Annotated in this window: 51 protein-coding genes and 1 riboswitch (2 of these 52 cut by a window edge); of the genes, 19 read left to right on the forward strand and 32 right to left on the reverse strand. The window is 63.9% G+C overall.

The features are described from left to right. The 6 genes from BMX61_RS07405 to BMX61_RS07430 all read right to left on the reverse strand — a co-directional run. Positions 1-2075, reverse strand: partial view of a multidrug efflux RND transporter permease subunit gene (locus tag BMX61_RS07405; protein ID WP_075626016.1) — the 5' portion only. Its footprint begins 1024 nt before the window's first position; 2075 of the gene's 3099 nt are visible here — the first part of the coding sequence; its start codon is at positions 2073-2075; its stop codon lies beyond the left edge, outside the window. After that, the gene (locus BMX61_RS07410; RefSeq protein WP_075626015.1) at positions 2072-3493 is read right to left on the reverse strand and encodes an efflux RND transporter periplasmic adaptor subunit; all 1422 of its coding nucleotides are present in this window, start codon (positions 3491-3493) and stop codon (positions 2072-2074) included. Before BMX61_RS07410 ends, BMX61_RS07405 begins: the two co-directional genes overlap by 4 nt. A gap of 233 nt (positions 3494-3726) precedes the next feature. Further along, positions 3727-4497: an anti-sigma factor family protein gene (locus tag BMX61_RS07415; protein WP_075626014.1), complete on the reverse strand. Its 771-nt coding sequence runs from the start codon at positions 4495-4497 to the stop codon at positions 3727-3729. Further along, positions 4494-5000, reverse strand: a complete 507-nt coding sequence (locus BMX61_RS07420; protein ID WP_075626013.1) for a sigma-70 family RNA polymerase sigma factor — start codon at positions 4998-5000, stop codon at positions 4494-4496. The genes BMX61_RS07415 and BMX61_RS07420 overlap by 4 nt, the downstream gene beginning before the upstream one ends. A 6-nt stretch (positions 5001-5006) precedes the next feature. Then, positions 5007-5399 carry a COG4315 family predicted lipoprotein gene (locus BMX61_RS07425; RefSeq protein ID WP_075626012.1) on the reverse strand — a complete coding sequence of 131 codons (393 nt, stop codon included), beginning with the start codon at positions 5397-5399 and terminating at the stop codon, positions 5007-5009. Between the two features lie 175 nt (positions 5400-5574). Beyond that, positions 5575-6606, reverse strand: a complete 1032-nt coding sequence (locus BMX61_RS07430; RefSeq protein WP_075626066.1) for a LacI family DNA-binding transcriptional regulator — start codon at positions 6604-6606, stop codon at positions 5575-5577. A gap of 285 nt (positions 6607-6891) precedes the next feature. Between BMX61_RS07430 and BMX61_RS07435 the strand changes: the two genes are divergently transcribed. The 9 genes from BMX61_RS07435 (at position 6892) to BMX61_RS07475 (ending at position 16876) form a co-directional block, all read left to right on the forward strand. After that, positions 6892-7914 carry an ABC transporter substrate-binding protein gene (locus BMX61_RS07435; RefSeq protein ID WP_407703754.1) on the forward strand — a complete coding sequence of 341 codons (1023 nt, stop codon included), beginning with the start codon at positions 6892-6894 and terminating at the stop codon, positions 7912-7914. Between the two features lie 73 nt (positions 7915-7987). Next, complete coding sequence (locus BMX61_RS07440) at positions 7988-8809, forward strand: ATP-binding cassette domain-containing protein (protein ID WP_170854911.1); 822 nt, start codon at positions 7988-7990, stop codon at positions 8807-8809. Continuing rightward, complete coding sequence (locus BMX61_RS07445; RefSeq protein ID WP_075626010.1) at positions 8806-10068, forward strand: sugar ABC transporter permease; 1263 nt, start codon at positions 8806-8808, stop codon at positions 10066-10068. Before BMX61_RS07440 ends, BMX61_RS07445 begins: the two co-directional genes overlap by 4 nt. Positions 10069-10150: 82 nt before the next feature. After that, on the forward strand, positions 10151-10879 hold the full coding sequence (locus tag BMX61_RS07450; protein WP_075626009.1) for an SDR family oxidoreductase: 729 nt from the start codon (positions 10151-10153) through the stop codon (positions 10877-10879). 201 nt (positions 10880-11080) lie between these two features. Continuing rightward, the gene (locus BMX61_RS07455; protein WP_075626064.1) at positions 11081-12712 is read left to right on the forward strand and encodes an FGGY-family carbohydrate kinase; all 1632 of its coding nucleotides are present in this window, start codon (positions 11081-11083) and stop codon (positions 12710-12712) included. A 249-nt stretch (positions 12713-12961) separates the two neighbouring features. After that, entirely contained in the window at positions 12962-13963 is a 1002-nt protein-coding gene (locus tag BMX61_RS07460; RefSeq protein ID WP_075626008.1) for a sulfate ABC transporter substrate-binding protein, read from the forward strand. A 184-nt stretch (positions 13964-14147) separates the two neighbouring features. Next, complete coding sequence (cysT, locus tag BMX61_RS07465; protein WP_075626007.1) at positions 14148-14969, forward strand: sulfate ABC transporter permease subunit CysT; 822 nt, start codon at positions 14148-14150, stop codon at positions 14967-14969. 3 nt (positions 14970-14972) lie between these two features. Further along, entirely contained in the window at positions 14973-15857 is an 885-nt protein-coding gene (gene cysW, locus BMX61_RS07470) for a sulfate ABC transporter permease subunit CysW (protein WP_075626006.1), read from the forward strand. Next, positions 15854-16876, forward strand: coding sequence for a sulfate/molybdate ABC transporter ATP-binding protein (locus BMX61_RS07475; protein WP_075626005.1), 1023 nt, complete (start codon positions 15854-15856; stop codon positions 16874-16876). Before cysW ends, BMX61_RS07475 begins: the two co-directional genes overlap by 4 nt. Before the next feature lie 36 nt (positions 16877-16912). On the opposite strand, the gene BMX61_RS07480 is transcribed toward BMX61_RS07475, so the two are convergent. From BMX61_RS07480 to BMX61_RS07490, 3 genes are read right to left on the reverse strand one after another with little or no spacing between them, the layout of a single operon-like run. After that, positions 16913-17977 carry an amino acid ABC transporter permease gene (locus BMX61_RS07480; RefSeq protein ID WP_075626004.1) on the reverse strand — a complete coding sequence of 355 codons (1065 nt, stop codon included), beginning with the start codon at positions 17975-17977 and terminating at the stop codon, positions 16913-16915. Next, on the reverse strand, positions 17974-19173 hold the full coding sequence (locus BMX61_RS07485; RefSeq protein ID WP_083639254.1) for an amino acid ABC transporter permease: 1200 nt from the start codon (positions 19171-19173) through the stop codon (positions 17974-17976). Before BMX61_RS07485 ends, BMX61_RS07480 begins: the two co-directional genes overlap by 4 nt. 8 nt (positions 19174-19181) lie before the next feature. After that, positions 19182-20225: an amino acid ABC transporter substrate-binding protein gene (locus BMX61_RS07490; protein WP_075626002.1), complete on the reverse strand. Its 1044-nt coding sequence runs from the start codon at positions 20223-20225 to the stop codon at positions 19182-19184. Positions 20226-20481: 256 nt separating this feature from the next. Further along, a riboswitch (FMN riboswitch) is annotated at positions 20482-20701 on the forward strand. A 132-nt stretch (positions 20702-20833) separates the two neighbouring features. On the opposite strand from BMX61_RS07490, the gene ribB reads away from it, so the two are divergent. Then, positions 20834-21481, forward strand: a complete 648-nt coding sequence (ribB, locus tag BMX61_RS07495) for a 3,4-dihydroxy-2-butanone-4-phosphate synthase (protein WP_075626001.1) — start codon at positions 20834-20836, stop codon at positions 21479-21481. Between the two features lie 385 nt (positions 21482-21866). On the opposite strand, the gene gnd is transcribed toward ribB, so the two are convergent. From gnd to oiaX, 6 genes are all read right to left on the reverse strand, one after another. Then, the gene (gene gnd / locus BMX61_RS07505) at positions 21867-22862 is read right to left on the reverse strand and encodes a phosphogluconate dehydrogenase (NAD(+)-dependent, decarboxylating) (RefSeq protein WP_075625999.1); all 996 of its coding nucleotides are present in this window, start codon (positions 22860-22862) and stop codon (positions 21867-21869) included. A gap of 99 nt (positions 22863-22961) precedes the next feature. After that, on the reverse strand, positions 22962-24818 hold the full coding sequence (apnL, locus tag BMX61_RS07510; protein ID WP_075625998.1) for a D-apionate lactonase: 1857 nt from the start codon (positions 24816-24818) through the stop codon (positions 22962-22964). Beyond that, complete coding sequence (locus BMX61_RS07515) at positions 24815-25849, reverse strand: Gfo/Idh/MocA family protein (RefSeq protein ID WP_075625997.1); 1035 nt, start codon at positions 25847-25849, stop codon at positions 24815-24817. Before BMX61_RS07515 ends, apnL begins: the two co-directional genes overlap by 4 nt. Positions 25850-25980: 131 nt before the next feature. Further along, positions 25981-26808 carry a phosphogluconate dehydrogenase C-terminal domain-containing protein gene (locus BMX61_RS07520; RefSeq protein WP_075625996.1) on the reverse strand — a complete coding sequence of 276 codons (828 nt, stop codon included), beginning with the start codon at positions 26806-26808 and terminating at the stop codon, positions 25981-25983. A 53-nt stretch (positions 26809-26861) separates the two neighbouring features. Beyond that, entirely contained in the window at positions 26862-28193 is a 1332-nt protein-coding gene (locus tag BMX61_RS07525) for a four-carbon acid sugar kinase family protein (RefSeq protein WP_075625995.1), read from the reverse strand. A gap of 5 nt (positions 28194-28198) precedes the next feature. Continuing rightward, the gene (oiaX, locus tag BMX61_RS07530) at positions 28199-29452 is read right to left on the reverse strand and encodes a 3-oxo-isoapionate-4-phosphate decarboxylase OiaX (protein WP_075625994.1); all 1254 of its coding nucleotides are present in this window, start codon (positions 29450-29452) and stop codon (positions 28199-28201) included. A 168-nt stretch (positions 29453-29620) separates the two neighbouring features. On the opposite strand from oiaX, the gene BMX61_RS07535 reads away from it, so the two are divergent. Together BMX61_RS07535 and BMX61_RS07540 are read left to right on the forward strand one after the other, a co-directional pair. Then, entirely contained in the window at positions 29621-30346 is a 726-nt protein-coding gene (locus tag BMX61_RS07535) for a transcriptional regulator NanR (RefSeq protein WP_083639253.1), read from the forward strand. Positions 30347-30505: 159 nt separating this feature from the next. Beyond that, positions 30506-31828, forward strand: coding sequence for an LLM class flavin-dependent oxidoreductase (locus tag BMX61_RS07540; RefSeq protein WP_075625993.1), 1323 nt, complete (start codon positions 30506-30508; stop codon positions 31826-31828). A 118-nt stretch (positions 31829-31946) separates the two neighbouring features. Here BMX61_RS07540 and BMX61_RS07545 read toward each other — a convergent pair whose 3' ends face one another. Genes BMX61_RS07545 through BMX61_RS07555 form a run of 3 tightly spaced genes read right to left on the reverse strand, consistent with a single transcriptional unit; the run spans position 31947 to position 33345 of the window. Next, positions 31947-32516, reverse strand: a complete 570-nt coding sequence (locus BMX61_RS07545) for a DUF4865 family protein (RefSeq protein ID WP_075625992.1) — start codon at positions 32514-32516, stop codon at positions 31947-31949. Further along, complete coding sequence (locus BMX61_RS07550) at positions 32513-32947, reverse strand: cupin domain-containing protein (protein WP_075625991.1); 435 nt, start codon at positions 32945-32947, stop codon at positions 32513-32515. The genes BMX61_RS07545 and BMX61_RS07550 overlap by 4 nt, the downstream gene beginning before the upstream one ends. Next, positions 32944-33345, reverse strand: a complete 402-nt coding sequence (locus tag BMX61_RS07555) for a tautomerase family protein (RefSeq protein ID WP_075625990.1) — start codon at positions 33343-33345, stop codon at positions 32944-32946. Before BMX61_RS07555 ends, BMX61_RS07550 begins: the two co-directional genes overlap by 4 nt. A 108-nt stretch (positions 33346-33453) precedes the next feature. On the opposite strand from BMX61_RS07555, the gene BMX61_RS07560 reads away from it, so the two are divergent. Together BMX61_RS07560 and arsK are read left to right on the forward strand one after the other, a co-directional pair. Continuing rightward, positions 33454-34335, forward strand: coding sequence for a LysR substrate-binding domain-containing protein (locus tag BMX61_RS07560; protein WP_075625989.1), 882 nt, complete (start codon positions 33454-33456; stop codon positions 34333-34335). Between the two features lie 180 nt (positions 34336-34515). Continuing rightward, on the forward strand, positions 34516-35757 hold the full coding sequence (gene arsK, locus BMX61_RS07565) for an arsenite efflux MFS transporter ArsK (RefSeq protein WP_075625988.1): 1242 nt from the start codon (positions 34516-34518) through the stop codon (positions 35755-35757). 55 nt (positions 35758-35812) lie between these two features. Here arsK and BMX61_RS07570 read toward each other — a convergent pair whose 3' ends face one another. Next, positions 35813-36328, reverse strand: a complete 516-nt coding sequence (locus BMX61_RS07570) for a metallophosphoesterase family protein (RefSeq protein WP_075625987.1) — start codon at positions 36326-36328, stop codon at positions 35813-35815. Positions 36329-36579: 251 nt separating this feature from the next. Further along, a complete protein-coding gene (locus BMX61_RS07575; protein WP_075625986.1) occupies positions 36580-37335 on the reverse strand; it encodes an SDR family oxidoreductase in 756 nt (251 codons plus the stop codon). A 708-nt stretch (positions 37336-38043) separates the two neighbouring features. On the opposite strand from BMX61_RS07575, the gene BMX61_RS07580 reads away from it, so the two are divergent. The 4 genes from BMX61_RS07580 to dhaL all read left to right on the forward strand — a co-directional run bounded on the left by BMX61_RS07580 (position 38044) and on the right by dhaL (position 43422). Then, a complete protein-coding gene (locus tag BMX61_RS07580; RefSeq protein ID WP_075625985.1) occupies positions 38044-38991 on the forward strand; it encodes a substrate-binding domain-containing protein in 948 nt (315 codons plus the stop codon). A 178-nt stretch (positions 38992-39169) separates the two neighbouring features. Beyond that, positions 39170-40669, forward strand: a complete 1500-nt coding sequence (locus tag BMX61_RS07585) for a sugar ABC transporter ATP-binding protein (RefSeq protein WP_075625984.1) — start codon at positions 39170-39172, stop codon at positions 40667-40669. Next, positions 40659-41621, forward strand: coding sequence for an ABC transporter permease (locus BMX61_RS07590; RefSeq protein WP_075625983.1), 963 nt, complete (start codon positions 40659-40661; stop codon positions 41619-41621). Before BMX61_RS07585 ends, BMX61_RS07590 begins: the two co-directional genes overlap by 11 nt. Before the next feature lie 34 nt (positions 41622-41655). Then, positions 41656-43422 carry a dihydroxyacetone kinase subunit DhaL gene (dhaL, locus tag BMX61_RS07595; RefSeq protein WP_075625982.1) on the forward strand — a complete coding sequence of 589 codons (1767 nt, stop codon included), beginning with the start codon at positions 41656-41658 and terminating at the stop codon, positions 43420-43422. Positions 43423-43549: 127 nt separating this feature from the next. Here the strand turns inward: dhaL and BMX61_RS07600 are convergent, their stop codons facing one another. Both BMX61_RS07600 and BMX61_RS07605 read right to left on the reverse strand, forming a co-directional pair. Next, positions 43550-44506, reverse strand: coding sequence for a sugar-binding transcriptional regulator (locus BMX61_RS07600; RefSeq protein WP_075625981.1), 957 nt, complete (start codon positions 44504-44506; stop codon positions 43550-43552). 205 nt (positions 44507-44711) lie between these two features. Beyond that, the gene (locus BMX61_RS07605; protein WP_075625980.1) at positions 44712-45863 is read right to left on the reverse strand and encodes a helix-turn-helix domain-containing protein; all 1152 of its coding nucleotides are present in this window, start codon (positions 45861-45863) and stop codon (positions 44712-44714) included. Between the two features lie 343 nt (positions 45864-46206). Here BMX61_RS07605 and BMX61_RS07610 point away from each other — a divergent pair, with 343 nt between their 5' ends. Next, entirely contained in the window at positions 46207-46806 is a 600-nt protein-coding gene (locus BMX61_RS07610; RefSeq protein WP_075625979.1) for a LysE family translocator, read from the forward strand. 45 nt (positions 46807-46851) lie between these two features. Here the strand turns inward: BMX61_RS07610 and BMX61_RS07615 are convergent, their stop codons facing one another. The 10 genes from BMX61_RS07615 to BMX61_RS07660 all read right to left on the reverse strand — a co-directional run. After that, positions 46852-47607, reverse strand: coding sequence for an SDR family NAD(P)-dependent oxidoreductase (locus BMX61_RS07615; RefSeq protein ID WP_075625978.1), 756 nt, complete (start codon positions 47605-47607; stop codon positions 46852-46854). Positions 47608-47623: 16 nt separating this feature from the next. After that, entirely contained in the window at positions 47624-48391 is a 768-nt protein-coding gene (locus BMX61_RS07620) for an SDR family NAD(P)-dependent oxidoreductase (protein WP_075625977.1), read from the reverse strand. Continuing rightward, complete coding sequence (locus BMX61_RS07625; protein WP_075625976.1) at positions 48388-49896, reverse strand: FGGY-family carbohydrate kinase; 1509 nt, start codon at positions 49894-49896, stop codon at positions 48388-48390. Before BMX61_RS07625 ends, BMX61_RS07620 begins: the two co-directional genes overlap by 4 nt. 189 nt (positions 49897-50085) lie before the next feature. Further along, positions 50086-50421, reverse strand: a complete 336-nt coding sequence (locus tag BMX61_RS07630) for a carboxymuconolactone decarboxylase family protein (RefSeq protein ID WP_075625975.1) — start codon at positions 50419-50421, stop codon at positions 50086-50088. Further along, positions 50418-52046 (reverse strand): acetoin dehydrogenase dihydrolipoyllysine-residue acetyltransferase subunit, encoded by a 1629-nt coding sequence (locus BMX61_RS07635; RefSeq protein WP_092742427.1) that lies wholly within the window; start codon positions 52044-52046, stop codon positions 50418-50420. The genes BMX61_RS07630 and BMX61_RS07635 overlap by 4 nt, the downstream gene beginning before the upstream one ends. Next, complete coding sequence (locus tag BMX61_RS07640) at positions 52043-53017, reverse strand: alpha-ketoacid dehydrogenase subunit beta (RefSeq protein WP_075625974.1); 975 nt, start codon at positions 53015-53017, stop codon at positions 52043-52045. The genes BMX61_RS07635 and BMX61_RS07640 overlap by 4 nt, the downstream gene beginning before the upstream one ends. Next, a complete protein-coding gene (locus BMX61_RS07645; protein WP_075625973.1) occupies positions 53017-54045 on the reverse strand; it encodes a thiamine pyrophosphate-dependent dehydrogenase E1 component subunit alpha in 1029 nt (342 codons plus the stop codon). Before BMX61_RS07645 ends, BMX61_RS07640 begins: the two co-directional genes overlap by 1 nt. Before the next feature lie 33 nt (positions 54046-54078). Next, complete coding sequence (locus BMX61_RS07650) at positions 54079-55071, reverse strand: ABC transporter permease (protein ID WP_075625972.1); 993 nt, start codon at positions 55069-55071, stop codon at positions 54079-54081. Beyond that, on the reverse strand, positions 55068-56576 hold the full coding sequence (locus BMX61_RS07655) for a sugar ABC transporter ATP-binding protein (RefSeq protein WP_075625971.1): 1509 nt from the start codon (positions 56574-56576) through the stop codon (positions 55068-55070). The genes BMX61_RS07650 and BMX61_RS07655 overlap by 4 nt, the downstream gene beginning before the upstream one ends. Positions 56577-56671: 95 nt before the next feature. Further along, a protein-coding gene (locus BMX61_RS07660) for a sugar ABC transporter substrate-binding protein (protein WP_075625970.1) crosses the window boundary here: on the reverse strand, positions 56672-57140 show its final stretch. Its footprint extends 479 nt past the window's final position; only the last 469 of its 948 coding nucleotides appear in the window; its start codon lies off the right edge, out of view; it ends in the stop codon at positions 56672-56674.

A 57140-nucleotide genomic window follows, 5' to 3' on the forward strand; every position in this document is an offset into this window, starting at 1 on the left:
GGACTTTGCTGCAGGCGGCGCGCTAGGCGGTCCGCCCATTCGGCAACCGTGGCCGTGTTCGTGCCCGTCAGCGTATATTGATAGGGCGCGCGGCTTGCCCGCGTGCTGATCGCGATATCGCGCACGCTCTCGAACGTGGCGCTTATGCCGGGCATATCCGCAACGCGCGCGCGCAGGCGATCGATCAGATCGGCAGCGGAGATCTTGCGCTCATCCTGCGGCTTCAGCACGATCGTGTAGCGCGCCGTATTCAGCGTCAGGTTCGTCGCGCTGGTGCCGATCACCGCAACCACGCTTTCAACGGCCGGATCGGCGCGCAGCCGGTCGCCGACCGTCTGCTGCATGGCCTTCATGACGCTAAAGGAGCTGGTAGGCTCCGCTTCGATCACGGCGGTGATGAGGCCGGTATCCTGCACGGGTAGAAAGCCCTTGGGCACGGCGATGTAGAGCGCGATCGTCACGGCGAGGGTCAGGGCCGTAACACCCAGCATCAGCCAGCTTCGCTGCACCGCCCAGACGAGGCTGCGATGATAACCGTCGTTCAGCCATGCCATGAACCGGTCGCTCAGGCCCAGAAGTCCGGTGTTGCGGGTTTTTGGCGCCCGCAGGATGCGCGCGCACATCATCGGCGTCAGCGTCAGCGACACGACCGCCGAGACGACCACGGCAATCGTCAGCGTCAACGCGAATTCGCGGAACATGCGGCCGACAATGCCGGTCATGAACAGGAGCGGAATGAAGACGGCAATCAGCGAGGCGGTGAGCGACAGAATGGTAAAGCCAATTTCGCCGGCGCCTTTCAGGGCTGCCTGCATTGGCGGCTCGCCCTCCTCGATATGGCGGGCGATGTTCTCGATCATCACGATCGCATCGTCGACGACAAATCCGGTGCCGATGGTGAGCGCCATCAGCGAGAGGTTGTCGAGGCTGAAGCGCGCGAACCACATGATCGCGAAGGTGCCGATCAGCGAGAGCGGCAGTGCGACCCCGGCGATGATCGTGGCCGTCAGCGTGCGCAAAAACAGGAAGACGACGAGGATGACGAGCGCGATGGAGATGGCAAGCGTCAGCTGCACATCGTGGATCGAGGCGCGGATCGTCTCCGTTCGGTCGTTGACGATGTCGAGCGTGACACCGGCAGGCAGGGCCGCCTTCAACCGCGGAAGTTGCCGGCGCACATCCTCCACTGTCTGGATGACGTTGGCCCCCGGCTGGCGCATGATGTCGACGATAACGGCGGGATGTCCCTGGTACCAGGCGCCCAACCGGCTGTTTTCCAGACCTTCGACCACCTCGGCCACATCCGTCAGCCGCACGGGCGCGCCGTTGCGATAGGCGACGATCGTCTGGCGGTAGATGTCGGGATCCTGGATCTGGTCATTGGCCGACAGGGTGAAGGACTGCGTCGTGCCATCCACCGCGCCCTTGGCACCCGAGACATTGGCATTGGCGACCGCCGTGCGCAGATCGTCCAGCGACAGGCCATAGGCGGCAAGGCGGGCGAGGTCTGCCTGGATGCGAACCGCCGGGCGCACACCGCCCTGAATGCGCACGTCTCCGACCCCCGAGACCTCGCTCAGGCGCTGCGACATGATCGTATCGGTAAAGTCGCTCAAATCCCGGATGGAGTAGGTCTGCGAATGCAGCGCAAGGGTGACGATCGGCGTATCCGCCGGATTGACCTTTGCGTAGGTCGGCGGATAGGGCAGCGTCCTCGGCAGGCTGCCGGACGCGGCATTGATCGCCGATTGCACATCTTGGGCGGCGCCGTCGATGTTGCGATCCAGCTTGAACTGCAGCGTAATCTGGCTGATGCCGAAGGCGCTGGAGGAGGTCATGGCCGCGATGGCAGGAATCTGCCCGAGCGGCCGTTCGAGTGGCGCGGTGACCAAAGCGGCCATCGTATCCGGATCGGCGCCCGGCAATTGCGTGGTGATGCGGATCGTCGGAAAATCGACCTGCGGCAGCGGCGCGACCGGCAAAGCGAGGAAGCACAGGATGCCGGCCAGGAGCGTGGCGATCGCAAGCAGCGACGTCGCCACCGGCCGGGCGATGAAGGGCGCAGAGAGGCTCATTTCGCGCTGTCACGTGCTGGCGCGGCCTCTGGATTTGCTGGAGTAGCTCCGGCATTCGAGGCGGCGGGCGCCGTCCTATCGGCAGGCGTTCCGGCATGGTGTTTCCCGTGGCCTGGAATTGAACCCTCGCCTTGCGCCGGCCCACCGTCGGAGGGCGAAGCCGCGCCCGATGCGCTGTCGTGATTGCCGCTCTTGCCGCCGCCCTTGCGGCGTCTGCCGTGGGCCTCATCGGTCAGCGGCACAGCCATTTTCGCGGGATCGGCCTCCTCCGGTGTGGCGACACGCACCTCCGCGCCTTCCTGCAGCCTTGCAAATCCCGTCGTGACGACTTCATCCCCTTGCGTCAGACCGGTTTTGACGACTGCAATGCGGTCATCCTGCATCGTCACATCGACGGGCGCGACGGTGACGGTCTTGTCGTTGCGAACGACATAGCAATAGGTGCCGCCTGGGCCGCGCTGGATGGCGGCGGAGGGAACGGTCAACACATCCTTCATCGTTTCGATGAGCAAGCGCGCATTGACGAAGGCTCCCGGCCAGAGCGCCAGCGCCTCGTTGGCGAATTCCGCCTTCAGCCTGACGGTGCCGGTCGCAGCATCCACCTGGTTGTCGATCACCGTCAGCTTGCCGCTGGCCAGGACCCGTCCACCATCATCGGCAAACACATCGACGGCGAGCGGTCCGCGCCCATTGGCCGCGTTGACGTGTGCAAGCTCCTGCTGCGGGACGGAAAAGATCACCGTGATCGGCTGGATCTGCGCGAGCGTGACAATGCCGTTCGTATCGCCGCTGGAGACGATATTGCCGACATCGACATTACGGATACCGGTGCGGCCATCGATCGGCGCGCGGATGGTCGTGTAATCCAGCTGCGCCTGCGCCGCCTCGATCGCAGCCTGATCCGCCTGAACCTGCGCCTTGTTCTGGGCGACAAGCGCATGCTGATTGTCAAGCTGCTGCTGGCTCGCCACGGCATTGCCGGCCAGCCGCTGCAAGCGCGCATCCTCAAGGACTGCATTTTCGAGAAGCGCGTCGTCCTGCGCCTTCTTGGCGATGGCCTGATCCCGCTGCGCGCGATAGAGCGCATCGTCCAGCCGGGCGATGACCTCGCCCTTTTTGATGTCCTGTCCCTCCTGAAAGCGGATTTCGGTGATGCGACCGCTGACCTGTGCCCGGATCACGACGGCATTGATCGGCCTGACCGTGCCGACGCCTGTCGCGTAGACCGGCACGTCCGCCATCGTGGCCGGCGCGGCGACGACGGGAATGGCACGATCCCGTTTGCTTTGCGGCCCGTCCTGGGCCTTGCCCATCCACGCCAGAGCGAACTTTTGCATCTCCGGCTGCCGGGCCGCATAAGCAAGTGCCGCCATGGTCGCCGCAAGACCAAGCAGGGCAAACTTCGTGCTTCTTTTCATCGATCACCGCGCGTGCCTGACATCCGCCTCCCCGCGCCCGATGAGCGCGTTCGGCCGCGTCAGATAGCGGCGCCACCTGACGAAGAGACGACAAATCAAACACAAGCTAAAAAAAATGCCACTTACAAGACGGTAATGAACGGGGTCATGTGCCGCTCTGGGCAGGCCATCGGATGACGTTTGGTGCCGGCCTCGCCATTGCCGACAATCCGCTTGGCTTTAAGCTGTCCGCCTCAGATCAGCTGCCTGTAAGCCGCCTTGGCAATCGTCTGCAGCCTGGAGAGCGGCAGGTTGCCGACCACGGCACAGCGCACCGTCTCGTCGCCCCAGAACACAGCCTCCAGCTGCTTGACCCGCTGATGCAGGAAAGGACTGTCGGCGTCGGAGGCCGAGGGAGCAACATAAAGGGTCACACGGCGGCCCGCTTCGTCCTCATACATCAGCTGCGCGGCCGCGCCATCGCCGCTCGGCAATAGACGACCGCCGATGAACTGCAGCCCGGAAGCGCTGAGATCGGGCAGATGGAGGGTGCGATCCAGGCGGCGGGACAGCCATTTTTGCAAAACCGGCCCCTGGTCGGCGCCAAGTTCGACCGGCCGCACCATGTCGTCGGCATAAAGGCGATGCGCTTCGACCGCCGTTTCGACCAGACCATTCGCCTGGGCGCCGGGGGATGGCAGCAAAGGGGCGGCTGCCCAGCCGAGGACGATGCCGATTGCCAGCAAGGCTGCCGATGCCGCAAGGCTGCGCCAGCGAAAGCCGCCGGTCCGCGTTGCGGCGGCGATGCGGTGCGGATCCAGTCGCTTCGGCACGTCTTCCTCAGCGATGCGGCCATAAAGCGCCTGCATCATTTCGTTCTGGCGGCGCCAGTCGGCCATGGCCTTTGCGGCATCCGGCGTGGTTTCCAGATAGATTTCCACGGCATGGCGGCGCGCCTCGTCAAGCTCGCCATCGACGAAGGCATGGAGATCATCGGTGGTGATGGGTCTTTCTGCGCCGTTCATTTCACTGCTCTCAGCTTCGGCCCGTCCTCATAGGTGGCTGCCCGTATTGCCGCACGGGCCCGTCCAAGGCGTGACATCAAGGTCCCTAGGGGAATATCGAGAATGCCGGCGGCCTCGGCATAGCTCATCCCTTCCACCGCGACGAGAAGCAACACCTCACGCTGCTCGTCCGGGAGACGATCGATCGCCCGCGCCAGCTCGACAAGAGCAAGTCGTTCGAACGGACTGTCCGGCGCAGCAAGCTCGCCCACAAAATTTTCGATCGGCATCGTCTGCGGCCGGCGCCGCCGCGCCCGCATATCGTTGCGCAGGAGGTTGAGGAGGATGCGAAACAGCCAGGCGCGAAGCGGCCCCTTCGGCGTCCAAAGTCCTTTCTTGCGGATCGCGCGCTCCAGGCAATCCTGAACGAGATCATCCGCCTGATCGCGGTCACGCGTCAGCGCCCGTGCGTAGCGGCGCAAGGCCGGCACGTGTTCGGCGATCTCGTTCAGGAGGTCACCCATGCACCATCAATCCTTCGCGACGTGCCACACGCCGCCAACGCCATCGCCGGTCGTGTCGCCGGGCTTCTTGTCGTTGATCCACAGATAAAGAGGCGAGCCCTCATGCGCCCATTGCTGCTTGCCATCCTTGCGCTTGACGAGGGTAAACTCGCCATCGTCCTTGGCACCTTTGGCCGCAAGAAGCGGTGGCCATTTCTTGGCGCAATCGCCATCGCAGGCCGACGTGCCGCCCGTGTCCTTGTCGAACGTATAAAGCGTCATGCCCTTGGCATCGGTCAAAACCTCTCCCTTGCCGGTGTCACGGGTCTTGATGGCGCCACCGGCCTCGTCTTCGGCATGGGCGGGCGAAAGCGTCGCAGCGGCCATCAGGCCGGCGAGCAGCAGAGAACGTATGAGCATGAAATTTCCTCCAGGCTGTCCAGTTTTCACGAGGTACGCGGACGCCCTGATCGGCGTTCGCTGAGGAGGAGAACACCGCCATGTCGATTTTCATCCCGGACATCGGATGATTTCGCGATTTTTTTTGATCGCCTGATTGTTCGGCGCAAAGACGCGCCGCGGTAGGCGTGGCTCGTCAGGCCTCAGCCATCTCATGCATGTCGATCGGCGGGATCTTGATGATCGGCTCCGGTGCTTCGCCGCTGTCAATAATGGAGAAGACCGCACGCAGCATGGCCGGCACGTCCTGTCGCACCATCTCGATGCCGCCGCCGAGCAGAGTGACGAAGGGATCCCAGTCGAAGCAGCCCATGACGGGCATGTCCTGGCCATAATGGCCGGAGCGCTTGATCCAGTGAACCACCCCTTCCAGCGAGATGGTGGAGTTTACGAACATGCCGCCGGGCATGGCCGAGCCGGAGGCCCAGCGCGCCTCGAGTGCTGCTTCCGCCTTCTCCGGCGCGTAGCCGCAGGGAAGGATGAACGAGGGATCGGGCGAAAGGCCGGCATCCTGATGCGCCGCCTTGAAGCCACGCAGGCGCTCGCCCGTATTGTGGTCGCTCGCCCGCCCGCCCACGAACATCAGCGGGCTCATCTGGCCCAGCCGCTGCTGGCAATTGTCCAGGATGCGGCGGGTCAGGCCATAGGCGCCGGCAAAATTGTCGGAGATGATCGATGGCGCCCGCGAGCCCGGCAGGTCGAGGTTGAGGCTTCTGGCGCCCGCGCTCGTGCAGATATCAGTGATCCGGTCCGGATCGGTAGCGCCGGTGGCGATCAGCCATTCCACCTGGTAGCCGAGCATCTCGCGCGCGGCTTCCACCTCCAGCTCCGGGTCGCGCCGCGTGCAGGTCACGATGGGGAACAGCCCGCGCTCACGCGCCATGGTCTCGAAGGTTTCGACGATGGAGCCGAAATAGCGGTTGTCATATTTCGGCACGATCATACCGACGATGCGCGAGCTCTCGCGGCGCAGCAGGCTGGCCTGCATGTTCACGGCATAGCCCTGCTCTTGCGCAAGCCGGGTCACCTTTTCCGCCAGCTTGGCGCTGATGCGCCGCTTCTTCCACGTTCCGTTCAACACCGAGCTCACCGCGCTGGCCGACGTGCCCGCCAGTTCGGCGAGATCGTAGATGGTCGTCTTCTTGGTCTGGCGGGGCGGAAACTGCACGTCGTTCTCCTGTTCAAGATGTAGCTTGACATCAAATGCGGTGCGTGGCAATCAATGCTCCATCGATTGAGCATCGATGCACAATCGATGATACAGGCTGGCAGTGGAGGGCTGGCCGGGAGCGTCCCTTCAAAACGGCGACAGGCCGACTCGGCGATCCGCATGCTTATCAGCGGTGGGAGCGGGGCGGCGGCGTCCGTCACGCGAAGGGACGAGCGGGAGTGCCCTCGAACGATAACGGGTTGAAATCCCACGGAGGAGACAATGAAGATTAGCACCGTCCTGATGGCGTCCGCCGTCACGCTCTCGGCCGTTTACGGCGCATCCGCAGCCCAGGCCGCCGATACGGTCGCCTTCCTGATGCCGGACCAGGCATCCACGCGCTACGAGCAGCACGATTTTCCCGGCTTCAAGGCCGAGATGGCCAAGCTCTGCGCCGAGTGCACCGTCATCTACCAGAATGCCAATGGCGACGCTTCGTTGCAGCAGCAGCAGTTCAATTCGGTCATGGCCCAAGGCGCCAAGGTCGTCGTAATCGATCCCGTCGATTCCGCTGCAGCCGCTGGCCTGGTCGAGATCGCGCAGTCGCAGGGCGTCAAAGTCGTGGCCTATGACCGGCCGATCCCCAACAAGCCGGCCGACTATTACGTCTCCTTCGACAATGAGAAGATCGGCTACTCGATTGCCAAGTCGCTGGTCGATCATCTCAAGGCCAGTGGCGTCAAGGACGGAGCCGGTGTGCTTCAGATCAACGGCTCGCCGACGGACGCCGCTGCCGGCCTGATCCGGGACGGCATCCATCGCGGCCTGAAAGACTCCGGCTTCAAGACGCTCGCCGAATTCGACACGCCGGAATGGGCACCGCCGAAGGCGCAGGAATGGGCTGCCGGCCAGATCACTCGCTTCGGCGCCGACATCAAAGGCGTGGTGGCTGCCAATGACGGAACGGGCGGCGGCGCCATCGCTGCCTTCAAGGCTGCTGGCGTTAAGCCGGTTCCGCCGGTCACCGGCAATGACGCAACGATCGCCGCTCTGCAGCTGATCATTTCAGGCGACCAGTACAACACCATCTCCAAGCCATCGGAAATCGTCGCTGCCGCCGCCGCCAAGGTCGCCGTCCAGCTTGCCAAGGGCGAAAAGCCGGAAGCGAAGACCACGCTCTACGATACGCCCTCCGAGCTGTTCGTACCGGCGGTCGTCACCGCCGAAAACATCAAGGCCGAAATCTTCGACAAGAAGATCCAAACGGCCGCCGAAGTCTGCACCGGCGAATATGCCGAGGGCTGCAAGAAGCTCGGCATCCAGTAAGCCTGGACAAGCCTGCCCGGCCGCACCGACAGGATCGGCCGGGCCATCCGATCGCCCAGAAAGGCTTCAAGCCATGACCACGACCACAAAGGCCATGCCCGCGAAAGGTGAAACCATTCTGCGGCTCAGCCAGATTTGCAAGAATTTTGGCGCCGTCTCGGCGCTGACCGATATCGACCTCGAGGTGAAGGCCGGAGAAGTCGTCGCGCTGGTGGGAGACAATGGTGCCGGTAAGTCGACGCTGATCAAGGTGCTGGCCGGCGTTCATCAGCCATCTTCCGGCACGATCGACTTCATGGGCCGTCCGGCCTCGCTCGACAGCCCCGGCAAGGCGCTTGAACTGGGTATCGCCACGGTCTTCCAGGATCTGGCGCTCTGCGAAAATCTCGATGTCGTCGCCAATCTTTTCCTCGGCCATGAAATGTCGCCCTGGGCGCTGGATGAGGTTGCGATGGAAGTGCGCGCCTGGACGCTGCTGCGCGAACTCGCCGCGCGCATTCCCTCCGTGCGCCAGCCGATTGCCTCCCTGTCGGGCGGCCAGCGCCAGACCGTGGCCATTGCCCGTTCGCTGCTGCTCGATCCCAAGATCATCATGCTGGACGAGCCGACAGCCGCCCTTGGCGTCGCACAGACCGCCGAGGTGCTCAACCTGATCGAGCGCGTGCGCGACCGCGGCCTCGGCGTCATCATCATCAGCCATAATATGGAGGATGTGCGCGCGGTTGCCGACCGCATCGTCGTCCTGCGGCTTGGCCGCAACAACGGCGTCTTCACGCCTGACGCCTCCAACCAGGAACTCGTGGCCGCCATTACGGGCGCGACGGAAAATTCCGTATCCCGTCGCATGGAGCGCAAATCCGTCCACGCACAGGAACAGACCGGGAGCCTCACATGAGCAAGCCAGCCAACCTCACCCCGGCCCCTGCAGAGGCCCCGCTCGACCGCTCGGACGTGCGCATGCGCCATGATGACAGCATCGGCGCCATGCTGCGCGCCTCGCTGGACAAGGTGCGCTCCGGCGATCTCGGCATGCTGCCCGTCGTTGTCGGCCTCATCGTCATTTCCGTGGTCTTCAGCCTGCTGAACCCGGTGTTCCTGCTGCCGAACAATCTCGTCAACCTGCTCTTCGATTGCGCCACCGTCGGCATCATCTCGCTGGGCATCGTCTGCGTGCTGCTGTTGGGGGAAATCGACCTGTCGGTCGGTTCGATGAGCGGGCTCGCCTCCGCCATGGTCGGCGTGCTCTGGGTCAATCTCGGCTTGGCGCTGCCGCTGGCGATCTTTGCAGGGCTTGCCGCCGGTGCCTGCGTCGGCGCGCTCTACGGCGTTCTTTATAATCGATTGGGCATGCCGAGCTTCGTTGCCACCTTGGCCGGCCTTCTCGCGCTGCTCGGGCTGCAGCTCTATATTCTCGGCCCGACCGGCAGCATCAATCTGCCTTTTGCCTCGGTGCTCGTGCGCTTCGGGCAGATCTATGTAATGCCGGCATGGTTGTCACATCTGCTGGCGCTGGTTCCCGGCGCCGTTATGGTGCTAAGAGGCTTGCGCACTCGGGCTGGCCGCCAAGCCGCTGGGCTTTCCGCACCGCCGCTGAGCGCGCTGATCCTGAAAGCAGGTCTGCTCACCCTCGGTCTGGAATTTGCGGTCTTCTACCTGAACCAGGGTCGCGGCGTGCCGTGGATGTTCGGCCTTCTGATCGCGCTGGTGGTGGTGCTCGATTATGCGCTGACCCGCACGCAATGGGGCCGCTCCATGTTTGCCGTAGGCGGAAACCGCGAAGCCGCGCGCCGCGCCGGCATCAATGTCCGCCGGATCTATATGAGCGCCTTCATGCTGTGCTCGACGCTGGCTGCGCTCGGCGGCATGCTCTCGGCCGCGCGGCTTGCATCCTCCAGCCAGCAGGCCGGCACAGGCGATGTCAACCTCAACGCCATTGCCGCAGCCGTGATCGGCGGCACCAGTCTCTTCGGCGGACGCGGCAGCGCCTATTCGGCCCTGCTCGGCATCATCGTCATCCAGGCGATTTCCAACGGGCTGACGCTGCTCAACCTCAGCTCCTCGCTGCGCTACATGATCACGGGCGCCGTGCTGGCCATCGCCGTCATCGTCGATTCACTTGCCCGCCGCTCCCGCGTCAGCCACGGTCGCGCTTGAGGCAATTGCCCTTTCACACGCAGCGAAGCAGGGCGGAGCGCCCCGCTTCGTCTCGAAGTGAGTTCAATTCAAGGAGAGTTTCATGTCTGAATCGCTGAACGGGAAAGTCGCGGCCATCACTGGCGCCGCCTCGGGCATCGGCCTGGAATGCGCGCGCACGCTGGTTGCCGCCGGCGCAACCGTGGTCCTGATCGACCGTGCGGAAGACCGGCTGAAGACGCTGTGCGCCGAGATCGGCGAGCGGGCCAAGCCGCTGGTGGTCGACCTTTTGAACGGCCCCGAAGTCTCGGCCATGCTGCCGCGCATCCTGGAGATCGCCGGCGGCCTCGACATCTTCCACGCCAATGCCGGCGCCTATATTGGCGGCCCTGTTGCCGAGGGTGACCCCGATGCCTGGGACCGCATGCTGAACCTCAACATCAACGCCGCCTTCCGCAGCGTTCATGCCGTTCTGCCGCATATGATCGCGCAGAAATCCGGCGACATCCTCTTTACCAGCTCGATCGCCGGTGTGGTGCCGGTGATCTGGGAGCCGATCTATACGGCCTCGAAATTCGCTGTTCAGGCCTTCGTCCATTCCACGCGCCGCCAGGTGTCGCAGCATGGCGTGCGTGTCGGCGCGGTCTTGCCCGGCCCTGTTGTTACCGCGCTGCTCGACGATTGGCCGAAGGAGAAGATGGACGAAGCGCTGGCCAATGGCAGCCTGATGCAGCCGAAGGAAGTGGCCGACGCCGTGCTCTTCATGCTGACGCGCCCGCGCAACGTCACGATCCGCGATCTCGTCATCGTGCCGAACAGCGTCGACCTCTAGAGCCCTTGTTTCGCGTCGGATCTTCGGAAAAGCCGGTCGCCGCTTGTCCGGCCGATGCTCCAAGGCGATGCTGGCAGAAGCCCTCTGCGCCCGGCGGGGGGGCCGAGCGTCAACATCATCAGTGGAAGCGGAGTGCGGAGCATAGGCCTGCATCCGCTTTGAATGAAACGCGACCAGACCTTTCTGAAGCGAGACTTGACCATGCCAGACCAGCGCCAGGACACCGCGAACGCCACCTATGTCGTGGGAGTCGATGTGGGAACGGGCAGCGCCCGTGCCGGGCTCTTCGCCCTTGACGGCACCATGCTGGCCACCGCGAAGCGCGATATCACGCTCTACCGCGAAGCCGGAGATATTGCCGAGCAATCCAGCCGCGAAATCTGGGATGCGGTCTGCGCCAGCGTCCGTGAGACGGTGATATCTGCCGGCGTTGATCCTGCCGCCGTGGTCGGCATCGGCTTCGATGCCACCTGCTCTCTAGTGGTCCTCGGCCAAGGCGGTGCCTCCCTGCCGGTCGGCGCCAGCGGGAACGCGGATCGTGACATCATCGTCTGGATGGACCACCGTGCCGTTGAACAGGCCGAGCGGATCAATGCGCTCGGCCATCCGGTGCTTGCCTATGTCGGCGGCAAGATCTCGCCTGAGATGGAAACCCCGAAGCTGCTCTGGCTCAAGGAAAACCGGCCGGACGTATTCAACGCGGCGTGGCAATTCTTCGATCTGGCGGATTTTCTCACCTGGCGCGCGACCGGCGACCTCGCCCGTTCAACCTGCACGGTAACCTGCAAATGGACCTATCTCGCGCATGAGAAGCGCTGGGACGCCGATTATTTCCAAAAGATCGGCCTTGGAGAATTGGCAGAGGAGGGATTTTCGCGTATCGGCCAGACCATTGTCGAGCCGGGCAGTGCGCTTGCCGGTGGGCTCACGGCGGAAGCGGCCGCAGCACTGGGCCTGAAGCCCGGCACGGCCGTTGCCGCCGGCATGATCGACGCGCATGCCGGGGGTATCGGCACGGTCGGCTACGGCGGCAAGCCCGAGGAGAACATGGCCTATGTCTTCGGCACCTCCTCCTGCACCATGTCGTCTACGGCGGAGCCCGTCTTCGTGCCGGGCGTCTGGGGACCTTACTATTCGGCCATGGTTCCGGGCATGTGGTTGAACGAGGGCGGCCAGAGCGCGGCAGGTGCGGCAATCGACCAGCTGATCGCCTTTCACCCTTACGCTTCACGGGCAGCCGAGGCGGCAGCGGCGCAGAATGTGCCGCTGCCCGTCTTCCTCGCGGAACTGGCCGGGGCGAAGCTGGCTTCGCCATCCGAGGCGGTGCGGCTGGTGAAAGGTCTGCATGTCGTGCCGGAATTTCTCGGCAATCGCGCGCCCTTTGCCGACCCTCATGCCCGCGCAATTATCGCCGGGCTCGGCATGGACCGGGACGAGGACAGCCTGGTCGCGCTTTATGTCGCCGGCCTCTATGGCATTGGTTATGGGCTGAAAGAGATTATCGAGGCCCAGGCGCAGTCCGGTGCCGAGATCGCGCGCATCGTCATCAGCGGTGGGGCAGGTCAACATGATGTCGTCCGGCAGTGGCTGGCGGATGCGGCAGGCAAGCCGGTAGTGGCACCCAAGGCGGCCGAACCCGTCCTGCTCGGCGCGGCACTGCTCGGCGCACTGGCGGCCGGCAGCTTTCCCGACGCCCGCGCAGCGATGCACGCACTTTCGGCCGCCGACCGCGTCTATATACCTGCCGGAGGTGCCATCGCCGAGGCCCATGCCGCGCGATATGCGGCATTCCAAAGCTTGCAGGCGGCGGCGCGCGACGTTCGCGGTTGCTGAAGGCACGAAGGCGATGGGCGGAGCACGGCCGCCCGCGCACCTCTCACGTCACAGCGTTCCAAGCGTGCTAACCCAAGTGCAACGACGCTCGTCATTTTTGATCAAATGTCACGTCGGTGCGGATATTCATCTCTAAACGATGCCATCTTCGGAACGATTTTCTCTAAAGGCTTCGATAGAGAAACGTGGTTGCCTGGCCACCATGCGAGCGCTTGTCTAGCTTGGCCCTCTATTTGGCGGAGATTTTTGATGAAACGTCTATTGCTTGTCGGCACGGTTCTGGCCGCGCTGGTGTCGGGCCCTGCCTTGGCGGAAACACCGGGCAAGATCCTGAATGCTTCCTACGATATTTCGCGTGAGCTGTTTGTCGCCGTCAACAAGGCCTTCATCGCCAAGTACAAGGCGGACACCGGCAAGGACTTGCAGATCGACCAGTCGCATGCCGGCTCCTCCAAGCAAGCGCGCTCGATCCTTGAAGGTCTGGAAGCTGATGTCGTCACCTTCAACCAGAGCACGGACATCGATCAGCTGGTGAAGGGCGGCTTCGTTTCAGCCGATTGGCGCAAGAGCTTCGCCAATGACGCCTCGCCCTATTATTCCTTCCCCGCCTTCCTGGTGCGCGCCGGCAATCCCAAGCAGATCAAGAATTGGGACGATCTCGTGCGCGACGATGTCAAGGTGATCTTCCCCAACCCGAAGACCTCGGGTAATGCGCGCTATACCTATCTGGCCGCTTACGCCTTCGCCAAGCAGGCCTATGGCAATGATGAGGCCAAGGCGACCGCCTTCGTCAAGAAGCTGTTCGACAATGTGCCGGTCTTCGACACCGGGGGACGCGCCGCCACAACGACCTTTGCCGAGCGCAATATCGGCGATGTGCTGATCACCTTCGAAGCCGAGACACGCGGCATCGCCAAGGAGCTTGGCTCCGACAAGTTCCAGGTGATCGTTCCGCCCGTTAGCCTCAAGGCCGATTTCCCCGTTGCCGTGGTCGACAAGGTCGTGGATCAGCGCGGCTCGCGCGAGATCGCCAAGGCCTATCTGTCGTTCCTCTACACGGCCGATGGCCAGAAGATCCTTGCCGAAAACGGCAACCGCGTGAATGAGCCGTCCGTGGTCGATGCATTCAAGGATCAGTTTCCGACCACTCAGCTGCTGACGGTCAACGACGTCTTTGGCGGCTGGGACAAGGTGCAGAAGGAACACTTCGCCTCGGGCGGCCTGCTCGACCAGATCTACGGGCAACGCTGATCGCTTGGAAGCCGACCGACGGCATTGACTGACGATCTCGGCACCTGACACACATCCGTCTCGAACCGCTCGCGGCCAAACCTGTTTGGCCGCGATGGTCGTTCTTGCAATCCCCGCCTGGTTTCTGCATGAAGCCGCCACCCGCTGTCGGCAAAGCTTCCTGCTTGTCTGAAAAGGAAATCGCGTGAAGCAACGCGTTCTGCCAGGTCTGTCCCTGTCGCTCGGCGTGACGCTGTTCTACGCAGCTTTGATCATCGCCCTGCCGGTTCTGGCCCTGGTCTTCAAGGCAGCAAGCCTTGGTCCGGCCGCTTACTGGCAGATCGTCACCTCCGAGCGTGCGCTGGCGAGCTATCGTGTCACGGCCCTGTCCGCCCTGGCCGCCACCGTCTTCAACTTCTTCTTCGGCCTTGCGCTTGCCTGGGTGCTGGTGCGCTATCGCTTTCCCGGCCGCCGTCTGCTCGACGCCGTGGTCGATCTGCCGTTCGCCCTGCCAACGGCCGTGGCCGGCATTGCGCTGACGACCCTGTTCGCGCCCGGCGGCTGGTTCGGTCACGTGCTCGATCCCTTGGGCATTCGCGTCGCCTATACCCCGCTCGGCATCATGCTGGCCATGTGCTTCACCAGCCTGCCCTTTATCGTGCGCACGGTGCAGCCGGTGCTGGAGGAGCTTGATCCGGCACTCGAAGAGGCCGGACAGTCGCTCGGAGCGAGCGACCGCGAAATTTTCACCCGTGTCATCCTGCCGCTTCTGGCGCCGTCGATTCTTGCGGGCCTCTCGCTGTCGTTCGCCCGCAGCCTCGGCGAATTCGGGGCGATCATCTTCATCGCCGGCAACCAGCCGATGTCGACCGAGATCACCGCACTGCTCGTCTTCATCCGGCTGGAGGAATATGAATATCAGGCTGCGGCGGCGATTGCGTCGGTGCTGCTCATCACCGCCTTCGTCATGCTGGCCTTGACCAATATCCTGCAGCGACGCGCGCTGCGCTATATGCAGCGAGGCTGACCCATGCCCCATTCCACCCGGCCCGCGCGTGTGGGCGAAGGCACGGGCGTGCGCCGCACCTTGATTGGCTTCGTTCTGGTCATCTCGGCCTTGCTGGTCGTCGCCCCGCTCTGCGTCATCGCGGTCGAAGCCTTTTCCAAGGGCGTCGGCGTTTTCGCCGCCACCATCGCTCATCCCGATACGCGCAGCGCCATCCTCATGACGCTTGCCACGGCGCTGATTGCCGTGCCCGTTAACACCGCCTTCGGCCTTGCGGCCGCCTGGTCGATCACGAAGTTCGACTTTCCCGGCCGCAGCCTTCTTCTGATCCTGATCGAAATTCCCTTTTCGGTTTCTCCCATCGTCGCCGGTGTCGCCTATCTCTTCGTCTATGGCATGCAGGGTCTCTTTGGTCCGCTCCTGCAAGATGCGGGTATCAAGATCCTCTTTGCGCTTCCGGGCATCGTGCTCGCCTCGATGTTCGTGACCGCGCCCTTCGTCGCGCGTGAGCTCATTCCCCTGATGCAGGCGCAGGGAAGGGATCTGGAAGAGGCCGCCACCTCGCTCGGCGCGTCCGGCTGGCAGACCTTCCGTACAGTGACGCTGCCCAATATCAAATGGGCGCTGCTCTACGGTGTCATTCTCTGCAATGCCCGGGTGATGGGCGAATTCGGCGCCGTGTCGATCGTCTCAGGCAATATTCGCGGCCAGACCAATACGCTGCCGCTCCATATCGAACTGCTCTACCATGATTATCAGACGGCGGGCGCTTTTGCGGCGGCGCTGATCCTGACGGTCATCGCAGTTTTCACCATCATCGCCAAGGTGCTCCTGGAGCGGCGCGGCGCCGGCCGCGTTCGCCCCATCGTCGCTACGCTCGGCACCGCCGAGGCAAAGGACCAGCCATGAAGATCGCGCTCGATCACGTCGTCAAGACCTTCAACACCTTCCGCGCCGTGCATGATGTCTCGCTGACGGTGGAAAGCGGCGAGCTGGTGGCGCTGCTCGGCCCTTCCGGGTCTGGAAAGACCACGCTGCTGCGCATGGTGGCGGGCCTCGAATTTCCCGATGACGGGCACATTCTCTTCGGTGGCGAGGATGCGACGCTGATCCCGGTGCGCGAGCGCGGCGTCGGCTTTGTCTTTCAGCACTACGCCCTGTTCCCGCATATGACGGTGGCCGACAACATCGCTTTCGGCATGCGCACGGCGCGCGCCGCCAAGCGCTCGCGCGCGGAGATTTCCGCCCGGGTTGCGGAGCTTCTGCGTCTGGTCCAGCTGGACGGGCTGGGCGATCGCTTCCCGGCCCAGATCTCCGGCGGTCAGCGCCAGCGTGTCGCGCTCGCCCGCGCGCTTGCTGTCGATCCGAAAGTGCTGCTCCTCGATGAGCCCTTCGGCGCGCTCGACGCCAATGTCCGGCGCGATCTGCGCCGCTGGCTGCGGGAAATTCATGCCGAGCTCGGCATCACCACCCTCTTCGTCACGCACGACCAGGAGGAAGCGCTGGATCTGGCCGACCGCGTCGTCATCCTCCATCAAGGCAAGATCGTTCAGCAAGGCACCCCACGGGCTGTGACACGAACTCCAAACTCCGCCTTCGTCATGCGGTTTCTGGGCGACACGCATCGCATTTCAGCCAGAGCGCAAGGCGGCAGGGTCGAGCTTGGCGCGCTGACCCTGGACGCGCCGGATGTCGCCGACGGACCGGCAGAGATCTATGTCCGTCCGGCCGATCTGGAGTGGACACGCAGTGGGCCAGGCCTTGCCGCCACGGTGACGCGCGTCATCGACAGGCCCGGTGCGCGGCGGCTACAGGTTCTTGCCGGTGGCGACGTGTTGGAGCTCGACGTCGCGCCCGAGGTAGAGGTGGCGGAAGGTGAGGCCGGCCAATTGCGCATCGTCCGCTCGCGAATCTTCGCCGCATCCTGACCGGCGCCGGCGAAAAGGGCCGGCCGCCCTTTCGGCTTAGCTAACGGCCGCTCTCAGCCGCCGTTCCAGCCAGAGCGTATAGCGCGAGGCGCTATAGCTGATGGCGAAATAGAGAATTGCGACAAAGACGAAGGACTCCGTGTAGAAGCCGAGCCAATTCGGATCGGTCGCGGCGGTTTTGGCCGTGTTGAGCAGGTCGGAGATGCCGATCACCGCGAGGAGCGAGGTGTTGAGGATCAGGCCGATCGACAGGTTGAGGATGGCTGGGATCACGGCGCGCAGCGCCTGTGGCAGGATGACGAGTTGCATGGTGCGCCAATAGCCCAGCCCGAGCGAATAGGCAGCTTCCGTCTGCCCCAGCGGCAGGGATTGCAGCCCGGCCCTTAGAATTTCCGCCAGATAGGCCGAGACGAACAGCGTGATGCCGATCTGCGCGCGCAGCAGCTTGTCGAGCAGCGCATCCGCAGGCAGGGCCATGGGCACGATCAGCATGGCGACATAGAGAACGGCAATCAGCGGCACGCCGCGCAGGCATTCGATGAAGGCAATTGCCAGAAGCCGCAGAATGGCCATCTGCGCGCGACGGGCCAGTGCCAACAGGACCGCCAACGGAAAGGCGGTGGCAAGCCCGATCAGCGAAACCAGCAGCGTTAGGGGCAGGCCACCCCACTGGTTGGTCGACACGGCTGGCGGAAGGATGCTGCCCGCCATGATGATCCAAGCCAAGGGCAGCGCGACCAGCCAGACGACGAGCAGCCTCGTGCTCCAGAAGCGCGGGCGCGACGAGAGAAGCAGAAGCGCCGCAATGCCGATCGTCACCAGCGCCGGTCGCCATTGTAGCTCCGGTGGATAGAAGCCGAACAGGATGAAGCGCAGCTTGGCGGCGATGAAGGCCCAACAGGCGCCTTCGACGCCGCTGCAGGCCTGGGCCGCGCCGGTCCAAACGGCATCAACCAGCGCCCAGCGCAACAGGGGCCAGAGCAGCCAGACGAGGACGGCTAGGCTGGACAAGGTGAGCGCCGCATTGCGCCAGCTGTCGAACAGGCCGGCCTGCGGGAGCCGGCGGGGCAGCGGCAGGGAAAAGCTTCGGACATCGCTCATGCGCGGCGTGCCTCCTTCGCCAGCAGTCGGCGGTTATACCGGTTCATCAGCAGGGAAACGCCCAGATTGAGCAAGAGATAGACACCCGCAATCAGGACGATTGCCTCCAGCGATTGGCCCGTCGTGTTGCCGATGGTATTGGCGACGCTGACCAGATCGGGGAAACCGATGGCCACCGCAAGGCTGGAATTCTTCGTCAGGTCGAGATAGCTCGACGTCATCAGCGGCGTGATGACGCGCAGCGCCTGGGGCAGGACGATCAGCCGCATGATCTGGCGTGGCTTCAGACCGAGCGCACGCGCCGCCTCCCATTGTCCCTTACCGACGGACTGAATGCCGCTGCGCACGATTTCGGCGATTGCCGCCGCAGAATTCAGCGTCAGGCCGGTCAGCAGGCCAGCAAATTCAGGCGTCAGCGACAGGCCGCCGCTCAGATTGAAGCCGCCCTTCACGGGCCATTCAGCCGCGAGAGAAAGGCCGGAGACCCAGGCGATGATGGCAATGATAGCAAGCGCGCCGCTGACGACCTGCCATCGCAAAACAGCGCGAACCTGGAAGAGCCGACGCGCGATCAGGGGGACGAGACCCACAGCAAGAAGAGCAGCGACGAGCCCCGTCAGAGAGGGCATCACCACCACAACCGGCCTTGGCAGGAAGACGCCACGATTGGTGAGGAAAATGCTGTCGAACAGCGATATGGCGCGGCGCGGCGCCGGCAGGGCATGAAACAGCGCGCTCCACAGAAAGAGCTGCAACAGAAGCGGCGTGTTGCGAAACAGCTCGACATAAGTCCGCACGGCCGTCGAGATCACCAGGTTGTCGGACAGCCTCATGATGCCCAGCAAGGTGCCGAGAATGGTCGCGAGCATGCAGCCGAAGAACGCCACCGTCACCGTGTTGAGCAAGCCGGCCAGCAGCGCGCGCCCATAGCTGTCCGATGCGGAATAAGCGATCAGGCTCTCGCCGATCTCGAAATTGGCGCGCTGGCTAAGAAAAGCGAAGCCGGGCTTGAGGCCCAGCCGATCCATCGTAGCCAGAACATTGCCGCCGAAATAGACGAGGCCGGCAAGGACAAGCGCGAGCACGGCCAGTTGCGTAAAGGGCGAGGGGCCGAGCCATTGGCGAAACGCAGCCAAACGGCCGGGCTTGGGAAAGCCCGGCCGAAATGCGCCGCGGGGGGGAACAGGCGCGTGCATGAACCGTCTCAGCGGAAAGGTGGCGAATAGATCAGGCCACCCTTGGTCCAGAGCTGGTTATAGCCGCGCTCCAAGTTCAAGGCCGTGCCCTTGCCGACATTGCGCTCGAAGATCTCGCCGTAATTGCCGACGGCCTTGATGATGTTATAGGCAAATTTCGGGTTGAGGCCGATGGCTTCGCCGAGCGAGGGATCGACACCGAGGAAGCGCTTGATCGCCGGATCGTCGCTCTTGAGGAAGCTGTCGACATTGTCCTTGGTGATGCCGAATTCCTCGGCCTGGATCGTTGCGTAAACGGTCCAGTTGACGATCTCCAGCCACTGGTCGTCACCGGCGCGGATGGCAGGCGCCAAGGGCTCCTTCGACAGGCGCTCGGGCAGGAGGATGTAGTCATCAGGTTTCTTTAGCTGTGTGCGCTTGGCCGCCAGATCCGTCCCGTCCTGCGTCAGTGCATCGACACGACCCGAATCGAGCGCTTTGAGGAATTCGCCCGTCTCCTCGATCGTCACGGGCGTGAATTTCTTGCCGGTCTTGCGGAAGAAGTCGGCAATGTTCAGCTCGCCGGTGGTGCCGCTCTGCACCCCAATGGTGGCGCCATCGAGATCCACCGCCTTGGTCACGTTGAGGTCCTTGCGCACCAACAGCCCCTGGCCGTCGTAGAAGACTGTCGGCCCGAAGTGGAAGCCCAGCTTGAAGGCACGGGTAATGGTGACCGTGACGCCCGTCAGCAGCACGTCGAATTCGCCCGCCTGGAGCGCCGGCAGGCGCTGCTGCGGTGAGGAATTGGTGAACTCGACCTTCTCGGGATCGTTGAAGACCGTGACTGCGAGTGCGCGGCCGAAATCGATGAAGAGCCCCTGCCAGCGGCCCTCGCTGTCTGGCGAGAAAAAGCCGGGAATCGTGCCGACGCCGGCCTTGATGACGCCGCGTTCCTTGATCTTATCGAGCGTTGGGCCTGCCTGAGCCGACACTGGCAGGAGAGCGATGGCACCGATTACGGCCGCCCCGACCGCGCTCGTCAAATGCCGCCTGATGACGGATAAAGCTTGCATAACATGCTCCTGAAAACGGACGTCCCCAATAAAGGCGGCGCGCATCCGGGAGGAGGGAGCGCGGCCCGAGCCACACCCTAATGAGATATTGTCCATTAAATAGATAGATTATTGCGAAGCGGCGCCGCTTTTTAAAACAGTTTGCTCATATGCCAGGCAGACCGCGGCTGGCAGCTGCATCGGACTGATCTCGGCACGCAGGCGAGCCGATCAACGCGCTGCTCTTGCAAATCCGGTCGCCATGGCATTACATTGAGCCTGTTCTCAGGGCGGGGTGCAATTCCCCACCGGCGGTATCGGGCCTGCGGCGTCTTTCTTCGAAGTCCATTCGAAAGGACACGGCAGCACAATTCTCTTCGCATTGAGATGCAGGAGGATGCCCGGAGCCCGCGAGCGCCTCCGGCCTTTGCCGGAGGGTCAGCAGATCCGGTGAGAGGCCGGAGCCGACGGTATAGTCCGGATGGAAGAGAGCAATGCGGAAGACATCCTGCACCGGCCGATGGCCGGCGGGACTCTATGCTTGTTCGCCCAAGGGAAAATCTCGCCCGCTCGATGTCGAGCGACGCCGGACCGCCGCGCCAGCGGCCAACCCTTGAAAGGCAAAGAATATGACAATCGCGAAAATCGAAGAGGCCATCGCCGCGCTCGGGCGTGGTGAGATGATCGTTGTCGTCGACGATCTGGACCGCGAAAACGAGGGCGACATCGTCGCCGCTTCCGACAGCGTCACGGCGCAGCAGATCGCCTTCATGATGAACCATGCACGCGGCCTGATCTGCGTGCCGATCGAGCAGGAGCGGCTGGACGCGCTGGACCTGCCGCTGATGGTGCCTGTTAACACCGAGTATCACAAGACCGCCTTCACCGTCTCCGTGGACTATCTGAAGGGCACGACGACGGGCATCTCTGCGTCCGATCGCGCGGCCACCATTCGCGCTCTGGTCGATCCGACGACGAAGCCCGCCGATTTCGCCCGCCCCGGCCATATCTTCCCGCTGCGCGCCCATCCGGAAGGCGTGCTGGGGCGTCAGGGACATACCGAGGCTGCCGTCGATCTCTGCCGTCTGGCCGGCCGCGCGCCATCCGGCGTCATCTGCGAAATCGCCAAGGACGACGGGTCCATGGCCCGTCTGCCGGATCTGGAAATCTTCGCCCGGCATCACGGCCTGCTTCTGGTGACCATCGAGGATCTGGTCGCCTACCGGCGCGCGCAGGAACCCTCCATCGTGACTGACGCGCTTCGCTCCGTCGCCTGACGCGAGCTGCCGGGCCCAGACATGCCGGCCTGAGCTACCGCATCGTTTGGCTCGTCAAACGCGCGATGCTGTCGGACAATGCCTGCCCTGCACGACATAAAACCGCGCAGGGCAGGAAAGAGACCGTCGCCCGCCGACCGAAGCCGGCGGTGCGGCTATCATACGAAATCCGGAGGATCACGTCCGAGTTTTGCGATTTCCGGCAATGATCATCATCACGCGAGGCGTCATCCTCGGGCTTGTCCCGAGGATCTGCCGTGGTCAATGATTGGTGGATATATCGCCCGATGTAGATGCTCGGGACAAGCCCGAGCATGACGACACGAAGACGTCGTGCGTCTTTCAAGAAGCGCTGGACATCGCGAAGCGATCAACCGGATTTCGTTCAGGCCTTGGGCTTCTCGTGATGGCCGCCGAAGGCGAAGCGCATGGCCGAGAGAAGCTTGTCGGCAAACAGGCTTTCGCCCTGCGAGGTGAAGCGCTGGAAGAGCGCCGAGGTCAGCACTGGGACCGGCACCCCGGTATCGATCGCGGCCTTGACCGTCCAGCGGCCTTCGCCCGAGTCCGACACACGGCCGCCATAGCTCGCCAGATCCGGATCGGCGGAAAGGGCCTGTGCCGTCAGATCCAGGAGCCAGGAGCTGATGACGCTGCCATGGCGCCACACTTCGGCAACGCCGGCCAGATCGATGTCGAACTGGTAATATTCCGGTGTCGGCAGCGGGCTGGTTTCGGCATCGGCCGAGCGCGTCGCATGGCCAGAATTGGCCGCTTTGAGGATGTTCATGCCCTCGGCATAGGCAGCCATCATCCCATATTCGATGCCGTTATGGACCATCTTCACCAGATGGCCGGCACCGCTCGGGCCGCAATGGAGATAGCCGCGCGCAGCAGTGGACAGGTCGGCCGGCTGGCCGGCGCCCGGTGCGAGCGAAGCGAAGATCGGGTCGAGATGGCGCACGGCCTCGTCCGGGCCGCCGATCATCAAGCAATAGCCGCGCTCGAGGCCCCAGACGCCGCCCGAGGTGCCGACATCGACATAGGCAAGGCCGCTGTCCTTCAGCCGCGCTGCGCGGTCCACATCCTCGTGATAATGTGAATTGCCGCCATCGATGATGATGTCGCCCGGCGCCATCAGCCTAGCGACGTGGTTGACGTTCTCATCCGTCAGTGCAGCCGGCAGCATCAGCCACACGGTCGCCGGTTTCTTCAGCTTGCCGACCAGATCCTCGATCGAGCTGGCGCCGATGGCGCCTTCCGCGACAAGCGCCGCCACGGCGCTGGCATTGATATCATAGACGACGCATTCATGACCGGCGCGCAGCAGGCGGCGGACCATGTTCGCGCCCATACGGCCGAGACCCATCATGGCTAATTGCATGAAATTCTTCCTTCTGACGACGTCGGTATCCCGACGGTTCACGCTCTATCTAGCGCAGACGCCGTCAAAGTGGGACAGGCTTTTTCTGACCCATGCCGATTAACGGAGCGTGACGGCCGCGACTTCATACGGCGCAAGGTTAAGCTTTCGCATGTCGGGCGCGAGAGCTTCCGGCGAAACGTCAAGCCGACCTGCCGTCAGATTGGCCAGGAGCACCTGCCAGCCATCAGCCGTTTCAACCGCAAAGGCACGCAACCGCGTCGGATCGCTGCTGATGCAGGCGCGCCAGGGCTTTCCGGCATGGTGGCAAAGCTGCGCCACGGTCTCGCCCAGCGGTCGCAGCGTTCCCTCGGCAGCCGGCTCGTCCCGTCCGGCAATTACACCGAAGGGGCCGGTGAGGGCGGACAGGGTGAGGCATTCGAGCCCGGCTTCGAGAACGCTCTGCAGATAGGCGAGCGCGAAGGCGGCGGCGAAACGGCCCGTGTGGCGCGGGTCACGATCAGCCATGGCCATGCGCTTCAGCCCGGGATTGGGCATGGTGCGGCTGCCATAGGGGTTCTGCCGCATGGGGATGGTGGAAGGGCCGATGCGATAGGGCTTGTCCCCATAGATCGCCCGCACCGAGCGGGTGATGAACGGCAGGGCCTCCAGCGTCTGCATCACGCTCAGATCATCGGCGGCGTGAACGATCGGGCAGGTGCAATGGCTGATAAAGGCCAGGTTTTCGGCGGGGACGCGCTTTCGGTTGAGCTCGGTGAAATAGGAGAGCATGCCACCGCCGATCCGGATGCCGGCAAAAGCCGCATGCGCCGCGGCATAGACTTCGTCCAGCGGCGGGCAGGCCGGCCAGGCGCTACCGGGCGGCGTCGATTGCCGGTCGACAGAGGGCGAAATCAGGATTGCATCCGGCCTGAAGCCGGCTTCGGCCATCTGCGCGGCAATCGCCCGTGTCTCGGCTTCCGGCGTCGATAAGCAGGGAAGCGCGATTTCCAGAAGGGTCCGCCCCTTGTGGAGGGCCGCAAGGGACGCGAAATCCCGCAGCGCCTCCACGCCATGGCCGGCGCCGGGATCGAAGGAGACAATCAGCTCCTGCGGCTTCAGCGCGGCCAGGTGCTCAGCCGCATCAAGGCTCGCGCGCACCTCCTCCGGCGCCATGACGAGACCGATGGCGGGCAGAATGCCCTCCGCCTCGCCCCAGGCGAGCGTGACAGGGTCGGCTGAATCGCCCGGAGCCGCGGCTTCGGTTGAGGCCGTCCGGCTGTCGGAAATACGAAGAGAAACGGACTGGCGCTGCGGGCTGCCGGCCGGAATACGATAGGGCCAGGGCAGGGCAAGTGGGCGGACATAGGTCTTGTAGGAGGCATCGGACCAATTGCGCTGGTCTTCCATCTCGAAGACATCGCCTTCCAACCGGCACTCCGCTGCTACGCCGGGCAGAGGACGATGGGTGATGGCGCGCATGTTCTTGAAGGGCTGCCAGGGCTCGATCACATCGGGAAAATGCGTGCCCACGACCTGTCCGTCGACATGCTCGACCGTGACAGGCGCACCGGCCAGGCCGAGGATCGGATGCAGAACGCAAAAGCCGCAGCGATTGGTCTCGAATCCCTCGGGCGACACAGCCTCCGCGCGATAGACCAGACCGTCCCCCCGTCCTTCGATGTGAACGGCGATGCGGAGCGTCTCGCTGCCCGCGCCCTTGCACTGCGCGGTATAGCGCACATCGAAGGCATCTGCGCGCTGGTCGATCGACAGATCGGTAATCGTGGGACTGTATGTCCCCCAATCCCGGTCGCGCACCAGATAGGCGAGGGCGCGCAGCACCTCCACACCGTCATAGCGGATGGTGCGCAGATTGCCGTCGAGCAGATCGGCCGAAAGCCGGCCCGCCGTCAGCCGCACCGGCGGCTGCTCGACCTCCCGCGTGCCGAAAAGCAGGAAGGGATCGTCGGTCATGAAAGGAGAGCCTCGATATCCACGCATTCACGTGTTTCGGCGCTGCGATAGCTCGCCTCCACCAGCGCAAGCGTCTTCAGATTGTCGGCACCAGAGGTTTCGGGGGCCTTGCCTTGTGTCAGGCAATCGCGCCAATGCTCCTGGATGGCGGCGACACTTTCCTGAATGTTGTGCCAGGGGCGCGATGCCCAGGGCAGAAGCGTCGGCGAGACATCCGATGTCGTGGTGCCCTCTTTGGTGGTCACGTCCAGCCGGTAGTCGGCGTGAAGCCGCAGGCTCCCTGCGGAACCATCAAGCTCCACCAGGGTCTGGGGAAACAGCTCCTGGGAGAGGCGGCTGGCATAGCTGACATCGACAATCGACGTGGCGCCGCTGGTGTGGTCGAGCAGGATGGTGGCAGCGTCTTCGCCCTTGATCGCCGGATTGACGCGGCGCGTGCGTGCCGTCAGGCTTTCGACATCGCCGAGAATGAAGCGGGCGATATCGAGCGTGTGAATGCCGAGATCCTCGATGATAAAACGCTGGCCCTCCGCTAGATAGGGCTGGCCGGAAAAGACATCGAAGGCCGAGCGGAAGGAAAAACGGCCCCAGAAGGGCGTGCCGATCGCGCCCGTCTCCAGCGCGGCCTTTACGGCTCGGATCGGCGTCTGCCAGCGGAAGTTCTCATGCACCATCAAAGGCAGGCCGGCCTTGTTCATGACGGCGACCATTGCCTTGGCGTCATCGAGCGTCCGGGCGAAGGGCTTCTGGCAAATGGCGGGAACGCCATTGGCGGCGGCCATCTCGACCAGCGCGCGATGGCTGGCGACGGTGGTGGCGATATCGACGAAATCGAAACCGCCATCGGCAAACAGCGCCGCTGCATCGTCATAACGCCTGGAAATGTTGAAGCGCTCGCCCATGTCGTGAAGGCGCGCGGGATCGCGATCGCAGATCGCGACAATCTCGACATCGTCGAGATCGGCCCATCCATGCATCTGGTTCACGGCAAAGAAGCCGCAGCCGATCAGCGCGCCTTTGATGGTCGTCATAGTCACGTTCCTCCCCGCCTTCCGCGCGCGGCAGATGGCGACCTCGCATGCTCTTTATCCTATCTCATCGCGAAGGCGGCAGGCCTGCCCGCCGCCTTCGCGCGCTTACAAGATTGCCTGAAGGCTCGCCCTCACGTAATGCGGCGGATGCTCTCGGCAATTTCCTGTGGCTCGAACACCTTCTTCCAATCGTCGCGCATCAGCGCGGGAATGCCGAATTCGATGGCCTTGTTGCACGCGTCCGAGAAGACGCCATCGACTTCCTTGAAGATCACAGCGCCCAGCACGTTCATATGACCCAGCAGGAAATCGCGTGCGGCTTCGGCCGGGACGCCGCGGGCCACGCATTCATCCATCGCCTGGCGCATGACGACCAGCAGCGAAGCGCAGACGGTTTCCGACAGGCCGGGCTCCAGCATCGCCATCTGCTCGACGGTGACGCGGTGCGAGCGCATGACTGGTGCCCAAATGGTCTTTGCGATCTCCTCGCCGAGCGCATAGGCCTCTTCCGGCCCCTGCATCAGCGCGGAGACGATATGCTGCTTGGCAAAGAGGCCGCCGAAATGGTCCTTCTTGGCCTGCATGTCCGTCTCGTCGTTGAAGATCGGCGGATGGCAGGGATGGGTAACGAAATAGGTGAGGTCGGCCCTTACAGGCAGATGGCCGGCGAAGGGGGCAGCGGCATCCAGCGCGATGACCATGGTGCCGGGCTTAAATTGGTCGACGATGCCGGCGGCGACCTTGCCGATGGCCGTATCCGGCACGGCCAGGATGACCACATCGGCGCCGTCGAGGGCTGCTGCCTGGTCCATGCATTCAAGGCCGAGATCGGCCTTCAGGCGGGCTTTGCCGGCCTCGCCAATTTCGATATGGCGCACGTCGAAGCGCGAGCCTTTCAGGTTCTTGGCGAGACGGTAACCCATCTTTCCGCCGGCGCCGAACAAGGCGATGCTGGTCATGTGATCCTCCTGGTAAAGTGACAGGCGCGCCCCTGTGGCCGCGCCGATGGTGGTCAGGCAGCGCGGCCTGCGCGAATCTGCGAGAAATAATCGTCCATGCCGACCTGGCCGCCCTTCAGGGCAATCTCCAGCCCGTTGGTGGCGGCATCAGATCCATGGCCGGTGCACAGCGGCGATCCCGGCGTCTGCGGCAAGGGAAGCCGCGTGGTCAGCGCCTCGATGCCGAGCTCCTTCAGCGCGTGACTGGACGTATCGCCACCGGCGATCACCGCACGGGTCAGCCCTTCGGCCTCCACCAAGCGGCGCAGGATGGTGCCGAGGCGGATGCCCAGCCTATGGCGAGCCTGTGGCACACGGTCGATTTCGCTGCCGCGATCGGCCTCGGGGCCAAGCGCCGTGTAAACGAGAACGCTGCGGCCGGCCTTCAAGCCTGCGGTTGCCTCGGACACGGCGGCCTCGATAGCCGCCGCACCATCCTCGGCCACGAGCGCGAGCGGATCGACGGCAATTCCCTCGAAGCCATCGGCAAGGGCGGCGCGGATCTGCCGCTCCGTGGTGGGCGAAACGCTGCCCGAGACGGCAGCCATCCGCTCCACCGCGCTGGGCGGGCTGAAGGATGCGGGCCCCGTTGCCAGACCAGACCTGCGCCAGGCATGGAGCAAGGCATATTCGACGCCTGAGGACCCGGCGATAAAGGCGCCGTTGGCAGCGCACTCATGCCAGAGCGCTTCGCCCGCCGCCTGCTGGCTGGCTGCGTCATCGACATCGAGAAGTGTGATCGCCTGACCTTCGGCCCGTGCGTCAGAGAGGCCGGCGTCGGCGTCGCGCGCCAGCGCGACGAGATCGATCAGGCCGATCGGCAGGCTTGTCTGCCGGCCGAGATGAAGCGTGAGGTCGGCCTCGTCCATCGGCGTGACCGGGTGCCGGCTCATCACCGGATGGCGGTCGATGCGATAGATGCGGCCCTGATAGGCGGCGAAGAGATGGCCAAAGGCGGTGTAGCGCCTGAGCTGCGGCGCGCCGACGACGACAGGCACCATCTCCTGTGCGAACACGCGGCGGCCGATCTCGATGGCGCGGCCGATATTGCCGATGCCGGGGGCGGAATCGAAGGTGGAGCAGACCTTGTAATGGGTCAGGGCCGCGCCCTGCGCCTTCAGCCAGCGGAAGACCGGCGGCAGCTCCGCCTCCATCCATGCCGGCGTCTGGCTGCGGCTGGTGCCGGCAATACCGATGGCCCGGCAATCGGCAAAGCGGGCGCGCATATCGGCGGAAGGTATGCCGAGGAAGCAGACGGTCGGCACGCCGTTCGAGGCCAAAGCCTCCATCACATCGGTCGAGCCTGTGAAGTCATCGCCGTAATAGCTGAGCAGCAGGTCGCTCATGGCGCTCACTCTCCTTGTCCGCCGCCGAATTTGGCAATCGAGGCGGCAAGCTCCGGATGGTCCTGCGCATAGGTTTCAAGCGGGATATCGGCTACGGCCGCCTCCCAGGCCTGACGCACGGCTCGCACGCCGGCAGCCGGCCCCTGAGGGTGGCTGACGATGCCGCCGCCACAGAGATAGAGCAGATCGGTGGTGCGGCCGGTGCGCCGGTAGGTCTCCGGTGCCTGGCCGCCCCATTGGCCGGACCCTGCCACGGGCAAAGGCTTGTCGGCATCGGAGAAAAGGGGCTTGGAGAGCGCTTCGAATGAGCGCACGAAGCTGTCGTCCGGCTCCCAATATTTCACACCGATGCCGTTGATCTGAAACTGATCGACGCCGAGCAGGCGCCAGAACTGCTGGTAGACCTTGAAATCGAAGCCGATGCCTGGATGGCGCGTCAGCACGTCCCAGCCATTGCGATGCGCATGCAGAACCAGGCCGGAGCGCTTGCGCAGAAAGCTCATGCCGCCAAAGCCGATGGAGTTGATGTTGACGACAGCGCAGTTTCCCCCGGCTTCCAGCACGAGGTCGTGGTTGCGCATCATCTCATCGGGATCGGCGTGCGAGATGCCAAAGGCGATCATGACCTTCTTGCCGGTCTTCTGCTCGTGCTCCTTCACCTTGGGCATGATCGCGGCCACACGTTCCTTCAGCGGCGAATAGGCCGGGCTCATCAGCTTTTCATCGTCCTTGATGAAATCGACGCCCGAGGCGATCAGTTCGCCCACCAGCTCCGCCGTCTCATGTGGGCGCAGGCCAAGCGCCGGTTTGACGATGGTGCCGATGATTGGGCGATCTTCGACACCCGTCAGCCGCCGGCTGCCGCTGATGCCGAATTGCGGGCCGGGATGGGCATGCGCAAAGGCTTCGGGCAGGGCCATATCGACCACGCGCAGGCCCGTCAGCCCCTTGATCGAAAAAGCGCCGGCAATGGCGATGGTCATCAATGCGGCCAGATCGGTTCCGACCGCGTCGAGCGGAAAGGCGATATCGGCTTCACCGCAATGGACAGGCGCACCATCCGCCGCTTCCGGCCAGCTCGGCCGATTCGCGTCGGGCAGCTGGCGCACGGCCAGCACGCGGGCGGCAACGCGCGCCTTCAGCGCCTCGGTTTCCCCGGGAACGGGGACGAAGGTGCCGGTCGATTGGTCGCTGGCGATCTTCTGCGCCATGGCCTCGACGCTGCCTGTGGTCTCGATCCGGTAGGTGAGGGTAATCATGCTCACGAAAACAAGCCTCCCGGCCTGCGATCCTCCGGCAGGCTGTTGCGGTCAACTGGTATAATGAGTATGCCATGAGTGCAAGCGCTATTCGCCCTCTTTCGTGAAAAGCAGTTGGAGAGGACGATGTGCTGATGGATCCGGCTGTGCCATGCTAGGAGGGTTGCCATGAGCGAGAAACAGAGCATGACACCTGATCCTATTCCCCGCCGCAAGCTGGCGGACGCTGTATTCGACCGGCTGGAGCAGATGATCACATCGGGCGAAATGCGGCCAGGCGACGAGATGCCGTCCGAGCGAGTGCTGATGGAGCGCTTCGGCGTCGGCCGGCCGGCCATTCGCGAGGCGATGCAGGCTTTGGCCGGCAAAGGGCTGGTGGCGATTTCGCATGGCGAGCGGGCGCGGGTGCTGCAGGTCACGGCACAATCGATCTTTCGGCAGGTCGATCTGACGGCCAAGATCATGCTGTCGCAGTCCGATGACGGGCTGGAAAATCTGAAAAGCGCGCGCATCTTCTTCGAGCGCGGCATGGCGCGCGAGGCTGCAGCCAAGACAACGGCGCAGGACCTCGATGACCTCGCCGCGATCATCGCGCATCAGCGGGCGATGATCGGCCGGCCGGAGGACTTCATCGCAGCCGATATGGCGTTCCATGCCCGCATTGCCCGAATCTCCGGCAATCCGATCTTCTCCGCCGTGAGCGAAGCCATGCTGGCCTGGCTGCGCGCCTATCACATGCACCTGCTGATCTGGGCCGGCAATGAGTCAGTGACACTGGATGAGCATGAAGGCATTCTCGCCTGTCTCGCCGCCCGCGATGCCGACAGAGCGGAGGCGGCAATGCGCGACCATTTGGAGCGCGCACGCGCGCTCTACAGCAAGGAAAAGAGCTGACGCGGACAGGTCCCGTGGGGCCTCCATCCAGCCGCTCCCTAAGGCCCGGAGATTTTCTGCCGTGCTGGAGGTGAAACGATCCGCCGGACGCACCACGTGTGGACTGTCGCGGCGCAGGCTCGCGATGCGCCGCAGGACTGCTCACCCGAAGGACACCCCATGACCAAGCAGATGCATCTCACCGCCTTCATGCGTCCCGTCAGCCTGCACACGGGCGCCTGGCGCTACCCCGGCGCCTATGCGGACGCGAATTTCAACTTCGGCCATTTGAAATCCTTCATCCGCACGCTGGAGGCCGCCAAGTTCGACGCCTTCTTCATGGCCGATCATCTGGCTGTTCTGAACATGCCGGTGGAAGCGCTGAAACGCAGTCACACCGTTACGTCCTTCGAGCCTTTCACGCTGCTTTCGGCACTGGCAGCGGTCACCGAGCGGATCGGTCTTGCCGCCACCGCATCCACGACGTTCGAAGAGCCATATCATGTGGCGCGCCGTTTCGCTTCGCTCGATCATATCAGCAATGGCCGTGCTGCCTGGAATATCGTCACCACCGCCAATCCGGATGCCGCGCTGAACTTCGGCCTGGACGATCATGTCGAACATGGCGAGCGCTACCGGCGCGCACGCGAATTCGTCGACGTGGTCACAGGTCTATGGGACAGTTTCGCCGATGATGCCTTCATTCGGGACCAGGAGAGCGGCATCTTCTTCGACCCCGCGCGCATGCATGTGCTCGATCATGAGGGCCCGTCCTACAAGGTGCGCGGCCCGCTCAATATCGCCCGTCCCGTCCAGGGGCACCCTGTCATCGTCCAGGCCGGCCAGTCCGAGCCTGGCCGCCAGCTCGCCGCGGAAACGGCAGAGCTGGTCTTTTGCTCGCCGCGCGACCTCGAAAGCGCGAAGGCTCTTTATGCCGATATCAAGACGCGCATGGCCGCCTTTGGTCGCGCCCGGAGCGCGCTGAAGATCCTCCCGGCCGCCTTCATCGTGCTCGGGGAAATGGTCGAGGACGCCAAGCGCAAGCGCGCCACCCTCGACAGCCTCGTCCATTACGACAGCGCCATCGCCTCCCTGTCGATCGCACTTGGCCACGATGCTTCGACCTTCGATCCAGACGCGCCGTTGCCGGAGATTCCCGATACCAATGCCAGCAAAACTGGGCGCGAACAGGTGCTCAAACTGGCGCAGGAGGAGGGTCTGACCGTGCGCCAGCTGGCTCAGCGCTATGGTGGCTATTCCGGCCTGGCCTTCGTCGGCACGGCGGAAAGCGTCGCCGACGAGATGCAGCTCTGGCTGGAGCAGGAGGCCAGCGATGGCTTCACCGTCGTCTTCCCCTTCCTGCCGCAAGGGCTTGAGGACGTGACGCGCGACCTCGTGCCGGAGCTGCAGCGCCGGGGCCTCTTCCGCCGCGATTATGAGGGCACGACGCTGCGCGACCATCTCGGCCTCGCGCGCCCAGCCAACGCCTTCTTCAGCGCGTGACGGGACATCGCCATCGTATACCGGTCGGCCTTGGTCTCGAGACAAGGTCAGGCAGCGCCGTGCCCGAAGTTACGCGGCGCCATAATTGCCTCGCAGTGCTCCTGACATCCAAAGCCAGTCAAGCACTGCCATCCTGGGGCAGGGACATGTGACCGACGCTGTAGAGTTGCGCGTCCGGCGCAGTCTGTTCTGGGAGGGTTGGCCACAGTTGGAAATGCACCATGCTCCAACTGGTCGGGTCGAAGCCGCTCACGGCCGCCAGCGCGCCCTGCGCATTGCCGGTAGGCGCTTCGGCGATGGCGGCCTCGCGCATGACCTGGAGATCGGCATGGGCTGAGATTGGCTGAATCGTACGGCAGGCATAGCGCGCATCCGCCAGCCTCTCGCCGAGCTCGGCATGCCAAACGACCCAGGTCCGCACGACCGGCCAGCCGAAATCTCGCGTGAGCTGCGCAAAGCCGGGCCCTGAGAGAAACCGGTCGATGCCGGCATCGGCCTGCCAGAGATAGAAGGGCGCATAGAGGTTTTCCGCGCTTGGCAAAGCGCCCTCCTTGCGCGCTGAAAGATAGGCCTTGAAGCGCAGATCCGGGAAGCCGTCCAGCATCGGCCCTTTTTCGCGGATCCGCCGGTCGATGATCGTCATGTCGTAATCGGCCGGCAGGGTGAAACCATATTGCATGGCGATCATGATGCTTGCCCCCTGTTCGTCACCGGCTCCATCCAGCAGACGGCCGTCCCATTCTTCACAGCCTGCACACTGAGATAGCTGAAGGCGCTTCGCGCGTCCGCGCCATGCCAGTGCCGCTCCTCCGGCGCGAACCAGACGCTGTCACCCGGCCTGAGCTCCACAGGCGCGCCTCCCTCCCGCTGGGCCCATCCGACGCCGTCCAACACGAAGAGAAGCTGGCCGGCCGGATGGCTGTGCCAATGGGTGACGACACCGGGGGGCATGACGGCGCGCATGGCCGTGACGTCGCCGTCTTGATGGCTGGAGAGCAGCATTTGCACATGAAAGGGGCCGTTTGACACAGCCGGCGGCGCCTCGGTCATACTCATGCCGGCGCGTTGAACCGTCATCGCCTGCGGATGCGCCGCATCGGCGTCGAAAAATGCCGTCATGACCGCGCCTCCCTGGGGGCCGTGCTGGCCTGTTCGCCCGAAGCGAAAGACCAGTCCTCAAACTGCGAATTAACGATGATGACCATCACATCCTCGCGCCTCAGGCCCGGCGCCTGCGCCAGATTGTCGGCAAGGCGGCGAAAGAACCGTGCCTTGGTCTCCGACGCACGGGCGCGTCCCGTCATGATTTGAAAGAGCACATAGTCGTCAGAACGGGGACCGCCGCGATAGTGTCGGTCGAAGATCAGCTCGCCGGGCTGACGCAGGTCGAAGGCAACGAAGCGGTCGTTTTCCGGCACCTCGAAACAATCGACCAGAGCACGATCGAGGCTATCGGCAATGGCCGCGAGATAGGCGGGTGGCTTACCGGCGTGAAGGGATATGCGGGTGAAAGGCATGAGGAACGCTCCTGCGAATGGCGGTTGACAAAGGCAGGTTAAGCCAGCACCATCATCCGATAAATCAGATTATTCAGGATCAACCATCCTGAAATTCAGGACGATAAGATGCGGTCGATCAATCTCGACATGGACGCGCTGCGCAGCTTCGTCACCGGCATGGACGCCGGCTCTTTCGCCCAGGCTGCGGACCGGCTCGGCCGGTCCACTTCTGCAGTCAGTGCGCAATTGAAGAAGTTGGAGGATCAGGCGGGCACGGTCCTTCTGCGTCGCGCTGGGCGGGGGTTGGTGCTGACCGAGGCAGGCGAGGCGCTGCTGTCTTATGCGCGCCGTCTGCTCAGCCTGAATGACGAGGCGGTGAGCGCACTGCGCAGCGCGCAGCTGGAGGGCTGGGTGCGGCTCGGCTTGCAGGAGGATTTTGGGGAGACCATTCTGCCGCAGGTGCTGGGCCGCTTTGCCCGCGCCCATCCCAAGGTGCGCATCGAGGGGCGGATCGCCCGCAACAGCGAGTTAAAGGCCAAGATCGCCACCGGACAGCTCGATCTGGCCCTGGCCTGGGACGACGGCCTTGAAAAGGCTGAGCGGATTGCCGCCTTGCGGCTCTGCTGGCTTGCCGGAGCAGGGGAGGCGGCTCCGCTGCGCGAGGCAGGCGAGCCAGTGCCGCTTGTGGCGCTGGAGGCCCCTTGCCTGCTGCGCCAGATCGCTTGCGACCATCTGGACAAGCAAGGTCTTGCCTGGCGCATTGCCTTCGTCAGCCCAAGCCTCGGAGGGCTATGGGCAGCTACGGCTGCGGGGCTCGGTATCGCGCTGCGGACAGCCGTTGGACGGCCTGCCACGGTGACGGTGCTGGATCCCGCGCCTCACGGCTTGCCGGCTCTGCCATCGCTGGGTCTGGTTCTTCATCGCGCCGAGGGCTCTGCCAACCCGCTGACTGACCATCTCGCCGCGATCATCCGCCAGGCGGTCCAGGAGGCGCTGCAACCGGGCTGAAGTCCGCCCCCAAGCCGCGCTGGACATGCAAGAGTCTTGGCGGGGAAGGGCAGGCTCCCTCATACGCTGCGGCGCGCCGGCTGAAGGACGCTTGCCATGCGTTGCGATCCGTCCGACAGATGGAATTCACGTCTTGCGTGAGTCGCGCCTGCGCGCGCCTCTTTCTCCCGGACCGGCCTCATGTCCTCCTCCGACCTGCCCTTGACCCGCGCCGCTCAAGCGGACATCGCCGCACTCGGCGTGACGCAAGTCATCGGTTACGGCACGCTTTATTACAGTTTCGGCACGCTGGCGCCTGACATCGCCCGCGATCTCGGCTGGCCGAAGGAATGGGTGTTCGGCGCCCTGTCGGTGGCCCTGATGGTCGGGGGGCTCGTGGCGCCGATGGTGGGGCGCTGGCTTGATCGTGTGGGCGCCGGGCGGCTGATGGCAGCCGGCTCGGTGGCGGCCGCGCTGTCGCTCATCGCATGCGCGCTTGCGCCATCCTATTATGTCTTCGTTCCAGCGCTGCTGGCCATCGAGATCGCCTCCACCTTCGTGCAATACAGCGCTGCCTTCCCACTTCTGGTTCAAAATCATCCGGCGATCGCGCAGCGTTGCATCGTCTATCTGACCCTGATCGCGGGCTTCTCCTCCACCTTGTTCTGGCCGCTGACCACTTGGCTGCAGAGCCAGTTCGACTGGCGGGAGATCTATCTGCTTTTTGCCGGCATGAACCTTCTGATCTGCTTGCCGCTTCACGTCTGGCTTGCCGGGCGCGGAAGGCCGGTGCCGGCGCTGCGGCCTCAACCCAGCGAGATATCAGACGCGCTCACGCATGGCAGCCTGCCACAGCGCGACCGGATGAAGGGTTTTCTTCTGATGGTCACGGCTTTTGCCTGCCAGAGCTTCGTCAATTCCGCCGTCCTCGTGCTTATGCTGCCGATGCTGTCCAGCCTGCAGCTTGGCGCGGCCGGCGTCACCGTCAGTGCGCTGTTCGGCCCGTCGCAGGTGGCGGTGCGCCTGATCAACATGCTCTTCGGCCGCCAGCTGTCGCAGCTGGCATTGGCGATCCTCGCGGCCACACTCCTGCCAGCCTCGCTCCTGATCCTGGCGGCAACAGCGCCCGCCTTTGCCGGCGCCATAGTCTTTGCGGTGCTGTTCGGCATGGGCAATGGGGTTCAGACGATTGTGCTCGGCACGCTGCCGCTGCGTCTTTTCGGCACGCAGGGCTATGGTGCGCGTCAGGGCAGGGTGATGGCCGTGCGCCTGACCATCGGCTCCGCCGCGCCCTTCGCCTTCTCTCTGATGACGGACCATGCCGGCCCGCGCGAAGCGCTGATGGCCGCGGCCCTGATCGGCTGCGGCGCCGTCGCCAGCTTTGCCGCCATCGGCTGGCTCGTCCGGCATCCAACGCCTCAACCAGCGCCCGCGCAGCCCTGATCGGACTCGTGCGGCCGATGGCCGATACCGCGGGGTAGCACGCACGGCTGACGATTTATTCCAGCTGGCTGACAGCCTTCTTCGGTCTGGCGGCCAAAATTGTAGAGAGCGTCACAGGCTGCAAGGCCTGCGCATCGACGCCGACATCGTACTGACGCGGCGCGGGCTTCAGGCGCCCATGGGAATGGCCGTGCAGGTTGATCGACTTGCGGCCCATCTGATTCCAGGTGCGGAAAGCATAGTGGCACAGGATCAGAAGATGGCCGTCGAGCCGCAGCTCGGCATAATGCTGGACGCTGCTCCAGCCGGATGCCGTCGTTGTCGCCTCTGGATCGTTGTTGCCGATGATCAGATGCTTGCGACCATTGAGCCGCCCGAGAAGCGCATCACAATCTCCCGCGCGAGCCGCCATGACATCGCCAAGATGCCACACCTCGTCGTCAGGCATCACCACAGCGTTCCAACGCTCGATCAGCGCTGCATCATGCGCAGCCATATCGGCAAAGGGCCGCCGGTCGATGCGCAGCACGCGCGGGTCGCCGAAATGCGTGTCACTGGTGAAATAGATCATGGGAGCCACATGGCGTTCGGCTGCCGAAGATCCATCCCTATGGCGAGCGCTTGTGCATCTTGTCGAACTAGCCAGTCACAGGCAAGTGGATTGGTTCCATAACGTGTCTTACCCCACTGACGTGTGTAGCCGAGAACGGACTGCCTCCGTTAAGCCAAGAAAGATAGCTTTGGCTCGTCTACATCGTGCAGCCGAACGATGCTCTGCGGTAGAACTGACCGGCTTCCCTGCCCCTCGTCATGCCAGTCAGGTCACAGCGAGGCTGTGATGCCGCCATCGACGAACAGCACATGGCCGTTGACGAAGGAGGATGCCGAAGAGGCCAGGAAGATGCAGGCGCCGATCAGCTCGTCGACCTGGCCCCAACGTCCGGCCGGCGTGCGTTTTTCAAGCCAGCTTGAGAAGGCCGCATCGGCGACCAGCGCGGCATTCAGCGGCGTCTCGAAATAGCCCGGTGCAATGGCGTTGCATTGCAGGCCATATCGCGCCCAGTCGGTCGCCATGCCCTTGGTGAGATTGGCGACCGCGCCCTTCGTTGCGGTATAGGGCGCGATTCCCGGCCGGGCGAGCGCCGTCTGCACGCTGGCGATGTTGATGATCTTGCCGGCGCCGCGCGCAATCATGTGGCGTGCGACGGCCTGGCCGACATTGAAGACGGTCGACACGTTGGTCCGCATCAGCCTTTCAAAGGCATCGGCGGGAAAATCTTCCAGCGGCGTGCGATGCTGCATGCCGGCATTGTTGACGAGAATGTCGATGGCGCCGACCTCGGCCTCGAAGCCGTCAATGGCTGCGCGCACGGCGCTGTGATCTGTCGCGTCGAAGGCAAGGCTGTGGCGGGCGCCGATGGTCTCGGCGGCAGTGGCGAGCTTCGTCGCGTCGCGTCCGTTCAGGACGACCTCGGCGCCGGCGGCCAGAAGCCCTCGGGCCAGCGCAAGGCCAATGCCCTGCGAGGAGCCGGTGACAAGGGCTCGCTTGCCCGAGAGGTCGAAGAGGGAAATGCTCATGATCTGATGTCTCCGTTCGCCGCCTCGTCTTACAGGCGCGGTTGATCGGCCGGAAGGCGTCAGAGGAAGGTTCGATGAAGCTGATGCGGATCCCTCCCCGTGTCGGCGTTCACGGACTGTGTCTCTTCCGCGGCAATTCCGAAAGCCCGGAAAGACTGGATATACGATGATCCAGCCGTCAACGGTCTCTGCGATCCTCGGCAGCGATCAGAGGCCAGCTGCGGCCTCGGCGAAAGATGACGCCGTAGGGAGAGAGACCTTCGTGAGCCTGCGAAAGAGATAAGGCAAAAGCCCCAAGGGCCACCTACCCCGCGCGGGATTTTCCATGGCTTCTAAGCTCTTCGGTAGACGTCGGCGGCGTGTTTCAGCGGGACATGGCAACTATCCGTGGACCGGCAGGTTCGGTCTGCCGCCTTGGGAAATGCTCAGGCAAGGATTTCAAGATCGAGCGGTTCAGCGACCCCATGGCTTGAATGCATGTCAGCTCGCTCGTGGATTGCGGCGGGTTTTCAAACATTCGCGTTCTGCCCCTTCACTAAGGTCGCCCTTTCCACCATCTCGCACATCACCGCGATTTTACCATTGTATTTTCAAAATTACATCTGTATCGATTGATGCAGGGTTTTACGACGGGGAGAGAGCCGGCGCCAAGCCCTCGTTCGATCAAGCAGGTGGGAGGAAGCTTCACCTGCGCCAAGGGAGGTCATCATGAAGAGATTTGCCACGCTGCTGGCATGCGCCGCAGCCTTTGCCTTGCCCGTGGCGGCAGTTGCTGAAGACGCGCAAGGCACCGTCAAGAAGGACAGCTATCGTTTTCTGGTGGTGCCGAAAGTCGTCCATCCGTGGTTCGACAAGGTGAACGATGGCGCGCAGGCCGCCGCCGCCGCCATCAAGGCGCAGACCGGCTCGAATGTCGAAGTGATCTATTCGGCGCCCCAGTCCGCCGATGTGGTTCAGCAGAACCAGATCATCGATAGCGCGCTCGCCACGCGGCCCGACGGGCTGGCGCTCGATCTGCTCGACCCCTCGGGCAATCGTGCCTCGCTGGAAGAAGCGCAGAACCAGAAAATTCCGCTGGTGATCTTCGACTCCATCCCGCCGGAAGGCATGGCCATCCCTTACATCGGCTCGGATTTCTGCGAGCAGGCAAAGATTGCAGCGCGGCGTCTTGTCGAGGTTCTCGGCGGCAATGGTGAAGTCGCGATCATGCAAGGCGTGCCGACGGCACCCAACCACTCGATCCGCGCCAAGTGCCACCGCGAGGTTTTTGCCGAGCATCCGGGCATCAAGGTTGTTGCCGAAGGCATCGACAACGACAGCATCGAGACGGCGCAGCAGCAGGCCGCCGCCATCATGCAGGCGAACCCAAACCTCAAGGGTTGGGTCGCCTCCGATGCCGCGGGTCCAATTGGCATCGGTCAGGCCATTGTCGAAGCTGGCAAGCAGGGCAAGGTCACGCTTGTCGGTCTCGACAATCTGCCGGAGATGCTCGACATGATCCGCGAAGGCGTGGCGGATAGCTCGTCGGCCTCGCAGCCGGAACTTCAGGGCTATTGGTCTGTGATGCTCTTGTGGGCCCAGGCCACCGGCGCCAAGGTTCCAGGCTATCTGGACACCGGCAATGCCTTCCTCACCAAGGAGAATGTGGGCGGCTGATCCGGCAGGGCCGGAAAGCCCTTGAGGCGCGGCATAGCCGCGCCTCGTCCATGTCAACACGGCGCTAGAGCATTTCCAGCCGAAGCGTGATCGCTTCGGCGTCGGACAATGCGGCGAGATCAAAAGGATAGAGCATTGAAGGTGATCCCGTGATCATCGGAAATGCTCTACGTGCCCCATGGCTTATCTCGAAACGCGCGGCCTCGGCCGGGATTTTCCCGGCGTCACCGCGCTCGACGGGGTCGATCTGTCGATCGAACTCGGCCGCACGCACATTCTCGCGGGCGAAAACGGCGCCGGCAAATCGACGCTGGTGAAAATCCTGACCGGAACCGACAGGGCATCGCGCGGCAAGATCCTGATCGATGGCCGCGATCCCGTCGAAGATCCCGCGCTTTACAAGAACGTCGCCTATGTGCCGCAAGAGCTCAATCTCTTCGCGCAGATGAGCGTCGCCGAAAACCTGTTCATGCCCTTCAGCCGCACAGGACATGGTGGCCTACTGGTCAATCGCAATGCCCTGGTGGAGGAAGCACGCAGCTATCTCGAGCGGTTCGGCATCGAAGCCGATCCGCGCGCGCTGGTGGCCGACATCTCGGTCTCGGATCAGCAGCTGCTCCAGATCGCCCGGGCCTGCACCAATGCGGAAATGAAGGTCCTGATCCTCGATGAGCCGACATCGTCGCTGACCCGCGTCGAGGTGGACCGGGTCTTCAAGGTCATTCGCGGCCTGCTCGATCGCGACCATGCCATCGTCTTCATCAGCCACAAGATGGACGAGGTCTTCGCCATCGGCGATGATTACACGGTGCTGCGAAACGGCGAGAAGATCGAGAGCGGCAAGATCGGCGACATTGCCGAGGCGGATCTGATCCGCGCCATGTCCGGCCGCGACATCACCTTCGAAGAACATTTTCGTCCCGAAGGCCCGGCCACCGATACGATCATGCAGGTGCGCGGCCTCTCGGGCGCCCGGTTTCATGATGTCAGCTTCGATCTGCGAAGAGGTGAAATCCTGGGCTTTGCAGGTCTGGTGGGTGCAGGACGCTCGGAGATCATGCAGACGATCTTCGGCTTCCTGAAGGCGAAGGGCGGCGAGGTGACGGTCGAGGGCAGGCCCTGGACGCTCAACGACACGTCCGCCTCGGTCGATGGCGGCATGCTCTATCTCTCGGAAGAGCGCAAGCATCACGGTATCTTCCCGCTTTTGTCGCTGCGCGAAAACATCGGGATTTCCATCCTGTCGCTGACGCGCGGATTCGCGGGCATCAGCAGCGGGCGCGAGCGCGACGCCGTGCAGAAAATCATCGAGGATTACGGCATTCGCACCTCCGGCATGGGCAAGCGGATCTCGCAGCTTTCGGGCGGCAACCAGCAGAAGGTGATCATCGGCCGGGCCATGGCGACACGGCCGCGCGTGCTGATCTTCGACGAGCCGACCAAGGGCATCGACATCCGCACCAAGAGCGAGATCTACCGCATCATGAAGGGCTTGGCCGAGGAGGGTGTTGGCGTCATCCTCGTCTCCTCCGAACTTGACGAGCTGAAGAAATGCGCAAGCCGCATCGTCACCCTGCATCACGGCCGCATCACCGGCACCTTCGACACGGCCGGCACGAACAATGAAACACTCGTAGGCGCCATCTTCGGCGCGGAGGCGAAAGCCGATGCACACTAAGCCCTTGGCATTTCTCACACGCAGCCCGCTCGCCGGGGTGTTCCTCGCGCTTGCGGTGATCTTCACGCTCTCCGCGCTGATCTCGCCCTATTTTCTGACGCCTTACAATCTCTCGGTCATCGCACGCGGTCTGGCCTTTGTCGGCCTCATCACCATCGCCCAGTCGATGTTGATGGTTCTTGGCGAGCTGGACCTGTCGCTCGGCGTGATCGGCGGCCTATGCGGCGTTATTTCCGGCATTCTCATGGTGCGGCTTGGGCTGGAGCCCTATACGTCGATGCTGCTCGCCATTTTGCTCGGCGCCTGCCTCGGCCTGCTCAATGGCTTTCTCGTCACGGTGCTCCGGCTTCACTCTCTGGTCCTGACGATCGGCACAGCGGGCATCTTCGGCGGCGCCAACCTTGTGCTCACGCGTGGTGTCGCGATCACCGGCATTCCGAAGGACGTACAATATCTCGGCCGTGGGGATGTCATCGGCCTGCCGGTTCCCTTCCTGATCATGCTCGTCGCTTTGGCCATCGCCACCTTCGTCATGCTGAAGACGCCCTTTGGCCGCTATATGTACGCCATCGGCAACAACCAGGCCGGCGCCCGCATGCTTGGCATCAAGGTGGACAGGGTGCGCCTGCTGGTCTTCGTTGTCGCCGGCGCGATAGCCGCGCTTGCCGGCGTGCTGATGGTGGCGCGGCTCGGCACCGCCCAGCCATCGATCGGCGACACCTGGGTTTTGGCGCCGATTGCGGCCGCGGTCATTGGCGGCGTTGCCACCACGGGCGGCATCGGCAGTCCGATCGGCGCGATCTTCGGCGCGGGGATCATCGCCATCATCGAAAACATCATCGTCCTTTTTGGCGTCTCGCCCTATTGGCAAGGCATCGTTTCAGGCGTCATCGTCGTTCTCGCCATCTCCTTCGATGCCATTTCCCGCCGCTATATCCGGCGCGACGCGTGATCCATCCGGCCGCACCGATCTGAAAGAAAAGAGCATGAACCAGGACATCAAAACCAAGAAGCTGATCAACGCGCCCGAAAACATCATCGCGGAGCTCATTGAGGGCATGGTCGGCGCGCATCCCGACATGTTGCGTGTCGAGGGCGAAACCGGCCGGGCGATCGTCGCGGTCGAAGGCCCGCGGGACGGCAAGGTCGGCATTATCGTCGGCGGCGGCTCCGGCCATGAGCCTGCCTTTGCCGGCTATGTCGGGCGCGGCCTGGCCGATGCCGCCGCCGTCGGCAATGTCTTTGCCTCGCCCTCCCCGTCGCATATCGTCGAAGCGGCGCGCGCTGTGGATGGCGGTGTGGGCGTGGTCATGCTCTACGGCAACTACACCGGCGACGTGCTCAATTTCACCATGGCGGCGGAAGAGCTGGAGCAGGCCGGCATCCCGGTTCGCCATGTCGCCGTGGCCGATGATGTCGCCTCCGCTCCCGTCGAGCGCAAAGCCGAACGGCGCGGCATTGCCGGCGATTTCTTCGTCTTCAAGGTCGCCGGTGCCGCAGCCGATCTTGGCGAACCCCTGGCGCGGGTCGAGGCGCTTGCCCAGGCCGCCAATGAGGCGACGCGCTCGATGGGCGTTGCGCTGGGGCCCTGCTCGCTGCCGCAGACCGGCCGGCCGAATTTCTCCATCGGCGACGATGAAATGGAAATCGGCATGGGCCTGCATGGCGAGCCCGGCATTCGCCGCGAGAAACTCGGGACCGCCGACGAGGTCACCGACACGCTTGTCGATGCGATTCTGGCAGAGCTCGACATCAAAGCCGGCGAGCGGGTGGCCGTTCTGGTCAATGGTCTCGGCTCCACCGCACAGATCGAGCTTTACGTGATCTTCCGCCGCGTCAAGCAGCGGCTGGATGCGTTGGGCGTCGAGATCCACGCCTCATGGGTCGGCGAATATGCGACCTCGCTGGAAATGGCCGGCGCCTCGATCACGCTGATGAAGCTCGACGACACGCTGAAGATGCTGCTGGACCATCCCTGCCGCACCCCTGCCCTCGTCGTCGGTGGCCTGTCGAAGGCGGAGGAAGGCTCGACGCGCAATCGAAAGCCGTTGAAACCGGCCGAAGGTACGGCGACGGTGAACGAGACATCGCGGGCTCTGATCACCGAAGGCGATGTGACCCCGGCGATCTTCATGGCGATGATGAACGCGGTCGGCGAGCAGATCATCGCCGAGAAGAACTGGCTCTCCGAGCTCGACGGCATCATCGGCGATGGTGACCATGGCGTGACCATGGAAATCGGCTGGAAAGCCGTTCAGCACACGCTGAAAGATGTGCAGACCGACGAGACCATCGAGTCCATCTGCAAGCGCATGGCAAAGGCCTTTCTGGATGCCGTGGGCGCATCCTCCGGGCCGCTTTACGCCACGGCCTTCCTGCGGGCCGGCACGGCCGTCAGCAATCGCCTCAATCTCGACGGCGCCGGCATGGCCGAATGGCTCGCCGCCGCCTGCCAGGGCATTCGCGACCGTGGCCGCGCCGAGCCGGGAGACAAGACCATGATCGACGCCTGGGTGCCGGCCGTCGAAGCGGCGACCCAGGCCGCCGCCAGAGGCGCCTCAACGGTCGAGGTGCTGATTGCGGCGCGAGAAGGCGCGGAAGTCGGCATGAAAGCGACGAGCGCACTGGAATCGCGCCGTGGCCGCTCCGCCAAGCTCGGCGCCCGCTCGGTCGGCCATATCGATCCCGGCGCGGCTTCGACTTTCGTGACCTTGCGCGCCATGACGGCGGCGCTTGAAAAGGCTCTGAGCTGATCCGGGATCAAGCGGCATGTGGGAAGGGGCGATAAAAGGCCCCTCTCCCGGATGCCCCGTGCCCGCTCCTTCGGGCGCCCAGCTCGGGCATGACGTCGAGCAGCGGGCTCGACGTCCGTAAACAGGCTCAGCGCGGCCCCTGCAACAAGGCTCGCGCGACACCCTCATTGGTGACGAGCCGATTGACATAGCCTGCGCGCAGAACCGCGCGGATGATCGGTATCTTGCTGATACCGCCGGAGACCAGCACCGAAATCGGCTTCAGCTTCAGCTTGTCCGGCGGGAGAGCGATGATCGAGTCGTTCAGGAAATGATCGATCGCCTGACCCCGAGCATCGAGAAACCAGCCCATGAACTCGCCGACAGCGCCGCTCTTCAGCACCGCGTCGAAATTGTCCTTCACGACGCGGATCTTGGTCAGCGACGTATCCTGGGTCAGCGCCCCACAGGAGACGATGCCGATATCGGCAATTTCCGTGCGTGCGAGCACATCGGTCAGTTCCTCGTTGAGCAGCAGGGCATTGCGGCTTTCGGGGTTCGCGCAATAGATCGGCGCCGTCAGATAATGGCATTCGACATTGAGCGCACGGGCGAAAGCGGTCGCCACCTCGAAGGTATTGGTCGAGGACCCACTCGTCACGCCACCGGTCAGTCCGACGACCCAGCTTTCGGATTTCGGCCGGGCGCGCAACGTCCGCACGGCGAAGCTCAAGGTCCGCCCCGACCCGATGCCCACGCCCATGTCCCTGTTTTCGATCAGGTCGCTTGCCAGCGTTCCCGCCGCCTCGCCGATAACACGTTTCTGCTCCAGATAATCTTCCAGGTCCGGTACGACGACCGTGTCGGCAAGGCCATAGCGCGCAGACACTTTGTCCGCGAGGTCGATACAGTCGGTCAGCGGCAGGCTGACATTCACCTGGACGCTGCCGGACTCACGCACCTGGCCGATGATCTTGTTGACCTTCAGCCGCGTGATGTTCATGCGCTGGGCGATCTCCTGCTGCGTCTGCCCGCCGATGAAATAGAGCCAGGCAACACGAGCCCGCTCCAGATCCTCGTCCATTTGCTGCCACTCATCGCTCATTCAGCATCACATCTCCATGTCCCTCCTGTCGATACCGGCTCCCGCTGAACCGGGCAACCGGAGCGTTTAGTGTGGGACGATGAAGTTTCAGACATGGCGGGACCAGCCTGGCTGGTGCTGCAGGAGATCGGCGAAGCCCTGCGCCCAGCCCTGTGATCGACAGATCTCGCAAAGGCGAAATGAGCGTTGATCCGCACTCCGTTGTTCAGCCCCGCCCGCCGGCTGCAAGAACAGCACGGATGAGGCCGGCACGACGGGTGACGCCCATCTTCGCGAAAATGGCGGAGAGATGCTTCTTGACGGTGTTGGGGGATATGCCGAGCCGGATTGCCATATCGGCAACGGTGTGAATATCCAGCGCCGCCTGAAGCACGCGCATCTCGGCCGGGGTCAGGCCATAAAGCAGCGCGCAGGACTCGATGCCGGATGATGGCACGGCCTCCGCCCGGCGAACGAAGAGCGCCGCGCGCGCCGAGCGGTCAACCCGCTCGAAAGCCGCCTGAGTCTGCGCGCAGAACTCCAGTTTCATCAGGCAGGCCAACCATTCGACCCCCTCGCCATCGGTGATCTTGATCAAGGCCGGCCGATGGCGAAGCAATTCCTCGGCTTGGTGCGGGTCGGCGGCCAGACCTTCTCGCAGCAGGCGATAGGCGCCGGAGCCGGCCAGGCTCAAGCCCTGTGGGCCCTCGCGCGCCACGTCGCCCTTCATCAGCAAGGCCTGCGCGTTCTGATTGGTCCACACGACGCGTCCTGCGGGATCGAGGATGAAGACGCCGGCCTCCACCTGGTTCAGCGCCGCTTCCAGCGAGGCCGTCCGCGTCTGGTGCCGGCCGAGTTCACGCCGGATCAGCGCTGCCCGCTGAAGATGCGGCGCCAACCGGGTCAAGCGCAGGCGCAGCCGATCGTCCACCAGACCATAATCGTCGCCGGTGATGATGGTGAAGGCCGCAGCGCTGGCCTCATAGCGCTGGATATTAAAGATTGCCGCGTCGAAAAAACCCTGCGGGGCGGCCCATTCGCGAAAGAAGCGGCTGGCCTGGAATTCCTCGCCCGGAATGAGATCGCGGCTTGAGAAAACCTCGCCGGGCTTGATGAACACCGACGCAGGATAGGTCGGGTTCAGCGTGACGTATTTTTCCCGATAGAGACGAAGAAAGTTCGGATCGATGCCCCAGGAATAGACTGTCTCCCCCATCCCTTTGCTTGCATCACGCCAATAAATGCGCGAGGCCTTGCCGCCCGAATAATCGCAGATCAACCGCAGCGTTTGCGGCCAGATCGTTTCATCGAGCACTGTCTCGTAGATCAGGCCAATGATCTCCGACAGCCTGTCCAGCTCGAATTGCGACGGCTCCATGCACAGTCCCCGCACGTGATGCCTGCTTTCGTTCTGCCCGACCAAGGACAGCCGGACAATAAATCGAGATGACTACCCGTTCAGGTGATGCCGACGCGCTGCCCGGCTGGCCTTATACGCAACGGGCGAAGCGCTGAAAGATCAACTTTTCGACGATTAATCGTCCGCATCGGACAAAACGATGCGGGGTAAAAACGCGAAGAAATCAGCCAAGACTTTAGCGCCGTACTTGGAAATACATTGAGATAGCTTAATCGGATCAGAGATCGCCTGCAACAGCAAGCCAATATTTTTTAGATTTATTCAAGAAAGGACTTTGTTGGGATCAAGCTGGGAGGCGTGCGTGGATTCTTTCTTGTCGAGTTGGTTCTTCGGCCTGTCGATCGCCATGCCGTTCGGCCCTGTCAGTATGATGTGCGTGGAGCAAAGCCTGGCACGGGGCGTGGGGCATGGGATGGCCAGCGGTGCCGGGGCGGCCACGACGCATGGCGTCTATGCCACAATCGCCCTGCTCGGAGCGCAGGCGCTGGCAGCACCCCTCGCCGCTCTGCAAACGGAGGCGCACCTGTTGTCTGGCCTCGTCTTCTCGTTTCTGGGGATCTGGACAATGCTGCGCCTTCCAGCTCAAAGGCGCAGCCAGACATCCGCGATCGGCGGTTTCGCCCCTTACCTTACCGGCGTTGCGCTGGCGCTGGCGAACCCGATGACCTTGCTGCCCTATATCGCCTTTTCAAGTTCGCTTGCGCTGATCAACCCCGCGAAGGGCATCGTCCAGCTTCTCGTCATCGCCGGCGTCGGGCTGGGAACTCTTTCCTGGTACTGGACGATGAGTGGCTCGGCCTGGCTCCTGCGGCAGCGGCTACCGCGCACGCTCCTCGCCTATCTTCATCTCATTGCCGGGCCGACGCTGATCGGCATCGGTATCATGACGGTCCTGCGATAACAGGAATCGCCGGCGCGGTTGCCGTCTCCCAGCCCGGCCTGCCGGTCAACTCAGCACGATGCCGCCGTCGACGTTGAGCGTTTGGCCGGTGATGAAGGCGGCGTCGTCAGAGGCCAGAAAGGCGACAGCGCCGACCACGTCCTCGGGATCGCCGATGCGCCGCAGCGCCGTCTTCTCCTGCCAGATCTGGCGGATGGCGGGATCGTCAAGGTTGACGCGGCCCATGTCGGTCAGAATGATCCCGGGGCAGACGCAGTTGGCGGTGATCCCCTCGGCGCCGACTTCCTGGGCAAGAACCCGGGTGAAACCCATGACCGCTGCCTTCGAGGCGGAATAATGCGCCTGCTCCGGCGCGCCATGCTTGCCGCCGATCGAGGCGATGTTGACGATGCGGCCATATTTTCGCGCCTTCATGCCCGCAAGCGCTGCCTGCACGACGAGGAACGTGCCCTTGGCGTTTACGTCCATGACGCTGTCCCAGTCTTCCTCCCTGAGCCCCGCAACATCACTGGCGATCAGAATGCCGGCATTGTTGACGATGGCGTCGAGGTGCCCAAAGGCGGTCTCGACCGTGCTCATCATCGCCGCAACATCGCTCTTGCGGCTGACATCGGCATAGACCGGAAGAGCGCGCTGGCCGAGCGCATGGATCTCGGACGCAACCTCTTCAAGGGCAGCACGCTGGCGCTCGATATCGTTGATGGCGACATCATAGCCGCGTCGGGCAAGGCCTGTGGCGATAGCACGGCCGATGCCGCGGCTGGCGCCGGTGACGAGCGCGGTCCTGCTGGTGTTCGTCATGTGGACATTCCTTCGATCAGAGAGCTGTATAGCCGCCATCGACCGTCAGCACCGTTCCCGTGACGAAGCTGGCGGCCGGCGAGGCGAGAAAAAGGACGGCATTGGCGATCTCGCGCGGCTCGCCGAGACGACGCATCGGCGTGGCGGCCATCCAGGCGGTAAACCAGTCCGCATTGCTGCGGCCGCGCAGGGTGAGTTCGGTGGCGATGTAGCCGGGCGCAACCGCATTCACCCGCACGCCGGCAGCCGCCCATTCCACCGCAAGAGACTTGGTCAGCAGGTTGGCCCCTGCCTTGGCCGCGTTGTAGGCCGCTTGCGGCTGGGGCTGGACGACGATTTCACCACACATCGAGGAGATGTTGACGATGGCCCCGCGCCCGGCATCCACCATGGCGCGGCCGAAGATCTGCGCGCAGATGAAGACGCCGGTGAGGTCCACATCGATCACCGCCTGCCAGTCTTCGAAGGACATCTCGGCGGCCGGCGCATTGCGCACGATGCCGGCATTGTTGACGAGCACGTCCAGAGCGCCGAATTTCGCGTGGATCTCAGCGGCCGCAGCCGTCACCCCTGCGTAGTTCGTGACGTCCAGCATCAGGCTCGTCGCGCGCGCGCCCATCTCGCGGATCGCGGCGGCGGCGATCTCCGCTTCGGCCGGATCCCGGTCGGCGATGATGATCGTGGCGCCGGCCTCGGCCAGGCGCTCGGCAATGGCGCGGCCGATGCCACGGGCCGCGCCCGTCACCAGCGCAGTCTTGCCGTCCAGGCGAAACGGGTCGCTCATGCCGCGCTCCGTCCGGGTCCGGTCACGGCTTTCAGCGCGGGGTAGAGTGCCAGATAGCGCTGGTAGATCTCGTCATAGATCGCGGTTTCGCGCTGGCGCGGCTCTATCCGGCGGCCGGGCTTGACCATGGCGGCAATGCCTTCGTCGATGGAGGCGAAATGGCCGGCACCATGCGCGGCCAAAACCGCAGCACCCACCGATGGCGCATCGCGCGAGGCAGGAACGCAAACCGGCAGCCCCGCTGTGTCGGCATGGATCTGCAGCCAGAGATCGGATGCACCCGCGCCGCCGCCCACCGTAATCTCCGCCCCGCGATAGCCCGCGGCGGCCATGGCGTCGAGAATGGCGCGCGTGCCGAAGCCGATGCCCTCCATCATCGCGCGGAAGAGATGATGCGGCTCATGTGCGAGCGTCAGCCCGACGATAGCCCCGCGGGAGAGCGGATCGGTATAAGGCGTGCGGTTGCCCTGGAAATGGTCCTGCACCAGAAGTCCGTCACAGCCGGGTTCAAGTGCTGCGGCCTTTTGGTTCATCTCTTCCAGGTTCATCGTCCCGTTCATCATCCGGCCGAGCCAAGCGATGATCGAGCCGGTGGAGGTCTGGCCGCCTTCGACGATATAGCGGTCCGGATAGACGCAATCGCGATAGGTGCCCCAGATGCCCGGCGCATGGATTGCCTGCTCGGTCACGCCGAACTGCAGATGAGAAGAGCCGGTGATGAGCGCGAGCTGCCCTGGCTTGGCCACGCCAAGGCCGATCATGCCGATCAGCGCATCGGCGCCGCCTTGAACGACCTTAACCGAGCGCGACAGACCGAGTTCTTCCGCCGCCCTGGCGCAGAGCGTGGCAATCACGCCGCCGGGCGGCACGATCCGCTGTGGCCATTTCTGCAGCAGCGCCGATAGGCCGAGCGCGTCGACCAAAGTGGTCGGCCAGCCGCCGCGATCGGTTTGGTAGTGCCAGCGCAAGGTCACATTGTTGAGGCTCGCCGCCCGTTCGCCGGTCAGCCGCAGCGTCATGAAGTCCTGATATTCGCAGATGGTCGCGGCCTTCTCGAAAATCTCCGGTTCGTTGCGGGCGATCCACAGGGCCTTGGGAATCATCCATTCGGCGGAGACCGGCCCCTGTCCGCCGCCATTGGCGATCAGGGCACCATCGCCGGTGGCGAGCACGGCGTCGGCCTCCTGATTGGCGCGAACATCCATCCAGATGATCGCCGGCCTCAGCGCCCGGCCATCGGCATCCAGCGCCACCACCGTGCAGCTCGTCGTCGCCAGACTGATGGCCTCGATGTCACGCGCATCGACCCCCGCCTGCCCGATCGCCCCGCTCGATGCGGCTACGAAGGCGCGCCACCAGTCCTCGGGGTCCTGCTCGGCCCGCGCACCGGCGGCAAACCGCGTCTCATAGGCAACGGCCACACTGCCCAGACAGGTGCCGGTCACGTCATAGACGCGGGCGCGCAGGCTCTCCGTGCCACCATCGGCTGTCAGAAAATAGCCCATTTCCGTCTCCTCCCGCGCCGGTCTCTCCTCCCCGGCGCCTGCATTTTCCTGATTTCGTATTGCGTCGAAACCGGATCGGCTCGATGTGCTAGAGCATCGGACCGAAAAGTGGGAACCGGTTTTCGGAAAATCCGATGCGAAAACAAAAATCTAGAGCGTCAGACTACGTATGATTTTCAGTCGGACGCTCTAGCGAAGTGCCCTCATGATCTCCAATGCTTTAGCGCCATACATCACGGCGGGGCCGCCACCCATTTCCACGGCAACATCGAGAACCTCGATCAGATCGGCCTCCTCGGCACCATGTTTCATCGCAGCATCGACATGGTAGAGGATGCAGTCCTCACATCCTTTCGAAACGGCCAGCGCCACCGCGATCAGTTCCTTCTGCGCCGGCGTCATCCGGCCGGCGGCGGTCGCCGCCTTGCTGACACGCGAGAAGCCGGCAAAAAGCTCGGGGCTCGCCTTCGCCAGAAGGCCGATGCGGGCCTGGGCATCCTTGAGTTTGTCACGCGCCGTGCTCATCGCCCGTCTCCCTGCGCCAGAATGATCTCGAGCACCTCCTTCGCCTGATCCCATTGCGGCATATGGCCTGAGCGGGCGAGCAGGTGAACGGCGATGCGCGGTGGCAGGGCCTGCACCTGGCTCCAGGGAATGATGCGATCCTCCAATCCGACGAGCACGCGGATGGGAAGAGTTGCAGACAGTTTGTGCAAGGGGCTGAGCGCGTCGATCCTCTGGCCGAGCGGGCCCGCCAAGTTGTCGGCGAGCCGCTTCAGGCGGCCGGCGGAGAGGGCTTTTGTCAAGCTCGCCAGTGCGGGTTCAGATAGATCGGCACCCTGGACGGAAAGCCGCCGCAACAGATGCGACACCTCGCCCGGATGCTGCGCATCGGCCATGCCTGCGATAAAGCCTGTATCGATCTCCCGGCCGAGACCCGCCGGCGCGATTAGCGTGAGCGCGCGCACCTTCGCAGGCGCCGCCTGCGCGAGCATCACGGCTGCAAAGGCGCCCAGCGAATGGGCAACCACCGAAACCCGATCCACATCGAGGCTTTTCAGCAGTTCGGGAAGGTCGCTGCCAAGTCCCTGCGGCTCCGTTTCCTCGATATCGGTGAGGCCATGGGCTGGTAGGTCGGGGATGATCACGCGTCGCCCGGCACGTTTTAGCCCGGAGGCGATGGCGGCCCATGTCGTGCGATCGCCGGCAAAGCCGTGGAGCAGCAGCAGAGGCACGCCCTCTCCTGCCCCACTGTCGAGATAGGCCATGCGCCCACGCCGCAGCGCAACGCTACTGACCTGCTCTGCCGGGCCTGTGGCCGGCTGCAGCCCGCGAGTTGGGTCTTGCGCGAAGGACAGAACGTCGTGCTTTTCGATCCGGCCGCGGCGTCCCGTCCCCTTCAGCGCCGTGAGGTCGAGGCCTCGCGCACGGGCAAGGCGGCGGGCAAGCGGCGTGGCGCGCAGGCGCGCGCCATTGCCGGAGGATGCTGCATTTGCATGCGTGGCGAGGCTCGCGGCCTGATCGCGAGCCTGAGCAGGCGAGGCTTCGACGGTGGATGTCTCTGCGCCGGCTTCGGACGGGGCCAGAATGCGGGCGATCGGCGCGCCGACCGCGACGGTTTCATCCTCGCCCTTGAGGATGGTCAGCAACTTGCCGCCGGCCAGCGCTGGAAATTCGGCAATGGTCTTGTCGGTCTCGATTTCGAGGATGGCCTCACCGCGCGCGAAGCTCTCCCCTTCGGCTTTCAGCCATTTGGCGATCCGACCCTCTTCCATGGTTTCGCCGAGACGCGGCATCAGCAGGTCGGTCTCGGCCAGATCGTCGCCGTCTGCGGTCGAGGCGGCCGTCGCAGCGGCCGGCAGGGCAGGTTCGTCGTCGCCCTCCTGCGCGGTCCAGTCCGGCCCGGCGCCGATTTCGATGCTGGCGATAGGCTGGCCAACCTCGATGGTCTCGTCCAGACCCACCAGGATCTCCTGCAGACGGCCGTCGCCCAAGGCTGGAAATTCCGCGATGGTCTTGTCGGTTTCGATCTCGAGGATCGGGTCACCCCGGGAAAAGGCCTCGCCCGGCTTCACAAGCCAGCCGACGATCTTTCCTTCCTCCATGGTTTCCCCGAGGCGGGGCATTTTGAGAAAGCGCTGGTTGATCATGCCATCAACCTCTCGGCCACCTCGGCAATGATGCGTGCGGAGGGCACGCTGCCGGCTTCGAGCTCCTGCGAGACCGAGATCGGAATGTCCTCACCGGCCACGCGAATGACGGGCTGTTCGAGGAAGTCGAAACATTCCTCGGAGATGCGCGCGCAGAGCTCCGCCGCAACGCCTGATGTCATCACCCCTTCGCTGACGACCATGGCCTTGCCCACGCGCTCGACATGCGTGCGGATCGTCTCGAAATCGAGCGGATTGAGGGTGCGCAGGTCGATAACCGTGGCCTCGATGCCCTTCTTGGCAAGCGCCTCGGCCGCCTCCAGCGCATAGATCACCTGACGGGAATAGGTGACGATCACCAGGTCGTCGCCCTGGCGGCGCACGGCCGCCTTGCCCCACGGCAATGGGTCGTCCGAAAGGTCCACCTCCTCCTTGCGGGTATAAAGCGCCTTGTGCTCGATGAAGACGACAGGGTCGGGCTTGGTCAGGCTCTGGCGCAGGAGGTGATAGGCATCGGCGACCGTCGCGGGCATGGCAAGGCGCAGCCCCGGCGTATGCATGATCCAGGCTTCCAGGCTCTGGCTATGCTGCGCACCGGCGGAGCGGCCGGTTCCGCCTTGCGTGCGCAGCACCATCGGCACACCGATCTGCCCGCCGAACATGTAGCGGATCTTGGCCGCCTGGTTGGCGAGCTGGTCCATGGTCATGCCGAGGAAGTCGATATACATCAATTCGGCAACGGGCCTGAGCCCCGTCATGGCTGCGCCGACGGCCGTGCCGATGATGGCGGGCTCGGAAATCGGCGTGTCGATCAGCCGCTCGGGTCCATGCACCTTGATGAGATCCTTGGTTACCCCATAGGCGCCGCCGTAGCGGCCGACCTCCTCGCCGATCACCACGATCGTCTTGTCCTCGGTCATCGCGTCGTCCAGCGCTTGGCGCAGCGCGTCTCGATAGGTCATGGCAGGCATTAGACAATTTCCCTGGCTAGAACGCGGTCGATACGGGCCCGCACGGATTCGGGCTCCGGCTCGCCAACCGCATAGACATCGCGGAACATGGAGGAGAGCGCGGGCGCCTGGGACTCGACCGTAAAGTCGATGGTGGCATCCATCTCGGCTGCAATCTCACGGTCGAGCGCATCGAGCGCCGCCTCGCTTTCCAGGCCGCTCTCGATCAGCTTGGCGCGGGCAAAGAGAACCGGGTCCTTCTTGCGGCCTTCCGTTTCCTCGGCCTCGGCGCGGTAAGGGCTTTTATCCATCCGGGCATGGCCGAAAAAGCGATAGACCTCGACCGAGAGAAAGCCCGGCTTGCCGGCGCGGGCCTCGTCGATCAGCCAGCGTGCGGCATCGCGCACCTCTTCCACATCGAGCCCGTTGACCACCACGCCATTCAGCCCGAAGGCGCGGGCGCGCTGGTCGAAGGCGGTGTTGCGCGTCGCCTGGTCGATGCGCGTGCCCATGCCATATTGGTTATTGATGCAGACAAACAGCACCGGCAGGCCCCAGAGCGCCGCCATGTTCATGCTCTCATAAAGAATGCCCTGTTGCATCGCGCCATCGCCGAAGAAGGCGACCGAGACGGAGTCCTGCTTCAGATATTTGCTGGACAGACCGGCGCCGACGACGGCGGGAATGCCGCCGCCGACGATGGCATTGGCGCCGAGATGGCCGAGCGCCATATCGGCAATATGCATGGAGCCTCCCTTGCCGTGGCAATAGCCGCTTTCCTTGCCGCCGATCTCGGCCATCATCCGCTTCGGATCGGCCCCGCGCGCCAGGAAGATGCCATGGCCGCGATGGTGGGTCGTAAAGCTGTCCTGCGGTTTCATTTCGGCGCAGACACCGGCGGCGCTGGATTCCTCGCCGATCGACAGATGCAGCATCGAGCCGGCCGATTGGCCGCGCACGAAGAGCTCGCCCACCCGCTCCTCGAAGGTGCGGATGCGCCGCATGGTGCGGTAAAGCTCCGCAAGGTGGCTATTGGCAGTGAGGGTCATGAGGGACTCCCGGATAGGTCATGAGGTGAGGCGTCACAGAAGCTTCAGCTTCGTCGTCCTGGAGACGATGGCGACGGCCACGAGGATGATCAGGCCCTTGACGATGCTCTGGACATAAGTGTCCATGCCCACGAGGTTGAGCCCGTTGTTGATGACGCCGATGAACAGCGCGCCGAAGAAGGTGCCGGTGACGGTGGCGGTGCCCGGGCGGATCATCGTCATGCCGATAAAGACCGTGGCCAGACCGTCGAGCAAATAGCGCTCGCCCGCATTGGGCTGGCCGGAGCCAAGCCGCGCCGCCAGAAGCGCGCCGGCGAGAGCGGCAAAGAGGCTGCAGACGACCAGCGCCGCCGACCGGTAGAAGCGGCCGTTAACGCCGGAAAGTTCGGCCGCCTTCAGATTGCCGCCGACCGCATAGATGTAGCGGCCGAAGATGGTCCGTTCCATGAGGAACCAGGCGACCAGCACGAACAGCACCATGGCATAGGCAAGGACCGGGATGCCGAGGATCTGCCCCTGGCCGAGAAAGAGGTAGCCATCCGGCAGGCCGCCATAGATCGCCCGGCCACCCGTGCTCATGAAATTGATGCCGTAGAGGATTGAGCCGGTTGCCAGCGTGGCGATCAGCGAGGGGATGCCGATCAGTGTCACGAGCAGCGAATTGATCGCGCCGACCGCGAAACCTGCTGCCACGGCGCCCAGAAGCGCAATCGGCAGCGGCACGCCGGAGATCAGCATCAGCGGCACCAGGATGCCGCTCAATCCGACCGTGTAGCCGACGGACAGATCCATCTCGCGGGCGGCAAAGCCGAAGGTCAGGCCCGCGCCGACAATCGTCAGCATCGAAATCTGCTGGACGATGTTGAGCAGGTTCGACGTCGTCAGAAACCGATCGACCGTCAGCGCGAAGCCCAGAAACAGAAGAAGGAGCGCCAGCAGGGTGCTGTATTTGAGAAGCCACTGATCGCGGCTCTTGCGGGATGAGGCCTCCTTGGCCTCGACGAGAGGGCGCGCTTGCGCGGTCATTGGGGATCTCCTGCCATGGCTGCGATGAATCGCGCTTCGGAAAATTCAGATCGCTCGAGCGCGGGACCCGCCCGGCCCTGCACGAAGGGCACGACGCGGTCGGCGATATCGGCAACCTCCATCAGGTCGCTTGAGGCGACGATGATGGCCGCCCCCTCCCCGGCCAGCCGCTGGATGTGGCGGTGGATTTCCCGCTTGGCGCCGATATCGACACCTTCTGTCGGCTCGACGAAGATCATCAGCCGGTAGCGTTCGGTCGCGCCATACAGCCACTTGCCGATCGAGACCTTCTGCTTGTTGCCGCCGCTGAGATCCTGGATGCGCTGCTCAGGCGAATGGGCCTTGACGTTGAAGAGGGCCATGGCGGCACGTGCCGCCTTCTCCTCCTTCCCCGTGGACAGCACGCCGGCATGCGCGCCGGCTTGCGGGTGGACCATGGCGAGGTTTTCGCGCACGCTCCATTCGCCGATCAGCGAGTTCTCCATGCGATGGTCTGGAATGAAGGCCACGCCGCGGGCCTTCATGCCACGTGCATCGATGCGGGAGAGCGGCTGCCCGCCAAATCGTGTCTGGCCGGACAGGAAGCCTTCGCCCGTGTAAAGCGAGCGGGCAAAGCCGAAATGGCCTGCGCCGGTCAGACCGATCATGCCGACGATTTCGCCGGTGCGAATGGTGAAATGGTCGGCGCTGACACCGCCTACCCGCCAGTCGGCGATCTCCAACACGATGTCGCCCGAAGCACGCGGCGCGCCAGTCGCCTCACCGGAAGCAGCCGTTTTGCCTGCGCGCTGCAGCATGAAGTCAACCAGCTGGGCTTCGCTGACCTCGGCCGCCGGCAGCGTGGTGACATGCCGGCCATCGCGCAAGACCGTGATGCGGTCGCTCAGCGCCTTGACCTCGGAGAGAAAGTGGCTGACGAGCACCACGCCGACGCCGCGCGGCGGCAGGGATCGAATGATGCGCCAGAGATTTTCCTTCTCGCGCGCCGGCAGCGTCGCCGTCGGCTCGTCAAGGATCAGCAGGCGCATGTCGCCGCGAAGCGCCCTGATGATCTCGATCACCTTCTGATCGGCCATTGGCAGCGTGTCGACAGCGGCGTCGAGATCGATCGTCACCTGCGGAAACCAGCGGGCAAGCAGCTCCGCCGCGCGCCGCTTCAACGCCCGCGCGTCGATGATGCCGAGGCCGAGGCGTGGCTCGTCGCCCAGCAGGATGTTTTGCGCGGCCGAGAGGCCCGGCACGAGGCTGCCCTCCTGCGACACATGGGCAATGCCCTTGGCCAAGGCATCGCCGGCACTGGCCAGTGCCGTCTCGACCCCAGCAATCGCGATGGTGCCGGATGTCGGCTGCCGGCTGCCGCCGAGAATGCTGACAAGAGTCGTCTTGCCGGCGCCGTTTTCGCCGATCAGCCCATGCACTTCGGAAAAGAGAAAGTCGACATCGACATGATCGAGCGCTCTCGTGCCCGGATACTGCATGACGATGTCCGATAAAGTGACGGTCATGGCGCGCCTCCCCGCGTGCTTTCCAGTCAGACGCCGCGCAGGGTTTCTGCGTGGCGGAAACGGCCGGCCCATTGACAGGGGCCGGCCGGCGGCGGTCACTTCGGGAGGAAGTCCTTGCAGTTCTGCTTGGTTACAAGCGGGGCGTCGAGATAGACGGTCTTGGACGGAATGACCTTGGCCGGGTCCTCCTTCTTGACGACGATATCCTCGATCCATTCGCCGGCCTGGGCACCCATCTTCTCGAAGGGCTGCGACACGGTGGCGATCATCATGCCATCGGGCTTGCAGACTTCAGCGATCGCATTGGGGTGGCCATCGATGCCGATAACCTTCACCTTGGTCAGGCCGGCGGCCTTGAGCGCATTGATGGACGCTTGGGCAGGCTCATCCCAAGGAGCCCAGACGGCGTCAATCCGGTCGCCGAAGCGCGAGGCGTAGTCCTGCATGGTCGTGGTCGTGTCTTCGAAAAAGGCCGTGTACTTGATGTTGTGCTCGGCCAGCACCTTGATGTCAGGATACTCCTTGAGGATCGTTGCCATCACGTCGCCGCGCTTGCGGGTGCCG

Source organism: Xaviernesmea oryzae (genome assembly GCF_900109605.1).
Classification (GTDB): Bacteria; Pseudomonadota; Alphaproteobacteria; order Rhizobiales; family Rhizobiaceae; genus Xaviernesmea; species Xaviernesmea oryzae.

Coding starts and splice junctions, on each gene's coding strand:
- BMX61_RS07460 (WP_075626008.1), top strand. CDS start 12,962: ATGAAACGTCTATTGCTTGTCGGCACGGTTCTGGCCGCGCTGGTGTCG.
- BMX61_RS07625 (WP_075625976.1), bottom strand. CDS start 49,896: ATGGGCTATTTTCTGACAGCCGATGGTGGCACGGAGAGCCTGCGCGCC.
- BMX61_RS07485 (WP_083639254.1), bottom strand. CDS start 19,173: ATGCACGCGCCTGTTCCCCCCCGCGGCGCATTTCGGCCGGGCTTTCCC.
- BMX61_RS07615 (WP_075625978.1), bottom strand. CDS start 47,607: ATGACGAACACCAGCAGGACCGCGCTCGTCACCGGCGCCAGCCGCGGC.
- BMX61_RS07590 (WP_075625983.1), top strand. CDS start 40,659: ATGCACACTAAGCCCTTGGCATTTCTCACACGCAGCCCGCTCGCCGGG.
- cysW (WP_075626006.1), top strand. CDS start 14,973: ATGCCCCATTCCACCCGGCCCGCGCGTGTGGGCGAAGGCACGGGCGTG.
- BMX61_RS07515 (WP_075625997.1), bottom strand. CDS start 25,849: ATGACGACCATCAAAGGCGCGCTGATCGGCTGCGGCTTCTTTGCCGTG.
- BMX61_RS07540 (WP_075625993.1), top strand. CDS start 30,506: ATGACCAAGCAGATGCATCTCACCGCCTTCATGCGTCCCGTCAGCCTG.
- BMX61_RS07555 (WP_075625990.1), bottom strand. CDS start 33,345: ATGCCTTTCACCCGCATATCCCTTCACGCCGGTAAGCCACCCGCCTAT.
- BMX61_RS07435 (WP_407703754.1), top strand. CDS start 6,892: ATGGCGTCCGCCGTCACGCTCTCGGCCGTTTACGGCGCATCCGCAGCC.
- BMX61_RS07520 (WP_075625996.1), bottom strand. CDS start 26,808: ATGACCAGCATCGCCTTGTTCGGCGCCGGCGGAAAGATGGGTTACCGT.
- BMX61_RS07650 (WP_075625972.1), bottom strand. CDS start 55,071: ATGACCGCGCAAGCGCGCCCTCTCGTCGAGGCCAAGGAGGCCTCATCC.
- BMX61_RS07535 (WP_083639253.1), top strand. CDS start 29,621: ATGAGCGAGAAACAGAGCATGACACCTGATCCTATTCCCCGCCGCAAG.
- ribB (WP_075626001.1), top strand. CDS start 20,834: ATGACAATCGCGAAAATCGAAGAGGCCATCGCCGCGCTCGGGCGTGGT.
- BMX61_RS07560 (WP_075625989.1), top strand. CDS start 33,454: ATGCGGTCGATCAATCTCGACATGGACGCGCTGCGCAGCTTCGTCACC.
- dhaL (WP_075625982.1), top strand. CDS start 41,656: ATGAACCAGGACATCAAAACCAAGAAGCTGATCAACGCGCCCGAAAAC.
- BMX61_RS07630 (WP_075625975.1), bottom strand. CDS start 50,421: ATGAGCACGGCGCGTGACAAACTCAAGGATGCCCAGGCCCGCATCGGC.
- BMX61_RS07640 (WP_075625974.1), bottom strand. CDS start 53,017: ATGCCTGCCATGACCTATCGAGACGCGCTGCGCCAAGCGCTGGACGAC.
- BMX61_RS07490 (WP_075626002.1), bottom strand. CDS start 20,225: ATGCAAGCTTTATCCGTCATCAGGCGGCATTTGACGAGCGCGGTCGGG.
- BMX61_RS07550 (WP_075625991.1), bottom strand. CDS start 32,947: ATGACGGCATTTTTCGACGCCGATGCGGCGCATCCGCAGGCGATGACG.
- BMX61_RS07445 (WP_075626010.1), top strand. CDS start 8,806: ATGAGCAAGCCAGCCAACCTCACCCCGGCCCCTGCAGAGGCCCCGCTC.
- BMX61_RS07605 (WP_075625980.1), bottom strand. CDS start 45,863: ATGGAGCCGTCGCAATTCGAGCTGGACAGGCTGTCGGAGATCATTGGC.
- oiaX (WP_075625994.1), bottom strand. CDS start 29,452: ATGATTACCCTCACCTACCGGATCGAGACCACAGGCAGCGTCGAGGCC.
- BMX61_RS07585 (WP_075625984.1), top strand. CDS start 39,170: ATGGCTTATCTCGAAACGCGCGGCCTCGGCCGGGATTTTCCCGGCGTC.
- BMX61_RS07645 (WP_075625973.1), bottom strand. CDS start 54,045: ATGACCCTCACTGCCAATAGCCACCTTGCGGAGCTTTACCGCACCATG.
- BMX61_RS07475 (WP_075626005.1), top strand. CDS start 15,854: ATGAAGATCGCGCTCGATCACGTCGTCAAGACCTTCAACACCTTCCGC.
- BMX61_RS07410 (WP_075626015.1), bottom strand. CDS start 3,493: ATGAAAAGAAGCACGAAGTTTGCCCTGCTTGGTCTTGCGGCGACCATG.
- BMX61_RS07425 (WP_075626012.1), bottom strand. CDS start 5,399: ATGCTCATACGTTCTCTGCTGCTCGCCGGCCTGATGGCCGCTGCGACG.
- arsK (WP_075625988.1), top strand. CDS start 34,516: ATGTCCTCCTCCGACCTGCCCTTGACCCGCGCCGCTCAAGCGGACATC.
- BMX61_RS07570 (WP_075625987.1), bottom strand. CDS start 36,328: ATGATCTATTTCACCAGTGACACGCATTTCGGCGACCCGCGCGTGCTG.
- BMX61_RS07620 (WP_075625977.1), bottom strand. CDS start 48,391: ATGAGCGACCCGTTTCGCCTGGACGGCAAGACTGCGCTGGTGACGGGC.
- BMX61_RS07600 (WP_075625981.1), bottom strand. CDS start 44,506: ATGAGCGATGAGTGGCAGCAAATGGACGAGGATCTGGAGCGGGCTCGT.
- BMX61_RS07415 (WP_075626014.1), bottom strand. CDS start 4,497: ATGAACGGCGCAGAAAGACCCATCACCACCGATGATCTCCATGCCTTC.
- BMX61_RS07635 (WP_092742427.1), bottom strand. CDS start 52,046: ATGATCAACCAGCGCTTTCTCAAAATGCCCCGCCTCGGGGAAACCATG.
- gnd (WP_075625999.1), bottom strand. CDS start 22,862: ATGCAATTAGCCATGATGGGTCTCGGCCGTATGGGCGCGAACATGGTC.
- BMX61_RS07480 (WP_075626004.1), bottom strand. CDS start 17,977: ATGAGCGATGTCCGAAGCTTTTCCCTGCCGCTGCCCCGCCGGCTCCCG.
- apnL (WP_075625998.1), bottom strand. CDS start 24,818: ATGACCGACGATCCCTTCCTGCTTTTCGGCACGCGGGAGGTCGAGCAG.
- BMX61_RS07580 (WP_075625985.1), top strand. CDS start 38,044: ATGAAGAGATTTGCCACGCTGCTGGCATGCGCCGCAGCCTTTGCCTTG.
- BMX61_RS07440 (WP_170854911.1), top strand. CDS start 7,988: ATGACCACGACCACAAAGGCCATGCCCGCGAAAGGTGAAACCATTCTG.
- BMX61_RS07545 (WP_075625992.1), bottom strand. CDS start 32,516: ATGATCGCCATGCAATATGGTTTCACCCTGCCGGCCGATTACGACATG.
- BMX61_RS07450 (WP_075626009.1), top strand. CDS start 10,151: ATGTCTGAATCGCTGAACGGGAAAGTCGCGGCCATCACTGGCGCCGCC.
- BMX61_RS07455 (WP_075626064.1), top strand. CDS start 11,081: ATGCCAGACCAGCGCCAGGACACCGCGAACGCCACCTATGTCGTGGGA.
- BMX61_RS07575 (WP_075625986.1), bottom strand. CDS start 37,335: ATGAGCATTTCCCTCTTCGACCTCTCGGGCAAGCGAGCCCTTGTCACC.
- BMX61_RS07525 (WP_075625995.1), bottom strand. CDS start 28,193: ATGAGCGACCTGCTGCTCAGCTATTACGGCGATGACTTCACAGGCTCG.
- BMX61_RS07420 (WP_075626013.1), bottom strand. CDS start 5,000: ATGGGTGACCTCCTGAACGAGATCGCCGAACACGTGCCGGCCTTGCGC.
- BMX61_RS07655 (WP_075625971.1), bottom strand. CDS start 56,576: ATGACCGTCACTTTATCGGACATCGTCATGCAGTATCCGGGCACGAGA.